Source organism: Arthrobacter globiformis, from assembly GCF_003261175.1.
In the GTDB taxonomy this organism is placed as follows: Bacteria; Actinomycetota; Actinomycetes; order Actinomycetales; family Micrococcaceae; genus Arthrobacter; species Arthrobacter globiformis_A.
This window is the reverse complement of the sequence record NZ_QLNP01000099.1, coordinates 1-54,020: the sequence shown is the minus strand read 5'-3', so window position 1 is coordinate 54,020 and position 54,020 is coordinate 1. Positions and strand designations below refer to the sequence as shown.

General features: G+C 65.7%; 59 protein-coding genes and 1 pseudogene (1 of these 60 running past the window's edge). 26 read left to right on the top strand and 34 right to left on the bottom strand.

Going from position 1 to position 54,020, the window contains the following annotated elements:
* A protein-coding gene (locus DBZ45_RS18940) for a DUF2177 family protein (RefSeq protein ID WP_111905381.1) crosses the window boundary here: on the top strand, positions 1 to 175 show its end. It extends 209 nt beyond the left edge of the window; only the last 175 of its 384 coding nucleotides appear in the window; its start codon lies off the left edge, out of view; its stop codon occupies positions 173 to 175.
* 11 nt (positions 176 to 186) lie between these two features.
* Here the strand turns inward: DBZ45_RS18940 and DBZ45_RS18935 are convergent, their stop codons facing one another.
* Positions 187 to 990: a thioesterase family protein gene (locus DBZ45_RS18935; protein WP_111905380.1), complete on the bottom strand. Its 804-nt coding sequence runs from the start codon at positions 988 to 990 to the stop codon at positions 187 to 189.
* A gap of 145 nt (positions 991 to 1,135) precedes the next feature.
* Between DBZ45_RS18935 and DBZ45_RS18930 the strand changes: the two genes are divergently transcribed.
* From DBZ45_RS18930 to DBZ45_RS18905, 6 genes are all read left to right on the top strand, one after another.
* Positions 1,136 to 2,179, top strand: coding sequence for a phosphodiester glycosidase family protein (locus DBZ45_RS18930; protein WP_223257164.1), 1,044 nt, complete (start codon positions 1,136 to 1,138; stop codon positions 2,177 to 2,179).
* Positions 2,180 to 2,188: 9 nt separating this feature from the next.
* On the top strand, positions 2,189 to 3,268 hold the full coding sequence (locus DBZ45_RS18925; protein ID WP_111905379.1) for a bifunctional glycosyltransferase family 2/GtrA family protein: 1,080 nt from the start codon (positions 2,189 to 2,191) through the stop codon (positions 3,266 to 3,268).
* 25 nt (positions 3,269 to 3,293) lie between these two features.
* The gene (locus DBZ45_RS18920; protein ID WP_223257163.1) at positions 3,294 to 3,908 is read left to right on the top strand and encodes a DUF4956 domain-containing protein; all 615 of its coding nucleotides are present in this window, start codon (positions 3,294 to 3,296) and stop codon (positions 3,906 to 3,908) included.
* 29 nt (positions 3,909 to 3,937) lie between these two features.
* Positions 3,938 to 4,696, top strand: a complete 759-nt coding sequence (locus DBZ45_RS18915; protein WP_223257162.1) for a polyphosphate polymerase domain-containing protein — start codon at positions 3,938 to 3,940, stop codon at positions 4,694 to 4,696.
* A gap of 54 nt (positions 4,697 to 4,750) precedes the next feature.
* Positions 4,751 to 6,313, top strand: a complete 1,563-nt coding sequence (locus DBZ45_RS18910; protein ID WP_111905377.1) for a carbohydrate-binding domain-containing protein — start codon at positions 4,751 to 4,753, stop codon at positions 6,311 to 6,313.
* 155 nt (positions 6,314 to 6,468) lie between these two features.
* Positions 6,469 to 7,173 carry an endonuclease/exonuclease/phosphatase family protein gene (locus DBZ45_RS18905; RefSeq protein WP_111905376.1) on the top strand — a complete coding sequence of 235 codons (705 nt, stop codon included), beginning with the start codon at positions 6,469 to 6,471 and terminating at the stop codon, positions 7,171 to 7,173.
* Positions 7,174 to 7,220: 47 nt separating this feature from the next.
* On the opposite strand, the gene DBZ45_RS18900 is transcribed toward DBZ45_RS18905, so the two are convergent.
* The 5 genes from DBZ45_RS18900 to DBZ45_RS18880 form a co-directional block, all read right to left on the bottom strand.
* Entirely contained in the window at positions 7,221 to 9,080 is a 1,860-nt protein-coding gene (locus DBZ45_RS18900) for a DUF5671 domain-containing protein (protein WP_223257161.1), read from the bottom strand.
* Positions 9,038 to 9,511 carry a hypothetical protein gene (locus DBZ45_RS18895; protein WP_111905375.1) on the bottom strand — a complete coding sequence of 158 codons (474 nt, stop codon included), beginning with the start codon at positions 9,509 to 9,511 and terminating at the stop codon, positions 9,038 to 9,040. The genes DBZ45_RS18900 and DBZ45_RS18895 overlap by 43 nt, the downstream gene beginning before the upstream one ends.
* Before the next feature lie 8 nt (positions 9,512 to 9,519).
* The gene (locus tag DBZ45_RS18890; RefSeq protein ID WP_102972420.1) at positions 9,520 to 9,708 is read right to left on the bottom strand and encodes a DUF1918 domain-containing protein; all 189 of its coding nucleotides are present in this window, start codon (positions 9,706 to 9,708) and stop codon (positions 9,520 to 9,522) included.
* 83 nt (positions 9,709 to 9,791) lie between these two features.
* On the bottom strand, positions 9,792 to 10,142 hold the full coding sequence (locus DBZ45_RS18885; RefSeq protein WP_440130536.1) for a TraR/DksA family transcriptional regulator: 351 nt from the start codon (positions 10,140 to 10,142) through the stop codon (positions 9,792 to 9,794).
* A complete protein-coding gene (locus tag DBZ45_RS18880) occupies positions 10,132 to 10,668 on the bottom strand; it encodes an NUDIX domain-containing protein (protein ID WP_440130535.1) in 537 nt (178 codons plus the stop codon). Before DBZ45_RS18880 ends, DBZ45_RS18885 begins: the two co-directional genes overlap by 11 nt.
* 14 nt (positions 10,669 to 10,682) lie before the next feature.
* Between DBZ45_RS18880 and DBZ45_RS18875 the strand changes: the two genes are divergently transcribed.
* Positions 10,683 to 11,186, top strand: a complete 504-nt coding sequence (locus DBZ45_RS18875; protein ID WP_111905374.1) for a metallophosphoesterase family protein — start codon at positions 10,683 to 10,685, stop codon at positions 11,184 to 11,186.
* A gap of 31 nt (positions 11,187 to 11,217) precedes the next feature.
* Here the strand turns inward: DBZ45_RS18875 and DBZ45_RS18870 are convergent, their stop codons facing one another.
* The 4 genes from DBZ45_RS18870 to DBZ45_RS18855 all read right to left on the bottom strand — a co-directional run bounded on the left by DBZ45_RS18870 (position 11,218) and on the right by DBZ45_RS18855 (position 13,076).
* Positions 11,218 to 11,877 carry a hypothetical protein gene (locus DBZ45_RS18870; RefSeq protein WP_111905373.1) on the bottom strand — a complete coding sequence of 220 codons (660 nt, stop codon included), beginning with the start codon at positions 11,875 to 11,877 and terminating at the stop codon, positions 11,218 to 11,220.
* A gap of 204 nt (positions 11,878 to 12,081) precedes the next feature.
* Complete coding sequence (locus tag DBZ45_RS18865; protein WP_111905372.1) at positions 12,082 to 12,258, bottom strand: CsbD family protein; 177 nt, start codon at positions 12,256 to 12,258, stop codon at positions 12,082 to 12,084.
* Positions 12,259 to 12,354: 96 nt separating this feature from the next.
* A complete protein-coding gene (locus DBZ45_RS18860; RefSeq protein ID WP_111905371.1) occupies positions 12,355 to 12,795 on the bottom strand; it encodes a DUF1810 domain-containing protein in 441 nt (146 codons plus the stop codon).
* Between the two features lie 8 nt (positions 12,796 to 12,803).
* The gene (locus tag DBZ45_RS18855) at positions 12,804 to 13,076 is read right to left on the bottom strand and encodes a hypothetical protein (protein WP_111905370.1); all 273 of its coding nucleotides are present in this window, start codon (positions 13,074 to 13,076) and stop codon (positions 12,804 to 12,806) included.
* A 411-nt stretch (positions 13,077 to 13,487) separates the two neighbouring features.
* On the opposite strand from DBZ45_RS18855, the gene DBZ45_RS18850 reads away from it, so the two are divergent.
* Positions 13,488 to 14,858, top strand: coding sequence for an ammonium transporter (locus DBZ45_RS18850; RefSeq protein ID WP_111905456.1), 1,371 nt, complete (start codon positions 13,488 to 13,490; stop codon positions 14,856 to 14,858).
* 37 nt (positions 14,859 to 14,895) lie between these two features.
* On the opposite strand, the gene DBZ45_RS18845 is transcribed toward DBZ45_RS18850, so the two are convergent.
* Complete coding sequence (locus DBZ45_RS18845; RefSeq protein ID WP_111905369.1) at positions 14,896 to 15,555, bottom strand: DNA alkylation repair protein; 660 nt, start codon at positions 15,553 to 15,555, stop codon at positions 14,896 to 14,898.
* A 388-nt stretch (positions 15,556 to 15,943) separates the two neighbouring features.
* Here DBZ45_RS18845 and DBZ45_RS23335 point away from each other — a divergent pair, with 388 nt between their 5' ends.
* Entirely contained in the window at positions 15,944 to 17,056 is a 1,113-nt protein-coding gene (locus DBZ45_RS23335) for a glycoside hydrolase family 16 protein (RefSeq protein ID WP_223257160.1), read from the top strand.
* Positions 17,057 to 17,173: 117 nt separating this feature from the next.
* On the opposite strand, the gene DBZ45_RS18835 is transcribed toward DBZ45_RS23335, so the two are convergent.
* Positions 17,174 to 17,428: a hypothetical protein gene (locus tag DBZ45_RS18835; RefSeq protein WP_111905368.1), complete on the bottom strand. Its 255-nt coding sequence runs from the start codon at positions 17,426 to 17,428 to the stop codon at positions 17,174 to 17,176.
* Positions 17,429 to 17,657: 229 nt separating this feature from the next.
* On the opposite strand from DBZ45_RS18835, the gene DBZ45_RS18830 reads away from it, so the two are divergent.
* The 4 genes from DBZ45_RS18830 to DBZ45_RS18815 all read left to right on the top strand — a co-directional run bounded on the left by DBZ45_RS18830 (position 17,658) and on the right by DBZ45_RS18815 (position 20,883).
* Entirely contained in the window at positions 17,658 to 18,551 is an 894-nt protein-coding gene (locus tag DBZ45_RS18830; protein ID WP_111905367.1) for a ribonuclease Z, read from the top strand.
* Between the two features lie 45 nt (positions 18,552 to 18,596).
* Complete coding sequence (gene rlmC, locus DBZ45_RS18825; RefSeq protein ID WP_111905366.1) at positions 18,597 to 19,721, top strand: 23S rRNA (uracil(747)-C(5))-methyltransferase RlmC; 1,125 nt, start codon at positions 18,597 to 18,599, stop codon at positions 19,719 to 19,721.
* A gap of 142 nt (positions 19,722 to 19,863) precedes the next feature.
* The gene (locus DBZ45_RS18820; protein WP_190243196.1) at positions 19,864 to 20,232 is read left to right on the top strand and encodes an Hpt domain-containing protein; all 369 of its coding nucleotides are present in this window, start codon (positions 19,864 to 19,866) and stop codon (positions 20,230 to 20,232) included.
* A gap of 63 nt (positions 20,233 to 20,295) precedes the next feature.
* Positions 20,296 to 20,883: a DoxX family protein gene (locus DBZ45_RS18815; RefSeq protein ID WP_190243195.1), complete on the top strand. Its 588-nt coding sequence runs from the start codon at positions 20,296 to 20,298 to the stop codon at positions 20,881 to 20,883.
* A 7-nt stretch (positions 20,884 to 20,890) separates the two neighbouring features.
* Here DBZ45_RS18815 and DBZ45_RS18810 read toward each other — a convergent pair whose 3' ends face one another.
* From DBZ45_RS18810 to DBZ45_RS18800, 3 genes are all read right to left on the bottom strand, one after another.
* Positions 20,891 to 21,865: a dienelactone hydrolase family protein gene (locus tag DBZ45_RS18810; RefSeq protein ID WP_111905364.1), complete on the bottom strand. Its 975-nt coding sequence runs from the start codon at positions 21,863 to 21,865 to the stop codon at positions 20,891 to 20,893.
* 80 nt (positions 21,866 to 21,945) lie between these two features.
* The gene (locus DBZ45_RS18805) at positions 21,946 to 22,446 is read right to left on the bottom strand and encodes a mycothiol transferase (protein WP_111905363.1); all 501 of its coding nucleotides are present in this window, start codon (positions 22,444 to 22,446) and stop codon (positions 21,946 to 21,948) included.
* A 30-nt stretch (positions 22,447 to 22,476) separates the two neighbouring features.
* Positions 22,477 to 23,316, bottom strand: coding sequence for an aldo/keto reductase (locus DBZ45_RS18800; RefSeq protein ID WP_190243194.1), 840 nt, complete (start codon positions 23,314 to 23,316; stop codon positions 22,477 to 22,479).
* 399 nt (positions 23,317 to 23,715) lie between these two features.
* On the opposite strand from DBZ45_RS18800, the gene DBZ45_RS18795 reads away from it, so the two are divergent.
* Positions 23,716 to 24,240, top strand: coding sequence for a DUF2087 domain-containing protein (locus tag DBZ45_RS18795; RefSeq protein ID WP_223257159.1), 525 nt, complete (start codon positions 23,716 to 23,718; stop codon positions 24,238 to 24,240).
* 2 nt (positions 24,241 to 24,242) lie between these two features.
* On the opposite strand, the gene DBZ45_RS18790 is transcribed toward DBZ45_RS18795, so the two are convergent.
* From DBZ45_RS18790 to DBZ45_RS18780, 3 genes are all read right to left on the bottom strand, one after another.
* Entirely contained in the window at positions 24,243 to 24,668 is a 426-nt protein-coding gene (locus tag DBZ45_RS18790) for a ChaB family protein (RefSeq protein WP_111905361.1), read from the bottom strand.
* Positions 24,669 to 24,775: 107 nt separating this feature from the next.
* On the bottom strand, positions 24,776 to 26,026 hold the full coding sequence (locus DBZ45_RS18785) for a hypothetical protein (RefSeq protein WP_111905360.1): 1,251 nt from the start codon (positions 26,024 to 26,026) through the stop codon (positions 24,776 to 24,778).
* Positions 26,027 to 26,128: 102 nt separating this feature from the next.
* Positions 26,129 to 27,085, bottom strand: coding sequence for a helix-turn-helix domain-containing protein (locus DBZ45_RS18780; RefSeq protein ID WP_111905359.1), 957 nt, complete (start codon positions 27,083 to 27,085; stop codon positions 26,129 to 26,131).
* Positions 27,086 to 27,196: 111 nt separating this feature from the next.
* Here DBZ45_RS18780 and DBZ45_RS18775 point away from each other — a divergent pair, with 111 nt between their 5' ends.
* The gene (locus tag DBZ45_RS18775; protein WP_111905358.1) at positions 27,197 to 28,210 is read left to right on the top strand and encodes an alpha/beta fold hydrolase; all 1,014 of its coding nucleotides are present in this window, start codon (positions 27,197 to 27,199) and stop codon (positions 28,208 to 28,210) included.
* A gap of 38 nt (positions 28,211 to 28,248) precedes the next feature.
* On the opposite strand, the gene DBZ45_RS23425 is transcribed toward DBZ45_RS18775, so the two are convergent.
* The gene (locus DBZ45_RS23425) at positions 28,249 to 28,380 is read right to left on the bottom strand and encodes a hypothetical protein (protein WP_262982874.1); all 132 of its coding nucleotides are present in this window, start codon (positions 28,378 to 28,380) and stop codon (positions 28,249 to 28,251) included.
* A 536-nt stretch (positions 28,381 to 28,916) separates the two neighbouring features.
* Here DBZ45_RS23425 and DBZ45_RS18770 point away from each other — a divergent pair.
* On the top strand, positions 28,917 to 29,369 hold the full coding sequence (locus DBZ45_RS18770) for a hypothetical protein (RefSeq protein WP_111905357.1): 453 nt from the start codon (positions 28,917 to 28,919) through the stop codon (positions 29,367 to 29,369).
* Positions 29,370 to 29,763: 394 nt separating this feature from the next.
* Here DBZ45_RS18770 and DBZ45_RS18765 read toward each other — a convergent pair whose 3' ends face one another.
* Genes DBZ45_RS18765 through pnuC form a run of 3 tightly spaced genes read right to left on the bottom strand, consistent with a single transcriptional unit; the run spans position 29,764 to position 32,286 of the window.
* The gene (locus DBZ45_RS18765; RefSeq protein ID WP_111905356.1) at positions 29,764 to 30,510 is read right to left on the bottom strand and encodes an NUDIX hydrolase; all 747 of its coding nucleotides are present in this window, start codon (positions 30,508 to 30,510) and stop codon (positions 29,764 to 29,766) included.
* Positions 30,507 to 31,616: an AAA family ATPase gene (locus DBZ45_RS18760; RefSeq protein WP_111905355.1), complete on the bottom strand. Its 1,110-nt coding sequence runs from the start codon at positions 31,614 to 31,616 to the stop codon at positions 30,507 to 30,509. The genes DBZ45_RS18765 and DBZ45_RS18760 overlap by 4 nt, the downstream gene beginning before the upstream one ends.
* Position 31,617: 1 nt before the next feature.
* The gene (pnuC, locus tag DBZ45_RS18755; protein WP_111905354.1) at positions 31,618 to 32,286 is read right to left on the bottom strand and encodes a nicotinamide riboside transporter PnuC; all 669 of its coding nucleotides are present in this window, start codon (positions 32,284 to 32,286) and stop codon (positions 31,618 to 31,620) included.
* Between the two features lie 505 nt (positions 32,287 to 32,791).
* Between pnuC and DBZ45_RS18750 the strand changes: the two genes are divergently transcribed.
* On the top strand, positions 32,792 to 33,421 hold the full coding sequence (locus DBZ45_RS18750) for a DUF1345 domain-containing protein (RefSeq protein WP_111905353.1): 630 nt from the start codon (positions 32,792 to 32,794) through the stop codon (positions 33,419 to 33,421).
* Between the two features lie 291 nt (positions 33,422 to 33,712).
* Here DBZ45_RS18750 and DBZ45_RS18745 read toward each other — a convergent pair whose 3' ends face one another.
* Positions 33,713 to 35,644: a glycoside hydrolase family 15 protein gene (locus DBZ45_RS18745; RefSeq protein ID WP_111905352.1), complete on the bottom strand. Its 1,932-nt coding sequence runs from the start codon at positions 35,642 to 35,644 to the stop codon at positions 33,713 to 33,715.
* A gap of 744 nt (positions 35,645 to 36,388) precedes the next feature.
* On the opposite strand from DBZ45_RS18745, the gene DBZ45_RS18735 reads away from it, so the two are divergent.
* Together DBZ45_RS18735 and DBZ45_RS18730 are read left to right on the top strand one after the other, a co-directional pair.
* The gene (locus DBZ45_RS18735; RefSeq protein ID WP_111905351.1) at positions 36,389 to 36,868 is read left to right on the top strand and encodes a hypothetical protein; all 480 of its coding nucleotides are present in this window, start codon (positions 36,389 to 36,391) and stop codon (positions 36,866 to 36,868) included.
* A 4-nt stretch (positions 36,869 to 36,872) separates the two neighbouring features.
* Positions 36,873 to 37,652: pseudogene (locus tag DBZ45_RS18730) on the top strand (SDR family NAD(P)-dependent oxidoreductase).
* A gap of 211 nt (positions 37,653 to 37,863) precedes the next feature.
* On the opposite strand, the gene DBZ45_RS18725 reads toward DBZ45_RS18730, so the two are convergent.
* Positions 37,864 to 38,136, bottom strand: a complete 273-nt coding sequence (locus tag DBZ45_RS18725; protein ID WP_111905350.1) for a hypothetical protein — start codon at positions 38,134 to 38,136, stop codon at positions 37,864 to 37,866.
* A 404-nt stretch (positions 38,137 to 38,540) separates the two neighbouring features.
* On the opposite strand from DBZ45_RS18725, the gene DBZ45_RS18720 reads away from it, so the two are divergent.
* Entirely contained in the window at positions 38,541 to 39,038 is a 498-nt protein-coding gene (locus DBZ45_RS18720; protein ID WP_111905349.1) for an HAD domain-containing protein, read from the top strand.
* 85 nt (positions 39,039 to 39,123) lie between these two features.
* The gene (locus tag DBZ45_RS18715) at positions 39,124 to 39,753 is read left to right on the top strand and encodes an RBBP9/YdeN family alpha/beta hydrolase (protein WP_111905348.1); all 630 of its coding nucleotides are present in this window, start codon (positions 39,124 to 39,126) and stop codon (positions 39,751 to 39,753) included.
* A 411-nt stretch (positions 39,754 to 40,164) separates the two neighbouring features.
* On the opposite strand, the gene DBZ45_RS18705 is transcribed toward DBZ45_RS18715, so the two are convergent.
* The 5 genes from DBZ45_RS18705 to DBZ45_RS23330 form a co-directional block, all read right to left on the bottom strand.
* A complete protein-coding gene (locus DBZ45_RS18705) occupies positions 40,165 to 40,518 on the bottom strand; it encodes a DUF1931 family protein (protein ID WP_111905346.1) in 354 nt (117 codons plus the stop codon).
* Between the two features lie 69 nt (positions 40,519 to 40,587).
* Positions 40,588 to 41,421 carry an aldo/keto reductase gene (locus tag DBZ45_RS18700; RefSeq protein WP_111905345.1) on the bottom strand — a complete coding sequence of 278 codons (834 nt, stop codon included), beginning with the start codon at positions 41,419 to 41,421 and terminating at the stop codon, positions 40,588 to 40,590.
* Positions 41,422 to 41,935: 514 nt separating this feature from the next.
* Complete coding sequence (locus tag DBZ45_RS18695; protein ID WP_111905344.1) at positions 41,936 to 42,595, bottom strand: SDR family oxidoreductase; 660 nt, start codon at positions 42,593 to 42,595, stop codon at positions 41,936 to 41,938.
* A 256-nt stretch (positions 42,596 to 42,851) separates the two neighbouring features.
* Positions 42,852 to 43,496: an SDR family NAD(P)-dependent oxidoreductase gene (locus DBZ45_RS18690; RefSeq protein ID WP_223257158.1), complete on the bottom strand. Its 645-nt coding sequence runs from the start codon at positions 43,494 to 43,496 to the stop codon at positions 42,852 to 42,854.
* Complete coding sequence (locus DBZ45_RS23330) at positions 43,435 to 44,448, bottom strand: SDR family oxidoreductase (RefSeq protein ID WP_223257170.1); 1,014 nt, start codon at positions 44,446 to 44,448, stop codon at positions 43,435 to 43,437. Before DBZ45_RS23330 ends, DBZ45_RS18690 begins: the two co-directional genes overlap by 62 nt.
* Positions 44,449 to 44,665: 217 nt before the next feature.
* Between DBZ45_RS23330 and DBZ45_RS23030 the strand changes: the two genes are divergently transcribed.
* Positions 44,666 to 44,824: a hypothetical protein gene (locus DBZ45_RS23030; RefSeq protein WP_190243193.1), complete on the top strand. Its 159-nt coding sequence runs from the start codon at positions 44,666 to 44,668 to the stop codon at positions 44,822 to 44,824.
* A gap of 406 nt (positions 44,825 to 45,230) precedes the next feature.
* Here the strand turns inward: DBZ45_RS23030 and DBZ45_RS18675 are convergent, their stop codons facing one another.
* Positions 45,231 to 45,815, bottom strand: a complete 585-nt coding sequence (locus DBZ45_RS18675; RefSeq protein WP_111905341.1) for a hypothetical protein — start codon at positions 45,813 to 45,815, stop codon at positions 45,231 to 45,233.
* A gap of 252 nt (positions 45,816 to 46,067) precedes the next feature.
* On the opposite strand from DBZ45_RS18675, the gene DBZ45_RS18670 reads away from it, so the two are divergent.
* Positions 46,068 to 46,361: a hypothetical protein gene (locus DBZ45_RS18670; protein WP_111905340.1), complete on the top strand. Its 294-nt coding sequence runs from the start codon at positions 46,068 to 46,070 to the stop codon at positions 46,359 to 46,361.
* Positions 46,362 to 46,452: 91 nt separating this feature from the next.
* On the opposite strand, the gene DBZ45_RS18665 is transcribed toward DBZ45_RS18670, so the two are convergent.
* Entirely contained in the window at positions 46,453 to 47,499 is a 1,047-nt protein-coding gene (locus tag DBZ45_RS18665; RefSeq protein WP_111905339.1) for an MsnO8 family LLM class oxidoreductase, read from the bottom strand.
* A 357-nt stretch (positions 47,500 to 47,856) separates the two neighbouring features.
* Entirely contained in the window at positions 47,857 to 48,654 is a 798-nt protein-coding gene (locus tag DBZ45_RS18660) for an FUSC family protein (RefSeq protein WP_190243192.1), read from the bottom strand.
* 382 nt (positions 48,655 to 49,036) lie between these two features.
* Between DBZ45_RS18660 and DBZ45_RS23025 the strand changes: the two genes are divergently transcribed.
* Positions 49,037 to 49,612, top strand: a complete 576-nt coding sequence (locus DBZ45_RS23025) for a MarR family winged helix-turn-helix transcriptional regulator (protein WP_190243191.1) — start codon at positions 49,037 to 49,039, stop codon at positions 49,610 to 49,612.
* A 246-nt stretch (positions 49,613 to 49,858) separates the two neighbouring features.
* The gene (locus tag DBZ45_RS18650; RefSeq protein WP_111905337.1) at positions 49,859 to 51,115 is read left to right on the top strand and encodes a mechanosensitive ion channel family protein; all 1,257 of its coding nucleotides are present in this window, start codon (positions 49,859 to 49,861) and stop codon (positions 51,113 to 51,115) included.
* 396 nt (positions 51,116 to 51,511) lie between these two features.
* Here DBZ45_RS18650 and istB read toward each other — a convergent pair whose 3' ends face one another.
* On the bottom strand, positions 51,512 to 52,300 hold the full coding sequence (gene istB / locus DBZ45_RS18645; RefSeq protein WP_111902704.1) for an IS21-like element helper ATPase IstB: 789 nt from the start codon (positions 52,298 to 52,300) through the stop codon (positions 51,512 to 51,514).
* Positions 52,297 to 53,823, bottom strand: a complete 1,527-nt coding sequence (gene istA / locus DBZ45_RS18640; protein WP_190243005.1) for an IS21 family transposase — start codon at positions 53,821 to 53,823, stop codon at positions 52,297 to 52,299. The genes istB and istA overlap by 4 nt, the downstream gene beginning before the upstream one ends.
* Positions 53,824 to 54,020 lie beyond the last annotated feature (197 nt).

Here is a 54,020-nt window from a genome sequence, read left to right as displayed (position 1 = left end):
GCTGACCGCCGTCGGGCATGGGGCGGCGCTGGGCGCCTTCGCGTACGCAACGTACGATCTCACCAACGCCGCGACGCTCAAGACCTGGCCGCTGCAGCTCATTGTTGTGGACATGGCGTGGGGCGCCCTGCTGACCGCCCTCGCGACGCTGGCGGGCTGGCTGGTCTTTCACTAGGCAGCCAGCTATCAGCTCTTCCGCACGGTGAGGATCTGTTCCGCCCGGCCGAACGGGCCGGACCGGTCATGGAGCACCGTCGAGGTGAGGCCGATCCCGTCGGCACCGAAGGACACGGCGTTGTCCAGCCCGAGCCACTCGCCCTCCGGCCGCCGGTACATGTGGATTTGGAGGTCCAGGTTCGGGAAGGCGTAACTGTCCTTGCCCGGAGGCACCCGCGTGGCAATGCCGTTGGCGGTGTCCACGAGACCCATGAGCCTTGCCATGTCCGTGCTGTCATTTCTGTCCGTCAGCGGATGGTCGGTGCGCAGCCACACTTTCCCGGCGCCGGGCCGGTGACCTTCCGCCACCCGCATTTCGAGGGAGCGGATGTAGCCACCGGGCCACACGCTCACACCGTCATAGGGCTTGCATTCTTCCGGCGAGGGAATGGCCCCGTCCTCGACGGCGGCCACGGCGGCCGTATCGCTGGTGACCATGCGCCAGGCAGTCGCCCGGATGGCCACACGCCCGGCCGCCACCAGTTCAGCCTGCAGCAGCTCGATGGTGCGTCCCGGGCGCAGCGTCGAGGTGACGATGTCAAATTCACCGCCGGGGATCAGTCCCAGGATTTCGTAGCTGAGCCTGGCCATCCGCATGTCGTCCCGGGGTTCATGCCGGTCCAGCCGGTCCGCGAGGAGCCCGGACGCCGGGGCCATGTGCTGTTCGTGGGCGTTCCAGGCCCCCTGGGCGTGGATGGTGGAGCAGAAACGGCCGCCGCCCAGGTCCTGGTAGTAGAAGTCGCCGCCGGCGAGTTCCGGGAGTTCAGCAGTCAACGGTGACTCCTTCAAAGCGTGATCGGTTAATCCCGGTTCACTCTATCGCTTCCGGATACGGAGCGTCGGCTGGCTGTGGGCTTTTCACAGCTTCCTCAAATGCCCGGCTCACGGCCGGCATAAGTCCGGTCCATACAAATGATGCATGACCTCACAGCAGAACACCCGCAGCAAAGAAATTTCCTCCGACGTCGCCCGGCAACCCGGCGAAGCGGGGTACCCCGGCCCGCCCGGCCCAGCCCGCGAGCGCGGCAAGACAAGGCCGACGCGCCGGGCCATCCTCGCCGGAGCCCTCGCCCTCACGCTGTCCGCCGGCGGCGCCACCGCCTGGGCGCTGGACAGGTTCGTGGTGCAGCACGTGGAGATTTCCGATGTGTCCGCCTACGAGGCAGCCCAGGGCGCGTCGTCCGGGACCACGACAGTGGGATCGCCCGCCTCTGTCACGGACACCTCCTACACGGCCGACGGCACCAACATCAACATCTCCACGGTGGTCACCGGCAGCGGTGACAGCACGGTCACCTACTACGTTGCCGACGTCGCCCTTGACGACGCCACGACGCTCAAGTCCGCGTTCGCCAACGACAGTTTCGGTGAGAACATCACCCAGACCACTTCGGAAATCGCGGCTGCCCACAACGCGATCTTCGCCGTCAACGGCGACTACTACGGCTTCCGGGACACCGGCATCGTCATCCGCAACGGTGTTGTCTACCGCGACGAGGGCGCCCGCCAGGGGCTGGCGTTCTACCGGGACGGAACCGTGAAGGTCTACGACGAAACCGCCACCAACGCCGAGCAGCTGGTCGCCGACGGCGTCTGGAACACCCTGTCCTTCGGGCCGGCAATCGTCCAGGACAGCCAGATCGTGGACGGCATCGAGGACGTCGAGGTGGACACCAACTTCGGCAACCATTCCATCCAGGGCGAGCAGCCGCGCACCGCCGTGGGGCTCATCGGCACCAACCACCTGGTCTTTGTGGTGGCTGACGGCCGCAGCCCGGGCTACAGCACCGGCGTGACCATGACGGGAATGGCGCAGATCATGAAGGATCTGGGCGCAGAAACGGCCTACAACCTCGACGGCGGCGGCTCCTCCACCATGTATTTCGACGGCGCACTGGTCAACAATCCGCTGGGTGCAAACCGCGAGCGCGGCACCTCTGACATCCTGTACATCGGCAAGTGAAGTCCCGCCATGATCATCCTGATCCCCGCCTACGAGCCGGACATCCAGCTTCTTGAAGTGATTGGCGCGATCCGCGCAGCAGACCCCGCCCTCAGTCTCGTCGTCGTGGATGACGGCAGCGGGCCGGCCTACGGGCAGATTTTCGACGGCGCGCGCCGGGCCGGCGCGCATGTCATCAGTTATCCGGCAAACCTGGGCAAGGGCTCCGCACTGAAAACCGGCTTTCGCTTCATTCTGGACCGCTTCCCCGGCCAGGACGTGGTGTGTGCAGACAGCGACGGCCAGCACAGCGTCGTGGACATCCTGCGCGTGGCCGGCGTGGCCGGCACTGACGCCGCCTCCATGGTGCTCGGCACCCGCACCTTCGCCGGCGACGTCCCCGCACGCAGCCGCTTCGGCAACGCCGCCACCCGGCTGCTGTTCCGGCTGGCCACCGGCGAGCGCATCGCGGACACACAGACGGGGCTGCGCGGCTACCCTGCAGCCATGCTGCCCTGGCTCCTGACCGTAGGCGGTGAGCGCTACGAATACGAACTGAACCTCCTGCTTGAGGCCACGACGGCCGGCTACGGCATCGCCTGTGTGGGCATCGCCACCATCTATTTGGACCGCAACTCCGGATCGCACTTCCGGCCGCTCGCGGACTCGGTGCGCATCTATGCCCCGCTGCTGAAGTTCCTGCTGTCGTCCCTCGCCGGCTTCCTGATCGACACCGTCGCCTTCCTTGCCCTCAGCGCGGCTACCGACTCGGTTCTGGCGGCCGTCGTCGGTGCCCGTTGCCTGAGCGCCACGGCCAACTATCTGATCAACCGCCGGCTGGTGTTCAAACACGGCGGCGAGAAGCCTGCCCGCGCCACGGCCGCCCGATACGTCGCCCTCGTGTTCTCCATGCTGGCGGCGAACTACGCACTCCTGACGGCGCTGGCAGGCGCCGGCGTCGCGGACCTGCCCGCCAAGCTACTCACCGAAGTCGCCCTGTTCGCCGTGAGCTACGCCGTCCAGCAGCGGTTCCTTTTCACCAAAGGTCATAAACCAGACCTTGTTCCGGCACAGCCCCGGCACAGCTTGGCCGTGAATCGTAGCAAGTAGCCCATCACGAGACCCGGAGAATCCCATGAACCACCTGATACTTATCGCCGCAGACGTCATCGCCATCTGCGTGCTCACCTTCGCGCTTTACATCCGCCGCCACCGGCGCAGGGACCTGGCCGTGTCCTATCTCGGGATGAATATCGGCGTCCTGGCCGTGGCCACGGCGCTCTCCGGCTCCGCCGCCGGCCTGGGACTTGGGCTGGGCCTCTTCGGGGTTCTCTCGATCATCCGTCTCCGTTCCACCGAACTGGCCCAGCACGAGGTGGCCTACTACTTCTCCGCGCTGGCCCTGGGCCTGATCTCGGGCGTTGGCGTCGAACCGGTCTGGCTGACCCTATCCCTCATGGGACTGGTGCTGGCCGTCATGTTCGTCGGCGACCACGAGTGGGTCCTTCCCGCCTACCGGCACCAGACCGTCGTCCTGGACCGCGCCATTTCCCGCGAGGACGAACTCACCGCACGGCTTGAGGAGCTGCTCGCCGCGAAGGTCCACACGGTCACCGTGCAGGAACTGGACCTGGTGAACGACAAGACCATCGTGGACGTCCGCTACGCCTGCCTCCCAGCCCGCGGGAACCGCCTGGTCGGCCCGGACGGCCCGGGTGTAGCAGCTTCCGCCGCGGCAGGTGCGGCATGAGGGCCACACCTCCTACCGAGGAGACATTCATGAGCCTCGCCGGACTGCCGCCGATCGGCCTCCAGGAGCTCAATGCAGAAGCCGCCCTGCAGACCCGGGTGGACCGGAAGTACGTGGTCCCCGCCGCGACTGCCCGGCAGGTGCTGGCAACCTTCGCCGGCCAGGCCCGGGTCCTCGAAATGGACGGCCTCCGGTCCTTCGCCTACGACTCCGTCTACTTCGACACTCCGCAGCTGGACAGCTACATGCTGGCGGCCCGCGGCCGTCGCCGCCGCTACAAGATCCGCACCCGGACCTATGCGGACACCGGCACCAGTTTCCTCGAGGTCAAGACCGAGGGGACACGGGCGGCCACCGTCAAGGAACGCATCCCCTATGACATCGCGGACCGCTCCCGGCTCACCGCGGAAGGCCTGGAGTACGTCAACGAAACCCTGGCCACGGCCGTTGGCGACGTTCCGGACGGCGCCCTGGGTCCTGTGCTGGAAACCCGCTACCGCCGGACCACCCTCTATCTCCCGGAGTCCGGCAGCCGCGCAACGATCGACTCGGACGTCACCTGGCAGACCGGGGACGGCGAGCCGTGGGTACTGGCGGGCAGCGTAGTGCTCGAGACCAAATCAGCGTCGGCCGCCGGACCGCTGGACAGGCACCTGTGGCGACACGGTGTGCGGCCGTCCAGGATCTCCAAGTTCGCCACCGGGATGGCCGCGCTGCACCCGCACCTGCCGGCCAACCGCTGGAACCGGACGCTCCGGAACAGCATGCGGCTGGCCCCCGCAGCCTGACCCGCTCCCTGCTTTCGACTCCCCAAGACCCCCCAAGACCTCCAAGGAACCACCATGCGCAAATTCAGCACGACCTTCTCCGTGGCCGCCTTCGCCCTGGCCCTCATCCTCGCCGGCTGCTCCGCCTCGGGAAGCACGGCCTCCAACGGAACGGCCGCCGGCAGCCAGTCGGGCACCGGCACAGCGTCCAGCACGCAGATGGTGACGGCAGCCTCGATCTCCGAGGACACGCATTACGACGCAGACGACCTCACCTGGGAGGCGGCCAACGAAGTGGCCGTCACGCTCAAGGCCGGCGCCTCCGCGGCGGCGGGCTCCGCCGCCGGAGTAAAGGTCGACGGCGACACCGTCACCATCACCGCCGCCGGGACCTACCGGCTGTCCGGTGCCCTCGATGACGGCAAGGTGGTGATCGCTGCCGGCGAAGAAGACGTGGTCCGCGTGATCCTCGACGGCGCGACCCTCGCCAGCTCAACAGGCTCACCGTTCGTCGTCCAGAGCGCCAACGAGGCCATCCTGTTCCTCGAGGACGGCAGCACCAATTCCATCAAGGACGCTGCCACGTACGCTGACCAGGGAACCGACGCGCCGAACGCGGCGCTCTACTCCATGGCCGACCTGACCCTGGCCGGGACTGGCTCGCTTCAAGTCACCGGCCAGTACAACGACGGCATCGTGTCCAAGGACGGCCTGGTTCTGGCCGCCGGCAATGTCACAGTGAAAGCAGCCGACGACGGCATCCGCGGCAAGGACTACGCGGTCCTTCTGGACGGGGCCTACCAGATCACCGCCGGCGGTGACGGCTTCAAATCAGACAATGACACCGACGACGGCCGCGGCTGGCTGCTGGTCAACGGCGGCAAGCTCACTGTCAGCGCCGGGGACGACGGCGTCAAGGCGCAGAACCAGCTCGCCATCGCGAACGGCACCGTGACTGTATCGGAGTCGTCGGAAGGCCTCGAAGCCCAGCACATCGCCGTCAGCGGCGGCACGGTCTGGGTGACCTCCACCGATGACGGCGTGAACGCCTCCGGCGGCGCCTCAACCGCTGCCCAGCCAGGGGGCGGCATGGGCGGGCCCGGCGGCGGGGAATCGGTGGGCGACTACAGCGTGGACATCTCCGGCGGCTCCCTCACCATCAATTCCGAGGGCGACGGCCTGGACTCCAACGGCAACGCCTCCATCTCCGGCGGCACCGTGGTGGTCAACGGGCCCGAAAGCAACGGCAACGGTGCACTCGATGTCAACGGCGAGCTGGCAGTCAGCGGCGGAACGGTCGCCGCGGCAGGAAGCGCCGGCATGGTTGTCACCCCGGGGACAAGCTCCACCCAGTCAGGCGTGCAGGTCACCTTCGCCTCGACCGTGCCGGCGGGCACCACCGTGCAGCTGGCCGACGCGGACGGCAAGCTCGTGGCCACCTTTGTGACCACCAAAGCCACCGGCTCGCTGGTCCTATCCTCGGGGGGCATCGAAGCAGGAAAGCAGTACACGGTGTACACCGGGGGCACGGCGAAGGTGCAGTCAGGACTGGGCGATGGCGCCCTCGACGGCGCCACGGAGCTCGGCACGGTCACGGCCGGAGAGTACACGCAGGGACGCGGCCCCGGCGGAAGGTAATTCAGGCCAGAGGCCAAAGCACCCGTGGAATCCGGCATACGTCCGGCGCGGCATATTCGCCTCGCCGGACGCGCGCTTAATGTACGGATCTCCATATGATGATCTGGGTAGACTCGGAGACTGGTCCTTCTAGCAGCCCTCGGAAGAGGTGTTCGATGCGAGTTATTAGCTACAACCTCCGCAAGCACAAGGCGAGCGGTGAACTGATGAGTCTGGCCCGCAACTTTGGGATAGACGTCCTTTGCCTTCAGGAATGTGACTCAACCGATCTGCCTGACACGCTCGGCCCGCTCCATCTGGCCGACTACACGAAGGGCAACAGGCTGGGCCTGGCCATCTACTACCGGACTGACCGGTTCACGGCCCTGGATACCCAGACCTTTGCCCTGAAGAAGTCGATGCACGACCGCGTGATGGCACCGGCCCATGAGCGGCTGATCGGCACCCGGATGGTGGACAACGAAACCGACCATGAGCTGGTGGTGGGTTCGTTCCACGCCGCCCCGCTCACGGCCTCCAACTCACTGCGGCGGAAGCAGATCCACGCGGCGCATGCCGAGCTGCTGAGCATGGGCACGGGCCTCATGACCCTGATGGTGGGCGACTTCAACTACCCGTTCTTCACCAAGAGCCTTGACACGCACATGAAGAACTCCGGCTACGCCCTGTCCCTGAGCAACCGCAGGACCTACACCCGGTACAAGGTCTTCAAGGGCCACTTCGACTTTGCCACGTCACTGGGCCTCGACATCGAAAGCGTGGAAACCCTCCCCCGGGGGAAGTCGGACCACCTGCCCATCCTGGTGACCGCCGAATACGGCGCCGACCGGTCGCCGATCAAGGGGCAGCCCGTTTCCTAAACCCAACTGGGTAGCAGCTCAGGGCGTTCTCAAGGCTGGGAACGCCGTCAGCTGCTACCCAGTTGGCGTACCGGGATGACATCGATCCGGACGCCGGGTCCGACGACGACCAGCACCCGCTCTGCGCTCACACCTTCCAGCGCGGCCATAAGCGTTCCGGCATCCGGCTGTTCCGGATCCGGCTGTTCCGGATCCGGCCCTGCCGGTAGGCCGGACCGCAGCCAGACCGTCACGTCGGCACCGGAGGCTTCGTGGATGGCGCGTGACAGCGGAACAGGATCGGAGCCCGTCACCAGGACGACTTGGCCGATCGTCCGTCGCGCAGTCCGTACCGGACCGGCGTCTTGCACCCGGCCAGTTTCCCGCAGTGAGCCGGTTTCCGCCGGCAGCACACGCTCCCTGCGCCAAACGCTGTAGTGATAGGCGGCCACGAGCGCGGTGGAGGTCAGCAGTCCGAGCGGCGCCCGGATCCGTCCCACCAGGTTTCCAGAGCGCACCGGGTCCAGAAGATGCTCAAAGGTCTGGTAGCCGACCACCAGCAGGGCGATCAGGGCCACGACGGCGCTGATCGCGAAGATAGCCACGAGGTAGATGCGCCGTCCGGCAGCGGCGCGGGCCGGCAGGCCGTCTGCACCATCTGCTCCGCCCGCATCATCGGCGCTCGCCGATCCGCGGCGGTCCGCCGGCTGCCACGCCCACCACCAGACCGCACCGCCCACAACCAGGGCACTGATTCCGCCCAGCAGCAGTGTGCGCGTGCCCGTGCCCGCCAGCGTTGTCTCGGCAAAGCCCAAGGCGGCGTTGACTACAACCCCCACACCCGAGGCCGCAGCGGCCACCGCCACTCCCGATGCCAGCAGCAGCCCCGTCGCCCGCATCTTCTCCGACCGCGCGGCCGTGAGCAACGCGTGGTAGCGCCAGACGAGGCACCCGACAGCTGCCGCGGCCAGCGCGGGGCCAAGGGGATCCACGAGCCGGATCATGTCTTCGGAGCGGTCCAGTACCAGCCGCAACAGGACGAACACGGCTGTGACGGCGCCGGCCATTGCCGTAATGCAGCCGCCAAGCACTCCGAAGACCGCCGCGGCCACGTTGGCCAGCGGTGAGAACAGGCGCCGCGCTTCGCCAGAGACCCAATGCCACCACCAAACCAGGAATCCGCCGCCGGCCCAGATGAGTGACTGCAGCACCGAAACCCACCAGGGCGATCCCACGTCATGGGTACCTGCCAGCCCACGCAGCGCCGCATCGAGAAGACTGCCAAGCGCAGTCACGGCCCCGCCGGCACCTATCAGCAGGCCCAACACCGAGCCCGCGAGCGCCGGGACGGTTCCCAGCCGGCGCGGGCCCTTGCCACGGTGCTGCCACATCCACCGGTGCCATGCCCAGACGGCGGCCCACACCACACCCGTAGCCAGGGACGAACGCCATTCCAGGCCCTCACCCAACGCACCCGCCGCGCCGGTTGCGGCGCGGGCCAGCAGCCCAACCAACTGCGATACAGCGCCGAGCACAGCCGTAACCGCAGCAATGAGGGCAACGATGTATACGCCGGAGACGTACAGCCCCCAGGCACCCGAGGAGCGCTCCGCTTCTTCCCCCTGCCGGCGCCACACGAGCCACCACAGGACCGCGGCCATGGACCCGCCGACCAGCGCAAACGCAAGGGACCGGGCGAGGCTGCCGACGTCGTTCCCGGCCAGCCCCGCGCCGGAGGTAAGCAGCCGCTCAAACAGGCCGCCCACGCCGGAAGCGCCGATCAGCACGAGGACAAAGAGGAGTACAAAGACCACCAGCCGCCGCACCGCGGGCACCGCGGGCACCGCCGGCGATGATGATTCGCGTGAGCCAGGCCGGACGGTACTCACGGCTTCGCCGCCGGAACGGGACAGATGGTGAGCTGCCATGGGGCAGTGGCAACGAGCCAGTTGCCGTTCACCCGCTCAAGGTTAAAAACGGCCTCGGTCTCATATTCGGAATTCCCGAACGGACCGTTGCCGTAGGAGGTGGCCAGGACGGCGTGAACGTCCGCAGTGTCGGCATGCTCCACGGTGGAGGCCAGCGTGACCCGGAGCGTGCCCGTCTCAGGACGGTCCGCCGGCACGCACGGCCGGTCCGGCTGTCCGGAGCGTCCATCAGTCGTGAAGCGTGCGGCTGCCGCGGCGTCATTGTTCAGGACGGCGGCCGCATACCGCTGGACCACACCCGCCGGCGTATTCTCAGCAAGCGGCTCCGGCTCGCCCCGGAAAAAGACCACAGCGAGCGCCACGGCGACGAGACCGGCAATGATGACGAGAACTACGATCAGGGTCCGGTCGGGCCGTGGCGGTGCGGTCATCCGGGCAGCTAGGTGGTGTGGTGCTCGACGGTGAAGTCGCCGCCGGGGTACAGGATGGTCTCGTGACCATCGTCAAAACGGACGTGGTACGGCGGCGCTCCGTCGGCGCCCCGGACCTCCAGAATTTCACCGTGCCGGTCCGAGGACTCAACTGTCCTGCCCCGGATGATGATGCGGTCTCCCTGGGTTGCCTGCATGGCAATCACCTCCCAGCCCTAGAGTACGATGCTCTTCCCTCCGGCGGAACAGGTCCCGGGTATCCTCCACTGACGGAACGGGATTAAGCCCGGCCCCCTGTGTGCCGGATGCAGAAGGGGGTCCAGGGGCGGGCCTCCAGCCGTCCTTCGGCGATCTGCTCTCCGCACACCGCGCATATTCCGTAGGTGCCCGCTTCGATCCGTTCAAGGGCAGCGTCCACCTCCGCCAATCCGGACCGGCTTTGGTCCAGAAGTGCCGACGCCTGCGAGAGTTCGAAGGCGATGGTTGCTCCTTCGGGGTCATGCTCGTCGTCGACGTTGGAGTTCTGGCGGGCCGCATTCGCGGAGGCGATGTCTGCGCTGAGCGCGGGCAGGAGAGCGAGCTTCCTCGCCCGTTCCTCTTCCAGCAGCAGCCGGAACTTCTCAGTGTTCAACACCGGAGCCGTCCAGCAGCCTGCCGCGCAGGTCCGGCCAGGAGGCAGCAAAGGCAGGATGCAGGTTGATGCCGGCCACCTCTTCGACGGGAATCCACAGCAGTTCGATGCTTTCGGGATCGTTGATGGCCGGCTCGAAGGGCTCCAGCACCCGCACAGCCACGGTGGTGTAGGACCAGTAGCCGACGTCGAACACGGACGTGAAGAGCACGTTGACGTTCTCTTCGGGTACAGCCGCCTCCTCATGTGCCTCACGCAATGCGCCGGTCACGGCGTCCTCGCCCTGGTGCAGCGCGCCGCCGGGAAGTCCCCAGGTTCCGCCGTGGTCGCTCCAGGTGGCACGGTGCTGCAGCAGGACGCCCTTTTCCGCATCGTGGACCAGGAGGCCGGCCGATCCGAACCGCCCCCAGAACCGTCCGCGGTCGCCCTCCACCCAAGCATCGCCCGGGTCACGGGGGCCAAGGGGACGGCGGGGATCACCGGGCGAAGGCGGAACGATTTTCTCCATGGTCCCAGTCTGCCTCATGGGAAGATGCTTCGATGAGCCTGCACCTGGTCCTTGTTGCCGACACCCACGTCCCCAAGCGCGCCCGGGCACTGCCCGAGCAGGTGTGGGCGGCCGTCGAGACTGCTGATGTGGTGTTCCACGCAGGTGACTGGATCAGCGCCGGCCTGCTCGACGAGTTCGAACAGCGCAGCAGGCGCCTGATCGGTGTCTACGGAAACAACGACGGCGAGGAGCTTCGGAGGCGTCTGCCCGAGACGGCCAGGGTGACGCTCGACGGCGTCCGGTTCAGCATGATCCACGAGACCGGTCAGGCCAAGGGCCGGGAGCAGCGCTGCGAAGCCCTCTTTCCGGATACCGATGTGCTGGTTTTCGGCCACTCGCACATTCCCTGGGATACGGTGGCGCCCGGCGGCCTGCGCCTGCTCAACCCCGGCTCCCCCACCGACCGCCGCCGGCAACCTGTGTGCACGTACATGACCGCCGTCGTCGCGAACGGGCGTTTGGACGACGTCCAGCTGGTGGAGGTCCCCACCTAGGGCTTTCGGCACGGCGGGTCCAGGGCTCCTGCTAGCGGTAGGACATGCTCAAAAGAAGCGCCTTAAAGGCCTGGCCCTCGGCCCCCGCGAGCCAGGCCTTGGCGGCGTCGTCATCGGCGAATGTGTTCTGGAAGTTCACCTCAGCCACAAGGACTTCCTCTCCGACACGGATGATTCCGTCAAGCGCGGTGGACTTGCCCTCGCCGGGTGCCCCGGCCGTCAGGTGCATGCGGTAGGTCGGCTTGCCGTCCGTCCGGTCCACGTAGAACGAGTAGTTGGCCGCAGGAGCGGGCTGCCCACTCAGACCCGGGACCGGTTCCGACTCGAAGACGGTCCTGTTCACCGGATGGCTCACCGCGTCTGCCATCTGGCCCAGATATGCGGTGAGTTCATTGGTGCTCTGGGGGTCAGACACGGTTGCAGTACCCGACAGCGACGGCTTCCCACCGCCCTCGAAATATCCGGCATGCCATTCGACCGGGTACTGGAAGGAAAGCGGGCGGTCAGGGAACGTGAAGGGGATCAGCTTTCCGGAGTATCCAGCAGCGGTACCAGTGGTGCCCGAGGCGGCGGCGGACGGCGGGGTATCGGGCGAAACGCCCTGCGTGGGGCTGGAACCGCAGCCGGTCAGGCCTAGTGCGACGGCCGCCGCCAGTAAAGCAAACGAGTGCGGGCGAGGGGCAGAGCGCACGATGGTGCCTTTCGATCACTGGGCCGAGGATCGGTACCCTCACTCTGCACGCCGGACAGGGCCGCCGCTAGGCATGCCGGAATGAATCCATCGAATTGTTATAGGGATGCCAACAGGAAAGGGGGTCCTGCCGCGGTTTCCAGGGCGGGACTCCCTTCGAATCTCCGCTGGAGACGGAGAGCCAGGCGTGGTGGTCCTGTTGGGTCAGTCCTTCTTGAAGGCGTCCTTGACCTTTTCACCGGCCTGCTTCAGATCGGCCTTGGCCTGGTCGGTTTTACCCTCAGCCTCCAGGCCCGGATCGTCGTTAACCTTGCCCGCCCCTTCCTTGGCCTTGCCGCCAAGCTTTTCTGCCGCGTTGTCGATTTTGTCGTCCAGACCCATGCCACTGTCCTTCCGTCTGCCCAGCCCGCTGGCTGCAGGCTGGCTCGTGCTCCCAGTCTAGGTCCGCTAACTGGCCCGGTGAAGGGCAGCTACCACTTACGTGCGCGGGCTTGCCAGCAGCCTGTCGGTGGAGGCGTCAGCTTCCCCGCCGAAGAAGTGCTCCAAGACGCGCCGGAACACCTGTTCGTCCGGCACCGCCCGCAGGAACAGCGTCATGGAGGACTGAAGCTTCCGGGCATCGATGCCGCCGAAAATCTCCGCTGCGCCGCGGTTGCCGACGTTATCGACGGCGGTGGCGCACTCGATCAGCCGCGGTCCAAGCACGGGATGCTGCAGGTACGCCCGGGCTTCATCAAGGGATGCGATGGCGTACCGTCTGGAGGTGGCGCTTTGCCCCAGGCCCGCTATCTGGGGAAAGACGAACCACATCCAGTGGCTGCGCTTGCTGCCTGCGCGGAGCTCCTCCAGAGCATGGGCGTAGGTGTCACCGTCGTTCTGCGCGGCGACGAACCGTTCCAGGTTATGCGGGTCGTTCATGGGTTTCCCTAGCTGGATACGTCCCGTTCGATGTCTTCGGCAAGGTCGTCCACGTCTTCAGGCCGCATGCTGATGCCGGCTTCGTCCAGCCGTTCCTCAAGCACGTGGCTCACCTCGTCCTCGACGTGGCCCAGCCGGATCTCGTCCCGCACGTCCCCGGCGATGTCTTCGACGGTAGCGGAGCTGTCCGCTCCCGCCGCGGCATCACCCGCTTCCGCCGCAACATCCGCGTGCGGATTCTCAGTGAAGTAGTCATCGCCGGTAGCTGCAGATTCAGTCATATCCCATGGTGGCGGCTCCGCTCCGAGCGGGTCAACAGGTCAGGCCGGTCAACAGGTCCGGCCGACGAGGCCGTCCGGCGCCCCGGCAACGGACCGGGACGTCGATATGTTTCATTCATCTGCTGGTAACGCGGCGCAGCAGCGGCAGCCCTCACCGCGGCTCACGGGGTTCTGCCCGCGTTTCCGGCCATATGCCTGCTGAGCCAGCAAAAAAGCACCCAGGCCATCAGGTGCCGTTAACAAACCCGAAACACTGCAGTCACGCGGGCTTTACGTAGACGCGATTTTTGAAACGCCCGTGTAACTTGCCACGCCCGGACCCGAAACATAAGTCCACGAATATCAATGAGGGGCGTGGCGCCGGCATCAGCGGTCCGCGGAGAGGATGAGTTTCCTGGGAAGGGAAAGCGCGTGGAAATCACTGCGGCGAACGTTTGGATGATGGTGTCGGCGGCACTGGTGCTGCTCATGACCCCGGCACTGGGGCTCTTCTATGGCGGCATGACACGCGCCAAGGCTTCGCTCAACATGATCATGATGAGCTTCGTCTCCGCCGGCATCGTGGGCGTCGTCTGGGTGCTGTGGGGCTACTCCATGAGCACCGGCGAAGGCGTCCTGGGCCTGTTCGGCAACCCGTTCGCCAGCTTCGGCCTGAGCGGCCTCATGGGCACTCCCGACCTCATCAAGGCAGGCTTCGCCGGAACCTTTGCGATCCTCACTGTGGCCCTCATCAGCGGTGCGATCGCCGACCGCGCCAAGTTCACCGCCTGGGTCCTCTTCGTGCCGATCTGGATCACGGCCGTCTACTGCCCGCTCGCCTTCATGATCTGGGGCGGCGGCCTCATGAGCCAGGGCGGAGCAGTGACCGCCGTCTTTGGCCAGGTCATCGACTTCGCCGGCGGCGCCGTCGTCGAAATCAGTTCCGGCGTTGCCGCTCTCGTACTTGCTCTGATTGTCGGCAAGCGCCACGGTTTCGGAAGGGACCCGGGGCACCGGCCGCACAACGTCCCGTTCATCATGCTCGGCGCCGGCCTCCTCTGGTTCGGCTGGTTCGGCTTCAATGCCGGCGCCGCCACCACGGCAGAGCAGGCCGGACTGATCTGGGTCAACACCCTGGTTACGCCTTGCGCCGCCATGCTGAGCTGGCTCCTCGCGGAGAAGGTCCGCCACGGCCACCCCACCTCCCTGGGCGCAGCGTCCGGTGCCGTTGCCGGCCTCGTGGCCATCACGCCGTCGTGCGCCAACATCAGCCCAGTGGCCGCCATCGGCCTGGGCCTGGTGTCGGGCGTGGCGTCTGCACTCTTCGTCGAACTGAAGTTCAAGTACGGCTTCGACGACTCCCTGGACGTGGTCGGCGTACACCTGGGCTCCGGCCTGGTGGGCACCCTCGCCCTCGGCTTTATCGCCCTGCCCGTGAACGGCGAAGGCGGCGGGCTCTTCTACGGCGGCGGCGTTCAGCAGCTCATCGCCCAGACCGTTGCCGTACTCATCACGCTCGCACTCTCCGGGCTGATGACCGCAATTATCGGCATCGCGATCCACAAGACCATTGGCTTCCGCGTCAGCCACGAGGCCGAAGTTGCCGGCGTCGACCGGTCCGAGCACGCCGAGAGCGCCTACGAGTTCGGCAGCATGGGGCACAGCCAGTTTCACCCGCTCCGCCAGCACATCGGCGCGTCTCCGGTCCTTCGCCCTGCAGGCACGCCGGGTAACGCGGCCGCAGATGACGCCGTCTCGCCCGAGACGGCAGAGGAACTGCAGCCGGCACCGGCTTCCGTCTAGTAGTCCCGCTGTCACTTCGGCTGTCGCAGGACCGCTTCTAGCGGCGGAAGGAGAGCCGGAGCTCCGGCCTTCGCTCCGCCACCGCGTCCAGCACCACGTCAACGGCCTCCCGGTCCGCGCAGCTGTCCGCCGTCGTTGTCTCCGGTAGTACTACTTCAGCGGCGGCCCTGGCGCGGCGGACGAACCCGTCCCAGTCGCCCCCACCCGATCGAAGTGCCCGCAGGGGCGCCATCAGCGACGCGCGGCGGAGCCAGACATCCGGGTCCCCCGCCCACCGGTCCAGCACCGCGTCCGCACGCACACGCGCCTGGCCCCCGAGCCTTTCCATCAGCGGACCAACGACGTCGACGGCGAGCGGGTCCACGAGCGTTGGCATGTGTGCGTCCCGCACAAAGCCCTCCATGCGCGTCAGGTCGGAATTGGTCAGCAACTCCAGCTTGGATTGCAGGAGCACGACGGCGGCCAGGCGCCGCTCGTAAACAGGAACCTCCCACAGTTCTGAACTCAGGGCGGTGATCTCATCGTGGGTCAGGCCGGCATGGCGGCGCAGAACATCGCGGACCGTTCCGCGCACCGCGCCGACCGACGCGCCGTAGTACTGCATCCCGCTGCCGAACCGGTGGCGCATGTCCTCGGCCCGGTACCACGAAGCCTCACGCTGCAGGGTGTCATCCACGAACTCGCCGCCAGCACTCATCCGCTCATTCTTTCCGCCGGGCGCCGGGCAGTCCAACTCATCTTTCCTGGCCCCGGCGCTTATCGGTGACCACCGGGTGACGCCTTGTTTCCGGTCGCCGTCATAAAAGTGTTCCCGCAGGTCGGTGCGGGGAAGCGGTTGCACGGCCCGGGCTGCGGCCTTCCCGGTGTTTTGCGGGCCTTGGTAACGATCAAGTAACGTTGACACCTGTTCCCCAGGGGACGGCCCCACTGGGGCCCCGGAGGCCCCCGCTGGACTCCGGATGCGCAGAGCGGCAACTCGGCTGCTCCGGCCCCGTCGACCGGGGCCCAGAATCGCTTCGTGCTTTTCTTTACCACCTAGATTGTGGCTGCCTTCTGCGCGGCAGCCGTGTGCCCGGAGGGGTCTTTTGCTTAAGAAGAACATAGCCATTGCCATCAGCATCGGCGCACTTTCACTGACCGGATGCGGCCTCGCTCCCTCCACGGAACAGGCTGCCGGTCAGGCTGCCGCCGCCGTGGGAACGGCATCGACAAGCCAGGCCTCCGAGTCGGCTTCCGCCAAGACCGTATCGGCCCACGCCGCCAAGGCGGCAGCGGCAAAGACTGCGGCAACCAAGGCGGCAGCGTCGAAGGCAGCAGCGGCGAAGGCTGCCGCCGCAAAGGCAGCAGCAACCAAGACGGCAGCGGCCAAGACGGCACCCGCCGCTGTGCCGGCAGCCGTTGCTGCTGCTCCCGCAAAGGCAGCGCCAGCCGTCGTCGCTCCTGCCGCCGTTTCTCCCGCCACGACCGTACCCGCAACAGCCGCTGCGCCGAAGGCGCCGGCGGCTCCCGTTCAGCCTGCTGCGGCCGCCGGCGCCGTGGCCCCCGCCGCTGGCAGCGGCACGCAGGCCGCCACCGCCCTTGGCTGGGGTTCGGTTGTGGCCGGCGACGAATTCAACTACGCCGGAACACCGGACCGCACCAAGTGGAGCGTCTACAACAGCCCCGGCCATGCGGGCAAGGGTATCCGCAGCCCCAAGGCGTGGTCGGTGGCCAACGGCGCGGCAACCGTCAGCGGAGATTCGACGGGTACCACCGGCGGCATGTCGGCAAAGTTTGCCAACCAGAAGTACGGCCGCTGGGAGACCCGCATGAAGACGAACCGGCGGGATTCCGAATACCACCCCGTCCTCATTCTCAATCCGGTCACCGCGTCCTCGACCTGTGACGAGATTGACTACGCCGAGAGCACCTCGGATACAACCCTGGTGAAGTTCTTCCTGCACTATGCGTGCAGCGGCACCAAACAGACTTACGCCAGCAAGGCTGTTGACACCACCCAGTGGCACAACTACGCGGTGGAGTGGACTCCCGCCGGCATCACAGGCTACATCGACGGCGTGAAGACGTTCACCGATACGAACCCGGCGCACCAGCCCTCCGGCAGCGTGCACCAGACGCTGCAGCTCGACTGGTTCCCTGACGGTTCCAGCACCACGCCTTCCTGGATGCAGGTCGACTGGGTGCGCGTCTACAAGTAGACAACCCGCCGAAGCCGACATTGAGCACCGAGGGTGTCCGCATTGGCGGGCACCCTCGGTGCTCAATGCGCTTTGCTGCTGTTCAGGTCCTGGAACGCATGGGATCCCGCTCCATGTTCAGACCGACGCCGGATAGCTGGCGAGGATGTAGTCCGCAGCTGCCGGGCCTTTCATGCGGAGGCCGTTCGGTTCTGGGCTTAGGCGCCCTTGCATACCTTCCCAGAAGACCTCCTCCAGGTATGGCACGGCACCGGTGACATGACACCAGCTGGTGTACAAGCCGTACAGGGGGTCCGGCCCGAGGGTGAATCCGGAGCAGTCGTCGGAGGCAGTGGCCTCCATGAGGAACTGGTCAAGCTGTCTGTCAGCCACAGGTGGGCTCTTTTCGCACGCGTGAATGGACCGCCGTTCGGCTACAGCGGTTACATTCCGAGGCCAGCACGGGGCTCCGAAACGGTTGGTTCAAGCTGTATTCGTTGCCACATCGCCGGTGGATGGGTGGAAGGCCGAATATTGGCAACTGAGGGCGCGGATGCCTGCGAGCGCAGCTGTTCCCGGCGCCCCGTCTACCGACCGCCCGGCCTGTGAGACACTCGGTGACATGCGCGAACTCGTCGTCCTTGGCACCGCATCGCAGGTCCCGACGCGAACGCGCAACCACAACGGGTACCTGCTGCGCTGGGACGGCGAGGGCCTCCTCTTCGATCCCGGCGAGGGCACGCAGCGGCAGATGATCCATGCCGGTGTTTCTGCCAACCAGATCACCCGCATCTGCCTGACCCATGTTCACGGTGACCATTGCTACGGGCTTCCCGGTGTGCTGTCCCGCATGTCCCTGGACGGCGTGAAGCACCCGGTGCATCTGCACTATCCCGCGTCCGGGGAAGACGTTGTCCGGGCACTTGTCTCCGTGGCCTCGCCCGGCATCGACCTCCGCCTGCGACCCCACTCGGATGCCGGGGAAATCGCCCCGGGGCTCGAAGTGCGGCCCTTGCGCCACCGGATTGAAACCTATGGCTACCGGCTGAAGGAGCCGGATGGCAGGACCATGCTGCCGGAGCGGCTGGCGGCGGCAGGCATCACGGGCCCGGACGCGGGCCGTCTGCAGCGGGAGGGGGTCCTGCGGGGTGTGCGGCTTGAGGATGTCAGCATTCCGCGCGCCGGCCAGTGCTTTGCCTTCATCATGGACACCGCCCCGTGCGAGGGAGCCGAGGGCTTGGCCGACGGCGTCGATCTCCTCGTCGCGGAATCAACGTTCAGCGACGACGACGCCGCGTTGGCGGCGCAGTACGCGCACCTCACGGCCGGGCAGGCCGGGGATCTGGCCGCCAACGGCGGCGCCGGAAAGCTGGTCCTCACCCACTTTTCCTCCCGGTACGGCGACGTGGATGTCCTGGCCGAGCAGGCCCGGGCCCGCGCAGGAGGGACCGCCGTCGTACCTGCCAACGATCTGGACCGGATCAGCCTTCCCAGGCGGCAGCGGCCGCCGTCCTGACCCGCGGCCAGAAGAAGCCCACAGAAAAAGTAGAATTAACCAGACATGCAATGTTCCTACTTCGATGCCGCCCGCTGCCTTTCCTGCACCCACATGGGCCGGCCCTATGACGAGCAGCTGGCCGGCAAGCAGCTGCACTGCCAGACACTTCTCTCCGCCCACACGTCCGCGGAGTGGCTGCCGCCTATCGGGAGCCGTGAGTCCGGCTTCCGCAACAAGGCCAAGATGGTGGTGGCCGGAACGGCCAAGAACCCCACCATCGGGATCCTTGGCGCCGAAGGCCGCGGCGTCGACCTGCGCGAGTGCGGCGTCTGCTCGCCCGGGTTGCTCGCCTGCTTTCCCGTCCTGGCAGCCTTCATCAGCCGGGCCAACCTTACGCCCTACGATGTCCCCCGGCGCAGCGGCGAGCTCAAGCACCTGATCATCACCGAGTCCCCCGACGGCGAGATCATGCTGCGCCTGGTCCTGCGTTCGGAAAAGCTTGTGCCGCGCATCCGGGAGCACCTCCCCACCCTCCTGGCATCCCTGCCGCAGGTGAAGGTTGTCTCCGTCAACCTGCACCCGGAGCACAAGGCGGTCCTGGAAGGCGACCGCGAGATCCTGCTCACCGAGCAGTCGACGCTGCGGATGCGCGTCAATGACCTCGACCTCCACCTCCGGCCGCAGAGTTTCTTCCAGACGAACAGCGACATGGCGGCAGCCCTGTACCGGCAGGGTCGCGAATGGGTCAACGAACTGGCACCGTCGTCAGTGTGGGACCTGTACTGCGGCGTGGGCGGCTTTGCCCTGCATTGCGCGGATCCCTCCCGCGAAGTCACCGGGATTGAAACCAGCCGCGAAGCCATTGTGTCGGCCAAGCTCAGCAGCGACGAGGCAGGGCTGGAGCGCATGGACTTCCAGGCGGGCGATGCCACGGCCTTTGCCGTCGCCGCGGACCAGGCGCCGGAACTGGTTATCGTCAATCCGCCGCGGCGCGGCATCGGCAAGGAACTGTGCGGCTGGCTGGAATCCTCCTCCGTGAAGCACGTTGTTTACTCCAGCTGCAATGCGCAGTCACTCGCCCGCGACCTGGCGGCACTCCCCACGTTCACCGCACGACGGGCCAGGGTGCTGGACATGTTCCCGCAAACCACGCACTACGAAGTGATGGTCCTGCTCGAGCGGGCCTAACCGGCCCGCATTCTTGATCCGAACATCGGCAAATGTTTCTCCTGTCTTGAGGTCCCCGCGGAAAAGTATCCGGTAAGCCGCGCAGCAAGGTCGCGGCATGAACCGATGGGCACAACATGCGACGGACAGCAGGCGGTGCGAAGTGACCGGCACAGAAGACGTCCCCGTCCTGGACGCCGGTCCGCTGCAGGTCCTTGCCACCGAGGTGGGTCCGGCTTTCGCCGAGGCCTTCATGGATGACTACCTGCAGATGTTGCCGGACCGGGCGTCGAAGATTCTCCGCGCCCTGGCCGGCGGCGACGCCCGGATGGCGGCGGACGCCGTCGTCAGCCTCAGGGCGACGTCCGCCATGGCCGGAGCTCTGCGGCTGGAGCGCTGCTGCAAGGAACTGGAATCACGCATCCGGCGCGGGCAGAGGCTGGAGCCCGACGCGGTGAGGGCAGTGCTGTACGCAAACATCCGGCTGCTGGTGCGTGAAGCCGGACGCCAGGGGCACCTCCCGCGGACGTAGAATCGTCGGACAAGATCGCCTGAAGAGCAGCCGAAAGGCTGAACCGTTTACAGGAGGATTCACATGAGCCGCACGAGCATCAGCCCAGTCGCCCCAGCCGCCGCCACCGCTGCACAGACCATTTTCCGCGTGGGCCTGGGCGGCGTCCTTATTGCCCACGGCACCCAGAAACTCTTCGGCTGGTTCGGCGGCGGCGGGATCGAGGGCACCAGCCAGGGCATGCACGCCATGGGATTCCGGCCGGCGAAGCCAAGCGCGGTGCTGGCCGGCCTCGGCGAAGCGGGTGCCGGGCTGGCACTCGCGCTGGGCTTCGCCACTCCGGCCGCCGGAGCGGCTGCTGCCACCACCATGGGTGTCGCGGCCAGCGTGCACGCCCCCAACGGCTTCTTCGCCACCGAGGGCGGCCTGGAATACCCGGCCGTCCTGGGACTTGCGGCAGCATCCTTCACGATCGGCGGGCCGGGCAGCGTCTCCCTCGACTCCGTCACCGGCCACGTCCTGGACCACCCCTGGATGCGGGCCGTCGCCCTCGCCGTCATTCCAACGGCCATCGCGATCCAGGTCTACCGCCGCCAGAAGGCGCTCGCCCACGACGCCTCCGGCCCCGATGCCGGCGGGATTGCCGCAGAGATCCCGGGCGCCACGAGCTGATAACCAGTTAGACGTATTTCTTGAACCACGCCAGCGTGTCGTTCCAGGCGGCCGTTGCCTGCTGCTCGTTGTAGCGGTCGCCTGTGTCGTTGTGGAAAGCGTGGTCGACGCCGGGATACACCTTGAGCTGGTTGCGCACGCTCGTGGCCGCCAGGGCATTCCGAAGTTGCGGCATGGGTCCGGTGATCCGGTCGTCCTGCTCAGCGTAGACGCCGAACACCGCGGGCTTGATGGACGGCACCTTGTCCAGGTCGGGCGCCGGACCGTAGAAGGCCGACGTCGCCTTGAGACCCGTAATCTCGACCGCCGACTGCCAGGTGATGCCACCGCCAAAGCAATAGCCGGTCATGGCGATCCGCCCCTGCTCCACGAAGGGCTGCTTCTGCAGGTAGTCGAATCCCGCCGAAAAGTCCGCCACGTGCCGCTGCGCGCCGGCCTGCGTCAATGCTCCCGGGACGGCATCCCGGTCCAAGCTGGCCGTGCCGCCTTCCCTGCTCAGCAGGTCGATCGCCAAGGCCGCATACCCTTCCTTGGCAAAACGCCGGGCCACGTCCTGGATGTGGGGAGTCAGCCCGCGGTTCTCGTGGCAGACCAGGACGGCGGGGCCGGGCTTCCCGGCTTCGGGGCGGGCGAGGTAACCGCTGATCTCGGTGCCGCCGGACGGGAACTTGACTGTCGACGTCGTAATTCCTGCTGTTCCCTCGGGAACGGACAGCGGGCTCTTCGCCCCCGGAACGGCGCCTCCGGAGGCCGTGTCTGTGGCGGAGCCCGACGTCGGGTTGGGAGTGGGCATGGGATCGGTGCTGCGCGGAACTTCCTGCGGCGTACAGCCGACCAGGAGCATCGCGGCGGAAGCGGCTGCCATGCTGCCGGTGATGAACGCCACCCGGCGGGTGAAGGTGTGCTGGCTCATGGCCCCGGCACGGTAGTCGTCGAAAAATTCCTCGATCAGGTACTTCTCAAACTTGCCAAGCTGGGTCATCACGGCCTCCTGGAGTTTTTGCCGCTTATCCTCCTCGGAACCGCACCACCAGGCAAGGGGATGGACTGCTAGGCCCGCCCCTAGTCTTTCAGGCCCTTGGCGTACGCGGCCTGCCCCACGTGCTGAAGGCAGTCGGCAACGGTGCTGACCAGCCGGACGCCGAAAGTGACCGGCGGGTCCCAGCGGGTGTCGACGACCCGGTCAAGGTCATCGTCGCCAAGGCCGTTAAGAACCTCCACGGTCTGCCGGTGGACCGCCTCGTAGTAGTCGGCGAGCAGCTCCGCTGGCACCCTGACGGCGTCGACGTTGTCCGACGAATGGCCGTAGCCGGTGTCATGTTCGGGGAGCGGCAGGCCAAAACGGCCGGCAAAGCCCTGCGAGGTCCAGACCTGCGGCAGACCGGCAGCGGAAGCAACCTGCGCATCCTCTACCCGGCTGAGGTGCCAGATCAGCCACGCGATGGAGTTCCCGTTGCCGGCGGGCCGGCGGAGCAGGGTTTCGTCGTCGAGCCCGTCGAGTGTGACGTCCACGATCTCGCGGATACGGCCGAAGGCGTCCAGCAACAGTTCATTGGAATTCATCGGGTCCCCTTACATCTGGCTGTGGGTGGCTTACATTTGGCTGTGGGCGGCGACGGCGGGATCAGAGCCGATGCGGGCACCGCCTTCGAGGCCGGTGATGTCTGCCATCTCTTCAGGCGTCAGTACGACGCTGACGGCGGCGAGGTTGTCCCGCATGCGGCCGCTGTTGGCTGACTTGGGAATGACGATGTTGCCCTGGGCGAGGTGCCATGCCAGCACCGCCTGGGCGGGGGTGACGCCGTACTTGCCGGCAACGGATGTCACAGCCCCAGCGTCCAGATCAGCACCCTGGCCCAGCGGGCTGTACGCCTCCACGGCCATGCCCAGGGAGCGGCTCTTCGCGGCCAGTTCGGACTGCTGGAACGTCGGGTGCAGCTCAAACTGGTTGACGGCCGGAATGATGTCCGCGCTCTGAAGGAGTGTATCCAGGTGGTCCGCCAGGAAGTTGGACACACCGATCGCGCGGATCTGGCCGCTGGCGTGCAGCTTCTCCATCGCCTTCCATGCCTCGGTAAAGAGGTTCCGGGACGGTACCGGCCAGTGGATCAGGTACAGGTCAACGTACTCGACGCCCAAGGCCTGGCAGCTGTTCTGAAAGGCTTCCTGGGCCACGCCCTGCTCGCCGTTGCGCAGCTTGGTGGTGAGGAAGATGTCCTCACGCGGAATGCCCGAGGCAGCGATGGCGGCGCCGACGGCGCCCTCGTTCCGGTACGCCGCGGCCGTGTCGATGTGGCGGTAGCCGGCTTCCAGGGCGTCCTCGACTATGCGCTGGGTCTGCTCCGGCGGAACCTGGAAGACGCCGAAGCCGAGCTGCGGGACCTTTACGCCGTTGTTCAGGGTGACATTCGGTATGGCTAAGTGTGTCGTCATCAGAATCTTCCGTTGCTGGGGCCGGCAATCCCAAGTATGCCTCGCACCCGGGCGGCGGAGCATCCCCTCAGGGTGAGCGGGCCACCTGGACCATTGGTATGACTTTCAATAAAGCCATGCGCCCAACACGGCCAGCGCAATAGCCCAGGTTGTTCTCTGCCGTTTCAGGCCCGCTCCCGGAGATTCACCCTCACGGCCTTATCCCAGCACCATTTCACATCACGACGACGGCCCGGCGCCAGAGCTGTCCGCATGACCAGGTGCCGGCCTCCGACCGTGCCTTTCGGCCTGCCCGGCCCGGGACTACGATTTTTCCTGTGGTACCCGCCAACACTAACGGGGCCGGCCCGGCAGCACCGGAGCAAAATCTGCAAGCACCAGAGCAAAGGGGGAAGTTCCGTGAGCAAAGAGGCCGGGCAGAGTGGGCCACACTGGCGGCGGGTCATGGCAGCCCTCGCCAACCGCGACGCGCGGACCGCCTACGCACAAATTGTCCTCGGAGCCCGGCACGATGACGTGTCGTCCGGCCCGGCCGGCCAACGGCGGGACCGGGCCATCGCCGCCCTGCTCGACGCTGGCCTGGTCGAACGGAGTGCCGGCAATGAACTGGAGGCGTCGGAGACCATCTTCCACGACCTCCTCACCCAGCAGCCCAAACGCCAGGCGCAGACGGGAGTGGCGCGCTTCATGCGTCTTGGCCGGATCGACAGGTATCCGGCGAACCAGACGGAACGGCGGGAGCTCCTGGCTTGGATTGCCGGCGAGACGTTCGAACCTGGCGAGGAACTCTCCGAACGAAAGGTCAATGAACGGCTCCTGGGCTACACGGACGATGTCGTGCTGCTGCGCCGCTACATGATCGATTTCGGCGTGCTGGAGCGCACGCCGTCGGGGTCCTCATACTGCCGCCCTAGGAAAGGGTAGGTTCAGTCCCCGCGCGCCTTCCGTGTCGCGGCATCGTTGGCTTTCCGGATCGCCTCGACAAGTTCGTCCTTGTCCATCTTCGAGCGTCCCGCGATGTCCAGCTCCCGGGCCCGCTTGTAAAGGTGGTCCTTGGAGGCGTTCGCATCCACCCCTCCGGCGGTGGGAGCCGATGAATCCAGGCCCTCCGCCGCGTGCTGGTCAGAGGGGCCGCGCTTCTCCTTAGGTTCCCAGTGGTCGCCCACCTTCTCGTAGCTGTGCTTCAGGGATGCGAAGGCTGTCCGGGCGGCCCGGCTCTCGTCGTTGTCATAGGACTCAAGGGCTGAATCGTAGGTCTTGGCGAAAGTGTCCTGGGCTTTCTGCTCAGAACGCTGCAGGGTCGACGGAAGCTCCTCCTTGCGGGCGTGATCGTTCTTGCCGGTCTTGGGCATGCCACCAGCGCTCCTTCATCAACTGCCGGTTCGTGGATGCAACCAGCTTGGCACTGATGCTTGGCTTTTGCATGGGCCTGCGGCCGCCCCAAGAAGCTTGGGTCTTCCTAGGCATCCTCGGAATCCACATCGAGGTCCGGGATGTCCAGCAGCCCCAGGTCCTCCAGCACCGATGCGTCCTCATAGGTGCTCGCTATGCACCGGACCAGGGCAGGCGGTACCCGGAAATGCGTGTCGATCGTCAGGATCCCCTGCTCGGCGAGTGCTTCCAGTTGACCCATGGCCGCTGCCTTCAGCGCCTCGACGGTCGCCCTTTCCTCCGGCGACGCACCCGTGCGGGGGTCCAGCACAGTGTCCCTCCGCGGAGGATCCGCTGAGGCCGCCGCCAGCAGGATCGAGGCCACCGTTGCGGCAACGAGGACGTCCCACGGCTGTTCAGGGTCGTAGCCGAGCAGGGAGGCCGAGAGGAACTGTTCGACGAAGAACACCAGCTCCTCCAGCCGGTCCGGGGTGCCGCCGGCCAGGAAGACGGCGGTGGCCGGTGACGGCGCGGCCTTCGTTGAGCCGATCTTGATCAGCTCAGTGCGGGCCAGCGCCTCCCACACCTGCGCCAGCAGCGGCACCTCATACATGCTGCGGACTGTCGGCACGGGCCTTTCCGAACCGCCGTTCCCGGCCTGCGGGAGCCCAGCCTGCTGTTTGGGGCCGCCCCTGGCTTTCAGTCCGACGCACGCAGCCGCTGCTTCGATGTCCTTCGTCCGGAGTGCACCGGTTCCGGTCACAGGCTTCGCATCGCCGATCCACTGAAGCAGTGCCGTGGTCCGCTGGATCAGCGGGAGCTCCGAGAACGCCTGCAGGGCGTCGTCGTCGGAAATAACGGGCACGTCGACGAGCCTCCACTCCTCTGTCTCCCCCAGAAGGGCGTTGAGCAGGTCGGTGACGTCGGCGAGCTGCTCCGCTGGGCCTGACCACCGGTCAGTCTCCGCAAGGAAGTCGACGAACCCGTGCACAGCAGCGATGACAAATTCACCACGGTCGTCATCTGCCGCCGTGGCGGCAAGATCGGCAGCAAGTGCTTCGGCCAGAATCGCAGGATCAAGGCGTGTCAGGTCAGCAGCGGCCACACGGTCCATATACCGGCCCATAACGCTTTCTATGGCTGCCAGACATTCGAGGGCGGTGGCAGCAGCACCCGGGGCACCGTCGTCGAACCACCGGACAAAAGCCGGCGCGAGCGAGTCCACGGCCCGCCCGGCCCGGAACGAGCTCAGGGAAGCGGGCGAAGAGCCGCGCGCGGCGGAACTTCCGGTGCCAGCGGGCCCCTTGCGCTTGTTCCGGTTCCTGCTGCTCTTGCTCATGCTGCCCCTGACTGGTTGCGCGCTGGTTCTTACGACGACGGTACTTACCATCCGCGCGCTGTGCCACCCGGCGCGCTGCACTCAGGGGCGTGCTCCTGGCCACTACGCTTCCCGCGTCAGGCTGCGGTTCCGCCCCTGGTAGAGGCGGCGGTAGCTGGAGGGTGTGGTGTTGAGTTCGCGCATGAAGTGGAGTCGGAAGTTGGCTGCCGTTCCCAGGCCTGTCCTGGCCGCAACCGCATGCACGGTCAGGTCGGTCGTTTCGAGCAGGCGGCAGGCCTCGGCAATGCGCTGGCTGGTCAGCCAGCGCAAAGGCGTTGTCCCGGCGTCTGCCAGGAATTTGCGCGCAAAGCTGCTCGGTGCCCAGCCGGCGTGATCAGCCATGTCGACGACGGTCAGTGACTCTGCCAGATGCTGCCTGGCCCAAGCGCAGGTTTCAGCGAAATGGGTCAGCGGCGCGGCCACCGGGCGCTCGATAAACTGCGCCTGCCCGCCTTCGCGGTGGGGTGCCACAACCATCCGACGGGCGATGCGGTTGGCTGCTTCGGTGCCGTAGTCCCTGCGGACCAGATGCAGGCACAGGTCGATGCCGGCCGCGACCCCGGCGCTGGTGCTGACGCTGCCCTCGTCGATGTACAGCACCCCGGCGTCGACGGCGACCGCCGGGTGCAGGGTTTGCAGGCGCTGGGCGTTCCTCCAGTGAGTCGTGGCGCGTTTCCCGTCAAGGAGGCCGGCAGCCGCCAACGCAAAGGCCCCCGTGCAGACGGACACCACCCGGGCACCGTTCCGAGCCGCCGCGCGAAGCGCGTCGCAGACACTGGCCGGAGGGTCCGTGAGGGGGCTGAACCCGGGCACCACGATGGTGTCGGCTGACAGAAGGGCTTCGAGCCCCTCTGCGGCGTGAATGGCGTAGCCGGTAGTGGTCGGGACCAGGCCGGGTTCGGCTGCGCAGACCGCAAACGAGTACAGCTGCCGCTCGTCCTCGTGGCCGAAAACCTGCGCTGGAATGGCGAGGTCAAAGGCGACGACATCCGGCAAGGCGAGAGCAACAACTCGGTGCATGAGGCCACTGTACCCACGCGGCCACAGTCCCGTTCCCGGTGTGCAGGATCCTTTTCATACTGGCAATTTTTACCACTCCCCCGCGCTGCCGACCGTTGGCAGTCTTAGCCCATGATCAACTTTCGACATTCACGGCCGGCTTCTTCCCCGCCCCGGAGCAGGAAGCCCCGCCGCCGGCTACGCACACTGGGCTTAACGGCCGCCATCCTTGCTGGCCTCCTTCTGGTCTCCGCTTTCGCCAACCTCGCCATGAACCACGTGGAGCGCTCCGCGACCGCTCCATACGGACAAAGGGTGCAGACAAGCCACGGTGCCCTCAACGTCGCCCGCACGCCAGGGAACGACAGGACAGGACAGACCATCGTGTTGCTCAGTGGCCTCGGCACGCCAGCACCGGCGCTGGACTTTGCTCCGCTCATCCGGGAACTCGGGGACTACGACGTCGTTGTCGTGGAAGGGTTCGGCTACGGGTACAGCGACCAGCCCCCGGTGGAGCGCAGCGTCGAGAACATCACTGCCGAGCTGCATGAGGCCCTGGCAAACGCGCATGTGCCAAGACCCTATGTTCTGGCTGGCCATTCCATCGCCGGTTTCTACACGCTCGCTTACGCCAACCGGTACGGGAACGACGTCGCGGCCGTCATCGGCATCGACCCCACCGTGCCCGCCGCCCGGACGGTCCACGCCGAAGAGACCGGCGTCGCCAGCGGCGGCATCAACTGGGAAGGCCTTATCGCAGTAAGCGGCCTGCCCCGCTGGGCGGCCACAATCGCGCCCGGCCTCGTGGAACCTGACGGCACCGCCTACACGTCCCGCGAGCGGGACCAGATCCGCAAGATGGCCATTTGGAACTTCGGCAACCCTTCCGTCGTCGACGAGACCAACCGGATCGCCGAGAACGCCCGCAAGGTGCAAGGAATGCGCTACCCGGACGACCTCCCCGTGCTCACCTTGCTTGCCTCGGCGAAGGAGACCCCGGCGGACGTGGCCCTGCACGAAAGCCGGCTGCAAAACGTACGGAACCATGAGATCGTGGCACTCCCCGGCGGGCACTACCTGCACTGGGCCCATGCGCCGGCCATGGCCAGCAAGATCAAAGCCTTCCTGACCACCAACACGCGCTGAGGCTGCCGCTACAGTCCTCGCACCGTCCCGCAACTGCCCTAAGACTTCTCGCCCCCTGCAGCGGCAGCGTCTTCACGCTCGAGCAGGTAGCGCAGGAACGCGGCCTGGTTGTCGATTTCCCGCTGCTTGCGGGGAGACAGCCAGTCCAGCACCTCTTTGTCGTCACCCATTGATGTTCACCCCCTTAGGCTCGAATTAATGCTCACTCCGGTGGGGCAAGATCGGCGAAAGTTTCAGGCAAGATAGGCGAAGGTCTTGTCGCGAGGAGGCTTCGGCCTTGGCAGGTCACACCACTGGAACACTGAGGTGTCGCCGGGCTTGGCACCTGCTGGGGGAGTGCACCAAGCCCGGCTAGCCTGACCCGGACGGACGCCGGCAGACCGTCCGGAGGGCTTCAACACTGTTATCCGCCCGCCTCATAGTTAACACCCCCTCAGAAAATAGAGCAGCAGTGGCAGTTACCTGTTTTTCGGCCTCTACGGCTACGCGTTTGCGCAGGCTCAGAACGCGTTCCAAGGCAACTTAATCCGCTGTCCCAGAAGCTATTCGTCGTCGCGCTGCCGCGTGGTTAGATAGGCGCATGAGGAAATCTTGCGGGATTTTGGCCGTCGCAGTGCTCGCACTCACGGGATGCGGATCCAGTCCCAGCACGCAATCCAGTCCGGAACCGTCGGCCGCAACGACGCCAGCCATTGAACCTAGCGCTGTGAGCAAGGCCGTAGGCGGCGAGTCGATCTGCGAGGACAGGGCGGGCGACTCAGAGTCGAAGGCTGTTGACCTCGCCAAGGCTCGGCTGTTCAGCGACGGCACGGAGATGTTGGCCACGTTCAACACGGTGACGAACGTTCCGACCACCGGGACCGTTTTGTATGCCGTGAGGGCGTGGAGCGCGGACGGCAGCAAGGAATACCAGCTAGGAGTGGAGTTCCAAGACGGCAAAGAGACCGCCAACTTCGTGACCGAGGCTGGGAGCGGCAAGCGGGAAAACATCACCACCGGAGCTGTGGCCGCAGACAAGCAGGTCAGCGTCCGGTACCCTCTCGCCAAGCTGGAGGGTCTCGGGGACAAGTTTGAGTGGTCAGCGAAGGTGACCGTTGACGATACGGAGGCGGACCGTTGCCCCGGTGGTGACGTCCGGTCAAGGTTCCCCGGGGCCTAAGGCCGGCGACAAATCCTGCGGCCTCTCATCAGCAGCATGGCCAGGACAATGCGGACGACGTGCGGATCCGTCCGCGGCCGGCGGGCCCCATCGTTATGGTCGGAACCGGTCACTGCAGCTTGGGGAAACCTTGGAAGGCACGCCAGGCCCCCTCAAATGGGGGGTTAAAGTGCGCGCCGGCTCTCAGGTGCTCCACACATTTCGCAACGTGCCGGGTACACACTAGGTCTTGTCACTGCAGCACAGGTAGCCGCGAACCTGAGCTGCAGATCGCCGGGTCCGGAACGCATTCCCCCCTTGCATCCGGACCCGGCGGACGATTACAGCAGGCCCCCAGGCACCGACTCCCACGTTCTGCTTCCTCCGTAAATCCGAGAAACCTGCGCCAGCTGCCCTACTTGCTGGCCGGCTTCGCCAAGGGCGGATGAATATGCCGGTCGGTGGCGGTGAACAGCGCCGCGGGTGCCCCGATCGAAGCCTTGGATTTCCGGCCGGTGTCTTCGAGCTGGGGCAGCATCTTCCGGGTGAAGTTTCCGGCGGCGAGTGTGGTGTTCCAGACCGCCTCATACACGGTGCGAAGCTGCGTCATGGTGAACTCTTCGGGCAACATGCGGGCAGCAACGGTCGTGTACTCCATTTTCCCGGCCAGCCGGTCCAGTCCGTTAGTCAGGATGGTGGTGTGGTCGAAGGCCAGCTCAGTGCCGTGGAGAACACCATGAACAGGGTGCCATGCGGCGGCCGCGGCGTCCGTGCTGGCCGAGATATTAGGTAGGGTCTGGCCGTCCGTGGCCAGCAGGGCCAGGTGGGCTACGGAGACCACCCTCATCCGCGGATCCCGGTCCGGGTTGCTGTACGTGGCCAGCTGTTCGACGTGAACCGGCAAGCGCCCCAGGTCCAGGCCCGTTTCCTCGGCGAGCTCCCGGTAGGCGGCCTGCTCTGCCGACTCGTGAGGGCCGACGAAGCCGCCGGGCAGGGCCAGCGCATTTTTGAAGGGGTGGCCGCCGCGGCGGACCATGGCAGCGTGCAGCACTCCCCCGGCCACGGCGAAGACGACTAAGTCCGCGGTCAGTGCGATCGAGGGATAGGCCTTGGAATCATAGGCGTCGAGGAACTCCTTCTCGTCTCTCGGTTCGCGGTTCATGCCTCGGCTCCGTCCAGGACGGTGCGCGTGGCCCAGGGCGGGGAGGTGAAACCGCTCCGCTGGGCGAGGATAAGGTCGATGATCTCGACCGCGGTCTGCATGCGCCGGTGGTGGTCGCCGGTGACCAGGATCCAGGAGTGCCCTTTCTCGGTCAGAGTCTCCTTGAACCATTCGGTCATTTCGGCCCGGCGGTGTTCCCCTTCACGCCATCCGTCGTCTTCGAAGTCCACTCCTTCATGATCGGTGATCAGGTACAGGTCCCGGTGGGGCAGCTGTTCGGCCGCATGGTAGGAGCCGTAGCTGTGTTCGCCGATGTAAAACCTCTCCCAAAGGGTGGTGGCCAGGGAGTCGGTGTCGGCGATGACCAACGGGCAGACGTCGGCGGCGTCGTTTTCCATCTGGTTCTGCCGTGCACCGATGCGGCCGAAGTCCTGTTCGGTCCACACCATCTCGTCGAGTACCGCGTCCGCTCTTTCGGCGCGCAGGGCGTCAAACTTTTCGTACGTGTACTCGCGGCCGTATTCGGACACATCCACGAGCCGGGGGAACCGGGGCCGGTAGTGCTCGCTAAGTGCCCGGGCCAAGGTGGTGGTGCCGGTGGATTCAGCGCCGACGACGATGATTCGTGTGGCCAGTTCCTGCCGGGCCGGGCCAATGATGTAGGGCCAGGCGACTCCGAGGTCTTCACGGCACAGTGTCCCGCCGATCGGGTAGGTGGTTCGGGACAGGTCCACAAGGACGTGCTCGGCACCGAACGCCTCCGCCAGCTGGACTCCGTATTCCTCAGAGCTGAAGACCGCGTCGATGGAGGTGACGCCGCTGGACTTCAGTGCGAGGCGCATCAGTTCGTTCTGCGCCTTCCAGATCTCCTCCGAGTGGTAGTCCTCGGGGCAGTCGTTGCGCATTGCGATGACCTGCACTCCGGGAGTGTCCGCAAACTCTACCGACAGCCACCTGGTCCGGTCGGCAACCGTGACAGATTCGAAGCGGTTGCCTTGAACGAGGACCGAGACGTTCTCGGATTGTGCGGCTGCCGCGGCGATGAGATGGGCGTGGCCGGCGTGGGGCGGGTAGAACTTGCCGATGACCATGGAGTTCTTGTACATGTCAGGCTCCTGCGGTGACGGTTTCGGGAGTGCTGGCCGGCGCCTGGAGGCGGCGGGTGCGCTTCCAGTCGATGAGGCCATAGACACACAGGGCGAGGAATCCGACATAGAGGACGGCGGTGAGTGTCAGTGTGCGACTGAAGTACAGCGGGATGGAAACGATATCGATGAGGATCCAGACGTGCCAGTGCTGGAAGATCTTCTTGGCCTGCGCGTAGGTGGCGACAAGGGAGGCTGTCAAGACGAAGGCGTCGGGCCACGGCACTTGGGAGTCGGTTCCGTGCGTGAGGATCATGGCGACGGCGGCGGTCCCAACGACGGTAGCGCCGAGGGCGAGGAGAATCTCGTTGCGGGAGGCGTCACGGATGGGAAGGTCGTTCCTGCCCTCGGTGTCGGCGCAGCCGCGGATCCAGTTGAACCAGCCGTAGACGGCAACGGCGGCGAAGATGACCTGCAGGACCGTTTCCCCGTAGAGTCCGGCTCCCAGGAACAGGATGACAAACGCCAAATTGTTCAGGATCCCGACCGGCCAGTTCCAAAGCTTTTGACGTGCGACGCCGTAGACGCAGGCCGCGCCGGTGACGAAGCCGATGATCTCGATCCAGCTCACCGGATTGCCGAAAAGATTGGGGATCGCTGCGGAGTTCATCCAGTCGAGCAAGGCGTTCATCGGGATTCCATTCGTTATTATCAAGCTGACAACAAGTACAGTAACACCCTTATTATCACCTTGACAACAAGGCGCCCTTACTCTCCGGGTTGACACCGCCGCGGGACTTTCCAAGCGCAGAGCAAGAACGGCCAAGATCCTATAGTTCCCACGCCACCGAGGATATAGCTGACTCACGGCTAATGACCCGCGTAGACTCGCCCCGGGAACACCAGAATCGGGGACGGATGAATTCTTCGACAGCGCATATGTGCACCATGTGCGGGCTAAACATCGGGCCGGGTACGATGTGCTCACCAGGGAGCGGCCCCGCGACATCCTGACTTCGCTGCCCTATGGAGGCCGGCGGCACGGCAACGAAATTCATACTTCCTCTTTCCGGAAGGGACAGAACATTGGGTTTGAAAAACTTCTTCAGGCGAACGGTAACGCCGGCCGCAACGAAGTCCGACGGTGGGCCATCGGACCCTTCACGTTCAATCGAGACTGGAGGGCAACTACTTCAATGTCGCATATTGATCGCAAGGCTCTAGTCTCGGCCATCATCGGTCTCGTTATCGCATTCGTTCCGGCGTTGCTCGGTGCTCCCGAACTCGCGCCCTTGATCGGGTGGTCTGTCGCCGGCTGCGTCTTCCTGATCTGGGCATGGACTAAGGCGTGGCCCGCTGGTCCGGAGGCCACGGGTGAACTAGCCCGCCAAGAAGGTCGATCTCGACGGCTCGTTGACTCCCTCATCACAGGCGCGACATTTGCCAGTCTCGTGGCGGTCGTCTTTGCATTGATCCGCAGCCAGCAGAAGGACCCCATCGGTGTGGCCGCGGCGATCCTGGCGGCTCTCGGCGTGGTGCTCGCGTGGGCTCTCGTGAACACTGTCTACGCGTTCAAGTACGCTCGGATGTACTACCACGACGACCGCCATCGCTTCCGCTTCAACCAGGATGAGGACCCGTCGTACAGCGACTTCGCCTACGCGGCATTCTCTATCGGCATGGCATACAACGCGAGCAATGTGAACGAGTCATCCACTCCCTCCCGCAGGATCGCCCTGGGGCACGCTTTGCTCTCCTACTTCTTCGCCACCTTCGTGGTCGCAGTGGCGATCAACCTTGTCGTCAGCCTCGGCCAGTCCAGTTGACTGCGGCACGGGGTGGGTGATGTGTAGCGGACGTAGACCAGCATCCCAGGTCCCGTGGACCCCCACACCTTACTCAAATACGCGCGCTGCTGATGTGGGACCTGGTGCTACTGCGGGAATCGCCCGACGCTAATTCCCATGATCCCGCCGTTTCTTCCGTAGTGCCAACTCCTTGGGCGCCGACCAGTTGGCGAAAAAGCCCCATACGACCTCCAAGCCGAGGCAGACAAACATTCTGTACTGAAACAGGCATGGCATTACCTTGCGGCTGCCACCCCGACCTGCACTTGGTTACGTGTTGCGGTGAGCCGGGGAGAATTGCCTCGCACGGTCCGTTTCTTCCGCGCGAATGAGGTGCATGAGCGCGTTAATGAGGGCCAAGTGGGTGAACGCCTGTGGAAAGTTGCCGAGGTGACGGCCATTCACCGGATCCAGCTCCTCGGCGTAGAGCCCCAGTGGACTGGCGTGGGACAGCAGGCGTTCGCACAGTGCTTTGGCGCGGGCCACTTCTCCGATCTCGACGAGGGCGGAGACCAGCCAAAACGAGCACATGGTGAAGGTCCCCTCAGCACCGGTGAGTCCGTCGTCGGTCTGCTCGGGGCGGTAGCGCAGGACGAGTCCGTTCTGGGTGAGTTCATCGGCGATGGCCAAGACCGTGGCACGCACGCGTGGATCATTGGCGGGCAGGAACCGGACGAGCGGGACAAGGAGCAGCGAGGCATCGAGGTTCGTGGTGTCGTAGGACTGGACAAACACTCCCCGATCGTCGAGGCCGTGACCGCAAATATCCTCGCGGATCTCCTCCGCGATTGAGTCCCATTTCCGGGCGTAATCGGCCTCGCCGTGCAGCCGCGCCAACCGCGCGCCGCGATCCAGCGCCACCCAGCACATGAGTTTGGAGGACGTGAAGTGCTGCGGTTCGCCACGGACCTCCCAGATGCCGTGATCGGTGTCACGCCAGTGCGAGGCGGCCTGCTCGACCTGGCGGAGCAGGACGGGCCATAGCGGCTCGGGGAGCTGGTCACGGGACTTGGTGTGAAGGTAAACGGAATCCAGCATCGTGCCCCAGACGTCGAGCTGCCGCTGGTGGACCGCCGCGTTGCCGATGCGGACCGGGCGCGCCCCGTCGTAGCCGGCGAGTCCCTCAACCATGGACTCGGGCAGGTCCCTTTCGCCGCCGACGCCGTACATGAGCTGCAGGTCGTCCTCGGCGGCAACGTCGCGGATGAAGGAGAAGAAGTCGTCGGCCTCCCGGTCCAGGCCGAGGGTATAAAGGGCCCACAGCGCGAAGGTGGAGTCTCGCACCCACGTGTACCGGTAGTCCCAGTTTCGCTCTCCCCCGGGCGTCTCGGGCAGGGACGTGGTGGGCGCGGCGATCAGCGCTCCGGTCGGCGCATAGGTGAGGCCTTTCAACGTCAGCGCGCTGCGTTGCAGCTCCTCCCGCCACGGATGGTCGGGGAACTCCCCCACCGTGATCCACTGCCGCCAGAACTCGGTGGTCTGCCACTGCTTCCGGGTGGCTTCCTCCCATGTCCTCGGTGGAGGCAGCGATGTCCAGGAGAGCGCGATGAACGCCTCGTCGCCTTCGGTCATCTGGCTGCGAATGATCGCGATGGAGTCCTCGATGCCCAGCCGTCGGTCGGTGGTCAGACGAAGCACCGGATCCCCCTCATCGCCGCTGACGGTCACGGCCTCTCCGTATCCGGGACTGGAGAACTCCCACCGTGCCCGGCGCCGGCCGTAGTCGAAGACCGGCTCGCACATCACGGAGAGCTCAACCGAACCGTTGACGCACCGGACGGTGCGCAGCAGGCAATGCTCGGCCTCGTAGTTCGTCGGCGGCCGGCGGTACCGGCCGGCCCTCTCGTCGGTGTGGTGCCACGGACCCATCACCAGGGCATCCCTCACGATCATCCAGCCCGTCCTGGTCTGCCAGGTGGTCTCCAGGATCAGACTGCCGGGGAGATAGCGTCGCGCAGTGGGCTCCCGGACGCCGTGCGGAGCCACCTTGAAACCGCCCGCGGCCCGGTCAAGCATGGTGGAAAACGCACTCGGTGAATCGTGACGCGGCAGGCACATCCACTCCACCTGCCCGCTCGGGGCGATAAGGCAGTTGGCCTCACAGTCGGAGAGAAACGCGTAGTCTGCGATCGGAGGGAACGGGCTCATGCCCGGCGCGGGCCGCTTCCCGCCCGCAGCCCCAGATCCGACGCTGACCATCATTCAACCAGTATGGCCCCACGACTCTAAAGATGGCACTCCCTTGGACCGGGGCCGGACCTTAAGGTTCTCTTCGTACTCCCGCCGCTGGCCAGGATCCGCACTCTCCTCGAAAGGGCTAAGAACGCCTCCGGGGCTGCAGCTATGGGCTGGCTGCCGTCGCGGAACCCGAGAGTACGGCCGATTGCGGCAGACAAAGATTGGGCCCGCGTCCGATATCGTGACGCCGCTCCGACTACCTGGGCGCTCAAGGGATCGCCCACATAGGGGGGGTGTGCGCGAGCACGCCCAAGGGCTCGACGGCGGGAGCCCTTGTGAACAGCTCACCCATATCACGAACACGCTTGGCAATGGGGTACCAGTGGTAGCGAGCGACCCCCGCGTTGTGCCCGATCGTGCTGCTTCCACGCGGGCAGTGAGCTGTGGCCTGTTCGGTCAAGGCAGCAATTCTAAGGTCCCATTTCACGCACCTCTGTCAGCGTCGCCGGATCCCCGTAGGGACAAATGAACCTCGGCTGCGTTTCTGTCGAGGGCCCATGCCGGCAGTGATCGGGTGCTGGCGGCGAGCCGTTTCCCTGCAGCGTACGAGCGCTGTGGCTGCTGCCATCGGCTTCGCCCAGGCGGCGAAGAAAGCAAGGACTACCCGACTCTGGCCATGGCCGAAACATCGGCGCAAACTGTGCCTAAACGTTCTTGGTCTCGCCCTATGTACGAAGTCGGTTTCTAGTCCAGAAAGGGGTTATCGCAGTGTCCGACTCCCCTGCAAACCACAACCACCCAGTCGTGTTCATCCACAGCCTGTGGCTCCATTGCAGCTCCTGCGATCCCTGGCTGGAGAAGTTTCGTTCTCACGGCTGTACGGCAATCGCTCCAGCTTGGCCCGGCGATGGCGCAACCGCGGGCAACGAACTCTTCAAGAGGTGGTCCATTCCCGGTTCCGGGCGCCCGCTCCTTGAGGACGCGGCCGCCGACTTGTTCCAGAATTCACCAGCCGCCGTCGACACCCACAAAGCTGAGAGGGGTCCGCTAGTCCTGACTTCCGGAACCGAAGACAACACCGCGCCGAGGATTGTCGTCGAGCAAACATTCAAGCTCTATGCAGACAATCCCAAATCCGTCGCCGACTACCACGAGTTAGAGGGTCGGGAACACTCCCTGACCATTGACAAGGGTTGGGACGACGTCGCCGACGTCACCTTGCGGTGGCTGAGCAGCAAGGGATGCTAGCGCCATGGAACTCGGACTTCACGGCAAAGTAGCCGTCGTTACAGGCGCCAGTAAAGGAATCGGCCTGGCCATTGTTCGGGCCCTCCTGTCCGAAGGCGCCACCGTCATTGCCGGTGCAAGATCCACCTCCCCGGAGTTGGGGGAACTTTCGGGGAACGGACAGCTCAAGTTCATCCCAGTTGACTTATCGGCGCCGGACGCCGGCCAAGCACTCGTCGATGCGGCCGGGACAAAGGTCGACATACTGGTGAACAATGTCGGCGCCGCCAAAACCCGAATTAGTGGCTTCCTGGAGATCTCCGATGATGACTGAGCCGCTTCCTTGAACCTGAACTTCCTGGCCGCCATGCGCGTCACCAGGGCTGCCCTTCCGAAAATGCTGCAGGCGGGCGGGGGCACGATTGTTAATGTGACTTCGGTTAATGCATTCCTGCCGGATCCTGCCGTCATCGACTACAGCGCAGCGAAAGCGGCCCTGTGGAACTTCGCCAAATCACTCTCGAAGGAATACGGTCGCCAAGGCATTCGGGTAAATTGCGTCAGCCCGGGGCCCGTCGAGACAGACTTGTGGCTCGGCAGCGGCGGTGTGGCCGACACCGTGTCCCGGGCGACCGGCCGCACCCCCGCGGATGTTGCCTCCGCAGCCACTTCTGGCGCGGCGACGGGACGATTCAGCCGCCCATCCGAAATCGCCGACGTCGTGCTGTTCCTTGCCAGCGACAAGGTGGCCAATGCCACAGGGTCAAACTTCACCATCGACGGCGGGCTGATCACCACCCTGTGAAGACCTACCGTCAGTGCCCTCCGCACGCCCCGGCACCGACGGATCAACGGCGAAGGAGAGAAACTGGCACTTCTCGTTTTGCCCAGCCAGATGGGCACCGGTCCGGCCCGGCACTCCAAATGATCCCCCGTGCACTCGTGCTGTATTTCGCAACTCTGCCTCGGCGTCCCGGCCGGAGCCGCAGAGTTCACGCCGGCACTAGGCCCCCGGGTCAGGTGCTGGGCTCGGGTTCGACCAGCATCAGGATCGTGTCGGGGCGAACGCCGTCGAATTTCATGGCGTCGGCCGCTGCCTCGGACTCCATCATTCGCTGGAACGTGTCCAAGTCCGGGACTTCGACGATCAGCCCGACGCGGTTGGTTTTGCCCGGGTCCACAAAGGTTCGAACTGTCATTCCCAATGGTCCGAAGAGTTCCTGGCGTCGCGGCGAGCTGAGCCAGTGGTCAACATCGTCGACCTCATGGAAGATCAATAGAGTTGCCATCGTTGCCTCTGCTTTCGAAAGCAGGATCAGGAGCTGGATTGGAAGGCAATCGCATGAGGAACTCCTAATCCAAGCAGAAGTTACCACGGCCGCCTTATCTTCGATAGGCAGCGAGAAAAGCCGCCAGAGCCAGGCCGACAAGAGTCATCTGATGTCACCTGGAAGGCATACACGGGTATTAGGGGCGTAGGTGCTCGAGGACTCACAAATGGCCGTACAACGTTCCATGGAGGACAAGGGGACGCTGCATAAGACCGCTAACAGCCCTTGCTCCAGGGTTTCACCGGCGGCCGCTGTTACTTGTCGCTCTTGCATCAAAAGGCAGGGCCCGTGCCTGCTGAGATGACCCGGGGAAAAGGGGCGCCGGCTACCGTCCGGCTTGGAGACGGACTATCGTCTCGGTCATGAAGCCAATCATCCTCCTGGACGTCAACGGTGTGCTCAACCCAAAGCTTCAGCCGGATGACAATTCTCATGGTGCGAATGCCCATCTCTCGGATTTGAAGGTTGCCCTGGTGCGGCGGCTCGCCACCAAAGGGAGGATCGCTTGGGTCTCGACATCACCTGAAGATGTTCTGGACGGTCTCGAAGCGCAGCTGATGCTTGAGGTGAGCCCGCTGCGGGTGGCGATCGCACCAGTGCCGGACGATGAGGGCCAACAGACGCCAAAGCTGGGGTCGGTAGCCAGGTGGTTGAACAAAATGGAGGCCGAAAGCGCCGCGGATTGGGACGCCGTTGTGTGGGTCGACGACGCACTAGGGACGGACGTGCACGACTGGGCGCACCAGTACCACCAACCCGTCCTGCTGGAGAAGCCGGACCCCGAGGAGGGCCTGACAGAAGCCCACGTCGTGGCGGTGCAGGTTTTCATCAACAGCGAGAACCGGGACCCCGCCTCCTGATGGCAGACCTGATGCCGCCAAGCCCGACCGAAATCGGCCCGCCGTGGCCGGGGGGCAGTCGTACGTCGAGTTTAGCCGCCCACGCATGACCGGCGAGGCACCTCTGACCCCGATACAGTCTGTGCCTGTGACCGAAACAGCCAGCAAGATACCAGTTCGATCTGTCAAGCGCGTCGTCATCGTGCACGGGTACGAGTCTTCGCCGGATGCAAACTGGTTCCCATGGCTTCAAAGCGTCCTCGAGGCTCAAGGCATAGCAGTCACAGTCGTGCCTCTCCCCGACCCGGACGCTCCTGCCAAGGCAGCATGGCAGAGCGCTGTCAGCGCGGCACTGGGAGTGCCCGATGCGACAACGGTAGTTGTGGCACATTCCCTCGGTGTCGTCACGGTCCTACGCGTACTCGCGACGCTGCCGGAGCCATGGGAACTGGGCGGTCTTGTATTGGTGGCAGGCTTCACCGAACCACTGGAAGCACTGCCGGAACTCGATGGCTTCCTCGCAACTGACGTTGACGTTGAACGGGTAGCAACAAGCATTAGGGAACGAACAGTACTCCGCTCCGAGACGGATCCTTTCGTGCCGCCGGAAGCATCCGATGACCTCGCCAGGCGCCTGGACGCACGGCTGCAGGTCCACCCGCATGCAGGACACTTCACGGAGGACGACGGCGTCACAAGGCTGCCGGCACTGCTTGGCGCGATCCGGTACACGTAGGGCACCCTTGAAGTAGTCCCCGGCCTATTCCAGGCGGTGCTCTTAGGGGACGATAAGGCGGCGGATCTGGCCAGCCAGAAGCTGGACGTGGATCGGCAGAACCAGCCGAATGGTACCGGCGCCGACCCCTCGCCGAGCACGTCGTTGATCGACGTCTGCCCTTCCAGCGGTGCCCGAGAGCGCAGCGACGGCCACGAAGGCCCCGAGCCTGCCAACGCATAGGCCTACGGACGTGAGCAGGCCCTGGTCTGGGCGCCTAGGGTCATTTTTTGGCGGTCGCCATCGTCGCAACAACCAGCGCGACAGCGATCGCGAGCGGAACTGTGTCGGCAGCGTCCAGGTCCGTTTGGGCAGCGCGAACCGAGTCCCGGTCACTGTCTTCGTCGCTCAGGATGCCAGGAAGCGGCCCCTTTACAGCAGGAGCCCAGATACCTGTTCGGCCTTATCCCAGTGGGTCGTTTGGGGTTTTAACCTTGTCGTCGAGGAGGCGGAAGCAGCGCGCCAAGGCGACACGAGGCCGCCGGAGACCTGCGGGAGCCGCTCTTTTGTCTCCTCGCACTCCTGCAGGCCCTTGGTGATGGGCAGGTCGTGCGGCTCGATAAGGTCGCGGCCGTTTGCCTTGGCCGTGGCTTCCGCCGGCACAAGCAGTTTGTATGTTCTGTCGCCGACGAAGTCGTAAAAGCGCCGGAGGTCTTCCTTGTCGATATCCAGGCTGGCCGCTTGACGGAAGAATTGTTTGAACTGAGGTAAGCACACGAGGTCCATGGCTTGTTCTCTTGACGTGGTGTGGATAAATGGGCATGTGGTCCTGGAATGCAGTTCCGAGAAGGTCGCCTAGATCACCTCGAGCACGCGTTTGTGGGTGGGCGGGGGATGGGCACGATCCAGGTCGGCCAGGTCGCGGGGCGTAAGCCGAACGTCGAGGGCGCGGTGGCATTCCTGGACATGGTGTGGGCTTGAGGTTTTCGGAATCGCCAGGACGGGCGGTTGCCTGAGCACCCAAGCGAGGGCGATCTGCGCGGGGCTGGCACCGTGTTCGGTTGCGATGCGGACCAGCACGGGATCGTCCAGCAGTCGGCCCTGCTCCAGAGGCGAGTACGCCATCACAGGGATGCCCCTCGCGAGGCACCGTGGCAGCAGATCGAACTCGACGCCCCGGCGGGTCAGGTTGTACAGCACCTGGTCGGTCTCGACCTTCTGTCCGCCGGGCAGACGCATTAGGTCTTCCAAGTCCGCCAGGTCCAGGTTGCTAACGCCCCAGTGCCGGATCTTTCCGGCGCGCTGCAGGTATTCGAAGGCTTCGAGCGTTTCCGCTAACGGAACAGGGCCCCGCCAATGCAACAGATACAGGTCGATGCTGTCCGTTCCAAGGCGACGCAGGCTGCCGTCGCAAGCGGCGATGGTTCCGCGCAGAGTGGCGTGATGCGGCAGGACCTTGGTGACCAGGAACGCTTCGTCGCGGCGAGCTGACAGCGCCCTGCCGACGAGTTCCTCGGCGGCGCCGTTGCCATACATTTCGGCGGTATCAACCACGGACATCCCCAGGTCCAGGGCCATCTGGATCGCCGCCGTCTCGCGCGCGGCGTTGCCGGGGTACTCCCCCATCCCCCACGTTCCGATCCCGAGCACCGGGACAGCTTCACCGGACGGAAGAAGTATTTCGCGCATCGTGACTCCCGTCAGAAGATGCCCGTTCCCGTAGTGGGGTGCACTGCGTCCCGTGTTTCACGGAACAGGCACAGCGGACCGGCCCCGCCCCCGTTGCTTCCCGAACAGACGAATCAGCCGACCGCCCGGCCATGGCACGCTTCCGCCAGAGGCCCAAGTGGCCCACCGGTTGACCTGCCGGATGGTCAGGCCGTGCCAGTGACTTCAAGGACTGTGACCCGGTCCGGCAGCGGGGTGTTCCTTCAATCTACTCCGCCGGAGCAGGACACGATAGTGGCCGACGTCCGGGATCGACGCCGCGCGGCTCCTGAGGTCACGGTGAAAGTCTTGGACCGGGCCGGCCGCGAGGCTACCGTGGGCTCGGACGATACCGAGCGGACGCGGATCGAGGCGACCGCGGCCGTTCTCCCCGGACTCCATGGGGTTGTGGTGGCGGTTCCAGCGACGCCGTCGCGAGCAGGACCTCGATCATGAGTGCCAACTGCTCCATGTGCCCAATTTCCCCGGCTTGGGGCTACGCCACCGCTGCCAGGGCTGCGGCGATGGGCTCGCTTCCGTCCCGAAACCCGATGGTCCGGCGGATCGCGGCGGGCAGCTCCAACACGGCGGCAGCGACGAGGGCGACGTTGGCGCGGGCGGTCTCGGCAGCCTGCCACGGCCCGTTGACGTGGACGTCTATCAGGCCGCTGCCCGGCTTGTCCGTGAGCGCGCCGGGGCCCAGGATGGTCCAGTCCAGGCTGGTGCCGCGCAGGTAGGAGTCAGCGGCTGCCTTGGCCTCCGCGTAGTGGAAGAAGGGGTCGTCCACGGGCACTCCGTGATCCGGTCCGGCTCCAAGATAGGACACCATAACGTAGCGGCTGACCCCGGACTGCGCCGCAGCGTCCATCGAGCGGATCGCGGCGTCACGGTCCACAGCGTAGGTCCTCGCAGGGTTTCCGCCGCCGGCACCGGCCGACCATACGACGGCGTCGTGACCCAGGAGCGCCTCGGCAATTTCCGCCGTCGTCGCGTTCTCCACGTCCAGGACGACAGGGGTGGCGCCGGTTGCCTCGACGTCGTACGCGTGTGCGGGGTTCCGGAAGATGGCAGTGACCTCCTGCCCGTCCGCAGCCAGGACCTTGGAGAGTTCCCTGGCCACTTTGCCGTGGCCGCCGATGATTGCGATTCGCGTCATAGGCCCATTCTGTCCCCCGCCCCGGGATCCCGACACCCCCTGTGCTATCAGATTCGGGTGTGGCTCCCACCGCACCGCTGGCAGATCCCGGCCGGCGGTCCCAGTCCGCTCGTCGGGCCCCATCCGCGTCCTAGAATGGCGATGTTTCATCGGGGTGGGGCGTGCTCGACGTTGCCGGGGTGCCAGCGGATCCGGCCACCCTGGGTGGCCGACGCGGGTGAAGGCGGCCGTGGAGTAGGCGGAACTACAGGTAGTCCTAGTAGTCCGGGATCGCCCCGCTGGAGATGTTGACCGTGGCGTTTGTGATGGCCGCCGCCTTGTCCGAGGCTATGAACCATGCCGTGCTCCCGACATCCTCCAGTGTGGTGGTGCGGTTCAGGAGCGAGGCCTTCTTGATTCCCTCCTCGATCTCCGCGCGGCCTTCGGCCTGCCGGGGGATGGTCTCGATGATTCCGCTGGTCACCATGGTGACCACACGCACGCCGTGCGGGCCCAATTCAATCGCCCACTGCCGGCGCAGTCCCTCCATCGCATCCAGGGCAACCTTGAACCCGCCCAGCCCGGGGAGCGTCTGCGGTCCGGAACCGCCGAACATCAGTACGACGCCGGAGCCTTGCTTGATCATGTGGGTGGCCGCCGCGCGGGTGGTGAGGAAGTGGGTGCGCGTGGCCACGGTGATCGGAAAGGTGAAGTCATCAACATCAATCTCCATCAGCGGCTGCTGGATGTCGCCGTAGGAGATCACGTTGAAGGAGACATCGATCGACTCGCTTTTCCTCGCCACCCCGTCCACAAAGGCATCCACCTGCTCTTCATTGAGGGCGTCGACCACGGCGGTCTCAGCCCTGCCTCCCGCCTTCCCGATGTCCCGGGCTACTTCCTGCAGGGTCGACTCGGTCAAACTCCGACCGGAACAGGAAATCCCCGAAGTCCCAGCCAGCAATGTCCTCGAAAGGTGTGCGGACGAGGCCGTACTGTTCGACGAGCTTCTCCCAAACGCCCCGGTGCAGCGGCATCGCTTCGGCCAAGAGCACTTGCTGGGGCTCGGCGTAGTCCATGCCGAAGTGCCTGGCCAAGGCTGGCCAGAGTTGCCGCCACCGGAACTGGTCGCCATTGGTGACATTGAAGATCTCGCCCGCGGCAGCCGGCTCAGATCCGGCCCACATGGTCGCCCGGGCCAGTAGGTCGGCATCAGTCACCTGATACAGCGCATCGTAGGCCGCGACCGTGCCCGGAAAGCGCAAGGGCTGACCCAGGGCGCGGCTGATCGCCGCGTAGACGGCGATGACCATGAGCAGGTTCATCGGGTTTCCGACCGCGTAGCCGACGACGCCCTCGGGACGCAGAACCGTGAGCTCGAAGCCGCGTTCCTGTGCAACCTGCCGCAGGAGGTCTTCCTGGTCGTAGTAGAAGTTAGGCTGAATGAGCCGCGGATCGCTCTCCTTGGCCGGTGTGTTGAAATACCCGAGGTGTGCGCCGTAAGCCTTGCCGCCCTGGTACAGGGTCACGTGGCGCAGCGGGGCCCCGACCACGTGCAGGCCGTTCAAGGTATGCCTGAGCAGTGCGACATTCACGTCGGAGAGCTCTTGCGTGGTCGGCTTCTCGATGTAGGCCCCGAACGCCAGATGCGTTGTTTCGGCCGCTGCCCTGAACGCGGACTGGGTGGCCTCCGCATCCAGCAGATCCACCGGAAGATGCTCCCATCCAGCCCCCTCCCCGTGACGGCGGCTAACCCCCCGAACCTTCCAACCCGCACGAGCGTACTCCTGGGCCACATGTCGGCCGATTACTCCGCCGACCCCAGTAACCAGGACACTCCCACGCGTCCGATCAGACAAGGCGAGCACCACCATCGACATGATGGACGGTTCCGGTGGTGTACCCGTTATCGATCAGATGAACGACCGTTGAGGCCACATCTTCGGGACGCCCGGTGCGACCGATCAGGAGCCACCACTCATGGTTCTTCATCGAGCCAGTGTCGCGCCCGCGAGGTAGCGGGTAAAGGGCTGGGTGTTACCGCTACGTACGTGTCGGCGCGTAAAGGACCAGGCCACGGGAGCCGCAGTCTTGGGAAAGGCACCGGCCGAGGCCGTCCTGCTGCGGGCGGCCGCTATGACCGACGCCGACGTCTGGTTCCTGCCGAAGGAGTCGATGCCAGGAGATGAACGCATCGGGGCGTTGCTGCGCTACCCGCTGTCTCCGGGCATCGTCCCGGAGGCGGAGTAAACCATGGGGGATGTATAAGGGCAGGCTACTTGGTCCGAAGGACCGTTCCTCTGTCCAGTGATTTCACGGTGGCCCAAGCCTGGTTCCGCTTCCCCCTGGACAGGCAAGATGGTCCTTTTCTACACCCGCAGGAATGACTCGAAGGTCGGTCCAATTAATCAGAAACGTAGCGGTATCTCTCTTTGGCCCTTGAACGCCGAATCGACAAGCTGGCGGAGCAGCACCCACAATCTGCTCACTGGGTACCGGCAAGTCGGTGCAGCGCGCGATTGCCTGGGTTTCCCGGAGGCGCCCCACTAACAAAAGCGCCGATATTCCTCGGATCTTCAGGTGGCCCGCTCGACCGGATAGCTTTTCCCAACGGCATGGATCTCGCAGCGCTTGCAGTGCCGGCTACCGTCGGCTCTCAGGTCACCCTCTCGACCTGCAGAAAGAGTTCATAGTCCGGCACCCCCGCCACTTCGAACAGAAGGTCGCCCGTGTTCCCGCCGAACAGGAACCGTTCAACGTAGGAATCCCCCGGATTTTTGAGCAGCTTTCCGAGCCTGAACCGCTCGAAAAGGAATGTTCTGGCTCCCATGACCTCGTCCTCGACGGCGCCGACAACAGCTAATCCCACGACGCTCGCGACCTGGGCGGCCCAGTCCGTTATCTGGGGCAGGTATCCGACAGCGGACAGCGCATGTTCGGTCGTTTTCCGGGTAGCCTCTGCATTGCCTTGGTCCTCCTCCCAGAGTTGGACGCTGAGGGCAATAGGACCCGGGGCGCCGTCGATGTCCCCTTGTTTCGGCCAAACGACACTGTCTGGCGGAAACAGCCGGGTTCCACCAGGGGGCACTTCGGCGAAGACTCTTGACCGCATAGTCTTGGTCTGTTGCGCGCCGGGATCGAGAGCCGTGAAAATCCAGTACGGGTCGTCGGTCCCGCCCCAGTCGGGCCCGGTGTCGGCGACGCAGGTGAATTTCAGGGCACGCACAATGTAGTTGCTCACTGTAGGATTCCTTCCGCCAGTAGGTTACGATCCGCCGGCGCGCCGTCGTAGTCAATACTAAAAACGTCCTACCCGACTGGACTTTAGTCACGGCAGTCTTCCACGCTGGCGGGAGAGGATCCGACAATGCCCGCCGGACGGTTTCCCTGCCGGTCTGGTACCGTCCTGAAAGTCCCCCGGTTGCGTCCGGGTCATACCTGAGCTGCCGGGCATAGGCTGAGGTAATTGGGGGTTTACGAAAGGATGAACCAAATGACCGGCAGCAGCGAAGACAGCTTCAACGGCTTTATAGTTCCTAACCCGTCAAAGTTCAGCGAGGACATCCCGGGCGACATCGGCGACGAAGCGAACGAGATCCGCTTCAGCGAAGAGGAAGCCCTGATCGAGGAACAAGCCCACGGCATCTTCCCGGATACTTACAGCGTCCCCGGAATGCCCAATATGTCCGAGGCGATCGGGAACATCGACCTGCCCCCGGAGGACCTCGGCGCAACACCAGACAGCGACGCCAGCGACGACCCCCTGCACGGCGGCGCCGAGCAGTAGCTCCTCCACCGCAGCCCATATATAGGACCGGGCCCCGCCGGAATGGCTGCGCGCGCTGGGAGGGCGCCAGATGCGTCAAGTCAGGTGGGCGTCAATGGGATGCCGCGGCTCCACGGCGGTCGTCCATGCTGCGGCGCTCGTCTTGGACGAAGAGCCCGGCCAGGAGCCGATCGGATTCCGCCTGTGCCACGACGTCGAAGGCTCCGCCTGTGATCAGCAACTCGTCAGCTCGGGACGTCGCGAGCAGGTGCTGGACTTGAGTCCGCACCTCGGGGGCTGTGCCGTAGAGCGATGTGGACAGGCTCCTTTCGACCGCTTGCTTTTCCCGGAGAGTCAGTCCCGCCCACTCTGCCGGTCCCACGGGCGCCAAGGCAGCGAATTCGCCTGTGGTCCTGGAGCGGGCCAGCGCCACCGCTTCGGGCAGAAGCAGTTCCCTCGCCGCCTGGCGGGTGGCGGCCACTGCTACGTTGGCGGAAACCAGGATGAAGGGCCGCTCGAACCAGCGTGATGGACGGAACTGTGAGCGGTACCTTGCCAGCGCCGGGAGGGTGCCGTTCTGATCCCTCCGGAACACGGCTGGCCCGCCCAGCACCACCGCCAGGCCGGCACGGGCTGCAATATCGATTCCCGAACCGGTGGCCAGCACGAATACCGGTGTGGCCGAATCGTTCCGCGGCCGGGCAGTGATGGAAGCGGCTCCGGACAGGTAAGCAAGCAGCTCGGCGAGCTGGTCTTCAAACCGCTCCGCGTCCTGTTTCCCGGCGCGCAGCGCATTCCGCACTGCCGGGGTGAAACCGACAGACCGGCCAACGCCCAAGTCGATCCGCCCGGGATGCAAAGCCTCCAGCGTGGCCGCCTGTTCGGCCACCACGAGTGGTTGATGGTTGGGAAGCATGATGCCTCCTGAACCGACCCGGATGGAGTGCGTCCGGGCAGCAACGGCAGCCATCAGCACGGCCGGAACGGAACTGGCAATGCCTGGCACCGCGTGGTGCTCTGCGACCCAGAAGCGGTGGTAACCCCATTCCTCGGCCCGCTGGGCCCGTTCCAGCACCCGGTTCAGGGCGTCCGCAGCAGGAAACCCGTCCCGGGCGTTGGCACGGTCGAGAATGGAAATCCGGGGAGGAGGAAGGGCCATACTGCTGGAACTACTCCGGGCGAGGAAGAATTCCGCTCCGGAACGCGGGTACGGAGTCCGGGGCCGCCACTGTCCAACCTAATGTGTGCGGGCGGCGATGTGTGCGGACGGCCGAGGGCCGCTTCCCGGGGTCCTGGACCACCGAGACATTCAGCTCATCGGCAGCCTGCTCATAAGGGTACGTTCGACATCCGAAACTCGACGAAAGCCCCACGTCAATGCTGCGCGATAGTAACTGGGTGTGTCCCTATTCGGGTTGGGAGTGCACTCATCTGCCGATGATCGAGCCTCTACTGAACTCGCCACGCGACAAGGAGCCCCGCGGCTGAGGGCAGGTTCGCCTCCACGTGGCCGCCTTTACACGTGGTCGAGCAGATGATCGCGCGGTGGGGTCCGGCTCGTAGGAGTGCGCCTTTCGTGGGTGATGACAGTGGCGGCCAGGGCGATGGTCAGGCCAATGACGGTCTCGAGGGCGCGCTCAGTCAGGAGGGTGCCGATCGGGGCTGGCAGCATGAGATCGCCGAGCAGAAGGGCCATCGGGGTGAAGAAGACCAGGCCGAGGCTGTAGTTGCGCCCGGTCGTCAGCTCGGTGCACGCCTGGAGCGCGGCGATCACCATGATCGCGGCATAGCTGCTGGGGTGGGCGGCCAGGACGAGGGCTGCGACGCCGAGGCCGGCGGCGGTGCCGATCACCCGCTGGGCAGCGCGCGTGAGGCGGGCGGGCAGGTCGGGTGCCGACATGGGGACGGATGCCGTGACGAAGGTCCAATAGGGGTGGCCGATGCCGCTGGTCGCGACGGCGAGGCCGGCGGCGGCGATACCGAGCAGATAGCGGGCGGCGTGGCGGCCCACCGGGATGGACGGGCGTAGGCCGCGCCACGACAGCCAGTACCGCACCGGGTCGCCGCCGTCGCGGGCGGTGCGACCCGGGAGGGCGAGCAGCAGCGCGAAGACGGCCGCGCCAGCCGCGGCGAGGACGGCTGCGGGCACCGTGCTCAGCGCGATCGGGACCGTGGCCGAGGCTGTGAGGGCGAAGACCGGGTTGAGAGCTCCGGCCGGATGCCATCGGCCCAGCTCGGCTAGCACTACCGCGACGCCGGCCCAGGCGGCCGCGACCGGGACGAGCAGCCAGAGCCGGAACGGGACAGTCGCCACTAGGGCGCCGACGACGACGCCGACCACCAGCACCACGCCCGCCTGCGCCTGCATGGCTAGGCGTACCCGAGCTGGCTCGTGTCGTCCGTACAGGGCGGTGAAGGCACCGATCGCCGCATACAGCAGCAGGTCGCCGCGACCGGACGCCAAACAAGCCACCAGCGGCACGAAGATCGCCAGGCTTGCGCGCAGGGCGGTCCAATGGGCGCCGGCATGCGGGCCCAGGTCGAAGACTGCCGCCCACCAGGACCGCGTGGGGGTGGCCTGCGTCATTAAAAACCTTCCGAAGTGGTACAGGAATGAAGTACATCAATGTTACTACACCTATGAACTACTATTGTGGTTGACCGAGGCGACGGCCACGGGGACGCGGAGGAGCCGGATGGATCAGGACGCAGACGGCCTGCCCGCTCATGGCGACGTCGTGGACCGGATGCAGCGTGAGTGGGCCCGGCTGCGCCCGGATCTGAGCTTCGCCAGCCTCGGGGTGATCCACCGCGTGCTGCGCGCTTCCCGCCTCATCCTCGAAGCCAGCGACGCCTTCCTCGCCGACTACGGGCTCACCCGCGGCGAGCTGGACGTGCTTTCCGAGCTGCGCCGTACGGGCGAACCTCCGAGCCCAACGACGCTGGCCCAGACGCTGCTTGCCCCGCGTTCCGCGATCACCATGCGGCTGAACGCCCTCCAGGCTCGGGGACTGCTGAGCCGGCAAGCCAACCCGGCCGACGGCCGCTCGTCCCTGCTCGTCCTCACGGACACTGGCGCCGCGCTCGTGGACGAGGTGATTCCCGCCCAGCTCGCCCTCGAAGATGCCCTACTCGCCGAAGCCCCGGCCTGGGCCATCGAGGGCTTGGTCGATCCCCTGCGGGAACTAACCTCCGCGTGGGAGCAAGGACGCGGCCACCAAGCCGGGTCCAGCAAGGACCGGCGGAACGGCGCGCTCGAGCCCTCCGGATGAGCCGCAGCAGCGCGCGCTTCGGGTGAGCATCAGCCGACGCGCTACCGGGTTCCGCGTGGTAGACCACCAACGGCGCTCTGCTTCAACCTGAGGACGAAGAACTACCGCGCGATGTGTCCTGTCGCCTGAGTCCACCCATGTCTAGTCCGCGGCCGCTGCACCGGTCTGGTCGCCGCCTTTGGCGTCACCTACATCCGAGAGGGCGAATGACCGGATTGCAAGCCGTTTTGCGGGGAGACTTAAGTGATGCAAGACCTCCTCACCGCCCCCGCAGCACCCTACCTCGCCGTCATCCTCGCCATAGCGGCGGGACTCACCTTGTCCTGGCTGGTGCGCCGGCTGGTGCTCAAGCTCAACCGCAAGAACACGGCCCTGCGGGAGACGTCCCGGAAGGCCCGGCTTCCGCTGCGCTTCGCGATGTGCCTGATTGGCGTCCGGATCGGCTTGGCGCTGACGAGCGCGGACGAGGAATGGTGGCAGATTGTTGACCACGCCCTGCTGGTCGCCCTGATCGGCTGCCTTGCGTGGCTGGGGATCGCCGTGCTCCACATCATCGAAGCCCTGGTGCTCTCGCGCTACCGGGTGGATATGGCGGACAACCGGCGGGCACGGCGGCTCCGCACCCAGGTGATTCTGGCCCGCAGGATCGGCGTCGCCCTGATCGTGGTGGTTGCCGTGGGCAGCGTCATGTTGACCTTCCCGGCGGGCCAGGCCCTCGGCGCCGGACTGCTGGCCTCTGCGGGCCTGTTCTCGATCGTCGCCGGTCTCGCCGCTCAGACCTCCCTGACCAATGTCTTCGCCGGCCTCCAGCTCGCGTTCACGGACGCGATCCGCGTGGACGATGTCGTGGTGGTCGAAAAGGAATGGGGCCGGATCGAGGAGATCACCCTGACCTACGTGGTGGTCCACGTCTGGGACGACCGCCGGCTGATTCTTCCCTCCGTCTACTTCACCACCACTCCGTTCGAAAATTGGACCCGGCGCCGGTCCGAGGTCATGGGCACCGTGGAATTCGATCTCGACTGGCGCTCCCCCTTCGAGGCGATGCGCGGGGAACTCAAGAGGATCCTGGCCGAAACCGCATTGTGGGATGAGCGCGTGGGCATCCTGCAGGTCACGGACGCGGTGAGCGGCTACGTCCGGGTCCGCATCCTGGTGAGCTCCTCGGACAGCGCCTCGCTGTTCGACCTGCGCTGCCTCATCCGCGAAGAACTCGTGATCTTCCTGCAGCAGAACCACCCGACGGCGCTCCCGCACGTGCGCATCGAAACCACGGCCCCGGCCGCGGCCAAGACTCGCCCCGAAGCCAAGCGGGCGCCGCTGGTATCCGCCGCCGACGACCGCCCCCGGCACCCCGCGGACCCGCACGATTCCCAGATGTTCGCGGGTTCCATCGAGGCCGTCGCGCGCTCCCGCGCCTTCTCCGGCCCGGGCGAGGAGGTGTTCGAGGACCGGGAGAAGGCGATCACGGCGCAGGACAAGCCGGAGGCAGATGAAGGCTGAGGACGGGAGCACGTCTGGCAGGTCTTCCCTGCCTGCAGGAAGTGGTTAATAATCAGACGTTGGTGAGACGTGGTGGGCAGCCGGCCGACTGCCCCCTTCGTCCCTGATGGACCTGATGAGGAGTCCCGCATGAGCATAGAACAGTCCGTGGCGGCTGCCGTCGCTCATGCAGATGCCGGCCCAGAGGCACCGTCCGAGACCGGCGCTGTGCGCATCCTGTCAACACTTCACCGAATTCGCTTGCCATCGACCGGGCTGCCCACTGTCAATGGCCAGTAGTTTGTGCCCACGGGCGGCCAGTTAATGTGCCCGCTGGTGGCCAGTAAAACTGCCCGGTGATGGCCAACAGATCTGCCCACTGAAGGTTTCGGCGGGGTTGGCCATCGTGGGGTCGTGTCAGTTCAGTTGGGTGACTCCTTTTCCCGCGAGGGCCTGGGTGAGGCGGATGGAATCGCCGCTGGTCTGGCAGACATGGGCGTGGTGCAGCAGCCGGTCCACGGTGGCGGTGGCCAGGGTTTTGGGCATGAGCTCGTCAAAGCCTGCCGGGTGAAGGTTCGATGAGATCGCGACGGAGCGCTTTTCGTAGGCTGCGTCCACGACCCGGTAGAGGCCTTCGGCGGCGTCGGTGGCCACCGGCAGGAGCCCGATGTCATCGATCACGACGAGTTCGGCGCGTAGGATTCTGGCGACGGCCCGGGTGACGCTGTCGTCGGTGCGGTGGGCCCGGATCAGGGCGCCGAGGTCCTCGAGCCTGAACCAGGCCACGCGCATGCCGGCTTCGACGGCTTGCTGGCCGAGGGCTTCGAGGAAGAATGTTTTCCCCGTGCCGGACGGTCCGCAGACGACCAGGTTCTCCCGCCGGCCGATCCATTCCAGGGTGCGCAGGGCCTGCTGGGTCGGCGCGGGGATCGAGGAGACGGCGGGGTCCCAGGCGTCGAAGGTTTTCCCCGTGGGGAAGCCTGCTGCCTTGCGCCGGGTGGCGAGCATGGACCGGGCCCGGCCGGCTGTTTCCTCGGTGAACAGTGCCTTGATGATCTCTGCCGGTTCCCAGCGCTGGGCGCGTGCGGTCGCAATCAGCTCCGGGGCCAAAGCCCGGGCGTGGGGCATTTTGAGCTGCCGCATCAGTGCTTCGAGTTCGGCCGGCAGGGGCGGGGCGGTCGTGTTCGTGGTGCTGACAGGGCTCATCGGTTCTGCTCCTTCACAGGGGCGGGTTCAGTGCCCAGGCCGGCCCATGCACTGGTGCCCTGGGTCAGGGACCGGGTCTCGTCCGCGGCGTGGGTAGTGGTGCGTCGGATGTTGGCGTTCAGGATCGAGGCCAGATCGCCGTGAGCGAAGCGGCCATGAAGCGCGGCGTCACCCAGGGCCCGGTCCACCGCCTCGGCGCCGGCGATTTTGGCCAGCGTCACGGCCTCAGCCATTTTCACGTTCATCCGGGCCGTCCCGGTCCCGGCGGCTTCCACGAGCCAGGTCCTCGCGCCCTCGCCGATGGCAAGGAACTCGGCCTCACCGGCGTTGCGGGCCTTCACTGCGTAGTCGCCCGGGATCCTGGTCCTGGTTCCGGGAAAGTGCTCTTCGATGATCGCGGGGCTGCCGGGCCTGGCCCGGTGATGACGGGCGACCTCGACCGGACCGGCGGAGCCGTGGTGGACGATGATGACCTGTTCATCGGGCCCGGTGCCGTGGGAGCGGACGAACACCCTCGCGCCGAGCAGATGCGCGGGCACGGAGTACTGGGCGTTCTCGAAGGTGACCATCGGGGTGTTCTCCGGGACGGTGCGGGCCACTCCGAACGCGACCGTGTGCGCGGTCTCCGGGATCCGGTGCAGCCGGAGCTGTTCCTCTGCCAGCACCGCTGCCGGTTTGCGCCGGATGGTGCGGTGCTCCCGGTTGTTCACCTCGTCCATGAATGCCTCGCAGGCCGCCTCGAGAGCGGTGAAGGAACCGTAGTCCGCCCGCAGGTTGGTCTCTTTTGGGACGATATCGGCCTTGGCTAGCTTCACGGACGCTTCGACCCCGCCCTTGGTGGCGGGGTCCGCCGGCTGGCAGGTCAGCACTGTGACCCCGTAGTGGCGGGCGAAGTCCAGGGTTTGCTGGTTCCGCACCGGCACCCCGGCCACGTGGGCCGTGGTCACAGTTTTCTCGTTGTCCGTGAGGACATAGGTCGGTGCCCCGCCCAGGATCCGGAAGCAGCGGTCCAGAGCGGCGAACACGCTCGGCGCGGTCCGGTCCCGCAACGGGATCACGATCCTGAACCTCGAGAACGCCAGCCAGGCCACGAACAGGATGGTCTTCACCCCGCCGATCCGTGGTCCGTCGCCGAAGTCGTACTGCAGCCACATCCCGGGCTCGGTGATCCACGGTCGGTGAACGCGGGTGTGTCCCAGCCGCCACGCGGCCTTGACCTGCGCGATCGCCCGGCGGGTGGATCGCTCGGACCCCGCGTAACCCATGGCGAGGAGCTTCGCGTGGGCTTTATCGGCACGGATCCGTCCTTTGGACGCCTCGACCCATTCCTCGATCTTGGGCAGGTAAGTGTCCGTGACCCGGGGCCTGGGCGCGGGTTCGGCGATCGGCCGGCCGGCGTCCCGTGCCGCTACATGCCTGGCTACAGTGTGGTGCGAACAGCCCGTGAGCTCGGCCGTGGCGCGCAACGATCCGGTCAGATCGTAGGCAGCAAGAATTTCCATGATTTCTCCGTCATGCTTCATACAGGGCCTCTTCCTGGGACGACATTTGGTGCGACTAGACACCGTCATCAAATCCCGGGGAGAGGCCCCCACCGCTTAAGACGCGGCAGGTTCAGTAAGGAAGTGGGCAGATCTCATGGCCACCAACGGGCAGTTCTACTGGCCGTCAGTGGGCATTTCCGTGGCCGCCTACGGGCAGTTTTTCATGGCCGCTAACA

Coding starts and splice junctions, on each gene's coding strand:
- DBZ45_RS18930 (WP_223257164.1), top strand. CDS start 1,136: ATGACCTCACAGCAGAACACCCGCAGCAAAGAAATTTCCTCCGACGTC.
- DBZ45_RS18925 (WP_111905379.1), top strand. CDS start 2,189: ATGATCATCCTGATCCCCGCCTACGAGCCGGACATCCAGCTTCTTGAA.
- DBZ45_RS18920 (WP_223257163.1), top strand. CDS start 3,294: ATGAACCACCTGATACTTATCGCCGCAGACGTCATCGCCATCTGCGTG.
- DBZ45_RS18915 (WP_223257162.1), top strand. CDS start 3,938: ATGAGCCTCGCCGGACTGCCGCCGATCGGCCTCCAGGAGCTCAATGCA.
- DBZ45_RS18910 (WP_111905377.1), top strand. CDS start 4,751: ATGCGCAAATTCAGCACGACCTTCTCCGTGGCCGCCTTCGCCCTGGCC.
- DBZ45_RS18905 (WP_111905376.1), top strand. CDS start 6,469: ATGCGAGTTATTAGCTACAACCTCCGCAAGCACAAGGCGAGCGGTGAA.
- DBZ45_RS18900 (WP_223257161.1), bottom strand. CDS start 9,080: ATGGCAGCTCACCATCTGTCCCGTTCCGGCGGCGAAGCCGTGAGTACC.
- DBZ45_RS18895 (WP_111905375.1), bottom strand. CDS start 9,511: ATGACCGCACCGCCACGGCCCGACCGGACCCTGATCGTAGTTCTCGTC.
- DBZ45_RS18890 (WP_102972420.1), bottom strand. CDS start 9,708: ATGCAGGCAACCCAGGGAGACCGCATCATCATCCGGGGCAGGACAGTT.
- DBZ45_RS18880 (WP_440130535.1), bottom strand. CDS start 10,668: ATGAGGCAGACTGGGACCATGGAGAAAATCGTTCCGCCTTCGCCCGGT.
- DBZ45_RS18875 (WP_111905374.1), top strand. CDS start 10,683: ATGAGCCTGCACCTGGTCCTTGTTGCCGACACCCACGTCCCCAAGCGC.
- DBZ45_RS18865 (WP_111905372.1), bottom strand. CDS start 12,258: ATGGGTCTGGACGACAAAATCGACAACGCGGCAGAAAAGCTTGGCGGC.
- DBZ45_RS18860 (WP_111905371.1), bottom strand. CDS start 12,795: ATGAACGACCCGCATAACCTGGAACGGTTCGTCGCCGCGCAGAACGAC.
- DBZ45_RS18855 (WP_111905370.1), bottom strand. CDS start 13,076: ATGACTGAATCTGCAGCTACCGGCGATGACTACTTCACTGAGAATCCG.
- DBZ45_RS18845 (WP_111905369.1), bottom strand. CDS start 15,555: ATGAGTGCTGGCGGCGAGTTCGTGGATGACACCCTGCAGCGTGAGGCT.
- DBZ45_RS18830 (WP_111905367.1), top strand. CDS start 17,658: ATGCGCGAACTCGTCGTCCTTGGCACCGCATCGCAGGTCCCGACGCGA.
- rlmC (WP_111905366.1), top strand. CDS start 18,597: ATGCAATGTTCCTACTTCGATGCCGCCCGCTGCCTTTCCTGCACCCAC.
- DBZ45_RS18815 (WP_190243195.1), top strand. CDS start 20,296: ATGAGCCGCACGAGCATCAGCCCAGTCGCCCCAGCCGCCGCCACCGCT.
- DBZ45_RS18810 (WP_111905364.1), bottom strand. CDS start 21,865: ATGACCCAGCTTGGCAAGTTTGAGAAGTACCTGATCGAGGAATTTTTC.
- DBZ45_RS18805 (WP_111905363.1), bottom strand. CDS start 22,446: ATGAATTCCAATGAACTGTTGCTGGACGCCTTCGGCCGTATCCGCGAG.
- DBZ45_RS18800 (WP_190243194.1), bottom strand. CDS start 23,316: ATGACGACACACTTAGCCATACCGAATGTCACCCTGAACAACGGCGTA.
- DBZ45_RS18790 (WP_111905361.1), bottom strand. CDS start 24,668: ATGCCCAAGACCGGCAAGAACGATCACGCCCGCAAGGAGGAGCTTCCG.
- DBZ45_RS18785 (WP_111905360.1), bottom strand. CDS start 26,026: ATGAGCAAGAGCAGCAGGAACCGGAACAAGCGCAAGGGGCCCGCTGGC.
- DBZ45_RS18780 (WP_111905359.1), bottom strand. CDS start 27,085: ATGCACCGAGTTGTTGCTCTCGCCTTGCCGGATGTCGTCGCCTTTGAC.
- DBZ45_RS18775 (WP_111905358.1), top strand. CDS start 27,197: ATGATCAACTTTCGACATTCACGGCCGGCTTCTTCCCCGCCCCGGAGC.
- DBZ45_RS23425 (WP_262982874.1), bottom strand. CDS start 28,380: ATGGGTGACGACAAAGAGGTGCTGGACTGGCTGTCTCCCCGCAAGCAG.
- DBZ45_RS18765 (WP_111905356.1), bottom strand. CDS start 30,510: ATGAACCGCGAACCGAGAGACGAGAAGGAGTTCCTCGACGCCTATGAT.
- DBZ45_RS18760 (WP_111905355.1), bottom strand. CDS start 31,616: ATGTACAAGAACTCCATGGTCATCGGCAAGTTCTACCCGCCCCACGCC.
- pnuC (WP_111905354.1), bottom strand. CDS start 32,286: ATGAACGCCTTGCTCGACTGGATGAACTCCGCAGCGATCCCCAATCTT.
- DBZ45_RS18750 (WP_111905353.1), top strand. CDS start 32,792: ATGTCGCATATTGATCGCAAGGCTCTAGTCTCGGCCATCATCGGTCTC.
- DBZ45_RS18745 (WP_111905352.1), bottom strand. CDS start 35,644: ATGATGGTCAGCGTCGGATCTGGGGCTGCGGGCGGGAAGCGGCCCGCG.
- DBZ45_RS18725 (WP_111905350.1), bottom strand. CDS start 38,136: ATGGCAACTCTATTGATCTTCCATGAGGTCGACGATGTTGACCACTGG.
- DBZ45_RS18720 (WP_111905349.1), top strand. CDS start 38,541: ATGAAGCCAATCATCCTCCTGGACGTCAACGGTGTGCTCAACCCAAAG.
- DBZ45_RS18715 (WP_111905348.1), top strand. CDS start 39,124: ATGACCGGCGAGGCACCTCTGACCCCGATACAGTCTGTGCCTGTGACC.
- DBZ45_RS18705 (WP_111905346.1), bottom strand. CDS start 40,518: ATGGACCTCGTGTGCTTACCTCAGTTCAAACAATTCTTCCGTCAAGCG.
- DBZ45_RS18700 (WP_111905345.1), bottom strand. CDS start 41,421: ATGCGCGAAATACTTCTTCCGTCCGGTGAAGCTGTCCCGGTGCTCGGG.
- DBZ45_RS18695 (WP_111905344.1), bottom strand. CDS start 42,595: ATGACGCGAATCGCAATCATCGGCGGCCACGGCAAAGTGGCCAGGGAA.
- DBZ45_RS23330 (WP_223257170.1), bottom strand. CDS start 44,448: ATGGTGGTGCTCGCCTTGTCTGATCGGACGCGTGGGAGTGTCCTGGTT.
- DBZ45_RS18670 (WP_111905340.1), top strand. CDS start 46,068: ATGACCGGCAGCAGCGAAGACAGCTTCAACGGCTTTATAGTTCCTAAC.
- DBZ45_RS18665 (WP_111905339.1), bottom strand. CDS start 47,499: ATGGCCCTTCCTCCTCCCCGGATTTCCATTCTCGACCGTGCCAACGCC.
- DBZ45_RS23025 (WP_190243191.1), top strand. CDS start 49,037: ATGGATCAGGACGCAGACGGCCTGCCCGCTCATGGCGACGTCGTGGAC.
- DBZ45_RS18650 (WP_111905337.1), top strand. CDS start 49,859: ATGCAAGACCTCCTCACCGCCCCCGCAGCACCCTACCTCGCCGTCATC.
- istB (WP_111902704.1), bottom strand. CDS start 52,300: ATGAGCCCTGTCAGCACCACGAACACGACCGCCCCGCCCCTGCCGGCC.
- istA (WP_190243005.1), bottom strand. CDS start 53,823: ATGAAGCATGACGGAGAAATCATGGAAATTCTTGCTGCCTACGATCTG.